46 protein-coding genes (2 of these 46 running past the window's edge) are annotated in these 57,671 nt (G+C 54.8%); 34 read left to right on the forward strand and 12 right to left on the reverse strand.

Going from position 1 to position 57,671, the window contains the following annotated elements; genetic code table 11:
- Window positions 1-1,146 carry the 3' portion of an ABC transporter substrate-binding protein gene (locus tag GY169_RS08255; protein ID WP_223882151.1) on the forward strand. The gene continues 144 nt to the left of window position 1, outside the view, so 1,146 of the gene's 1,290 nt are visible here — the last part of the coding sequence; its start codon lies beyond the left edge, outside the window; its stop codon occupies window positions 1,144-1,146.
- Here the strand turns inward: GY169_RS08255 and yegS are convergent.
- The 9 genes from yegS to GY169_RS08300 all read right to left on the reverse strand — a co-directional run bounded on the left by yegS (window position 1,143) and on the right by GY169_RS08300 (window position 15,299).
- Entirely contained in the window at window positions 1,143-2,042 is a 900-nt protein-coding gene (yegS, locus tag GY169_RS08260) for a lipid kinase YegS (RefSeq protein ID WP_167575461.1), read from the reverse strand. The two genes, GY169_RS08255 and yegS, sit on opposite strands and share 4 nt — an antisense overlap.
- Window positions 2,043-2,285: 243 nt before the next feature.
- Entirely contained in the window at window positions 2,286-3,647 is a 1,362-nt protein-coding gene (gene yegQ, locus GY169_RS08265; protein WP_065357425.1) for a tRNA 5-hydroxyuridine modification protein YegQ, read from the reverse strand.
- Window positions 3,648-3,800: 153 nt separating this feature from the next.
- The gene (locus GY169_RS08270) at window positions 3,801-4,133 is read right to left on the reverse strand and encodes a YegP family protein (protein ID WP_167575462.1); all 333 of its coding nucleotides are present in this window, start codon (window positions 4,131-4,133) and stop codon (window positions 3,801-3,803) included.
- 123 nt (window positions 4,134-4,256) lie between these two features.
- On the reverse strand, window positions 4,257-4,979 hold the full coding sequence (baeR, locus tag GY169_RS08275; protein WP_167575463.1) for a two-component system response regulator BaeR: 723 nt from the start codon (window positions 4,977-4,979) through the stop codon (window positions 4,257-4,259).
- Window positions 4,976-6,427 carry a two-component system sensor histidine kinase BaeS gene (gene baeS, locus GY169_RS08280; RefSeq protein ID WP_167575464.1) on the reverse strand — a complete coding sequence of 484 codons (1,452 nt, stop codon included), beginning with the start codon at window positions 6,425-6,427 and terminating at the stop codon, window positions 4,976-4,978. The genes baeR and baeS overlap by 4 nt, the downstream gene beginning before the upstream one ends.
- A 3-nt stretch (window positions 6,428-6,430) precedes the next feature.
- On the reverse strand, window positions 6,431-7,843 hold the full coding sequence (locus GY169_RS08285) for an MFS transporter (protein ID WP_167575465.1): 1,413 nt from the start codon (window positions 7,841-7,843) through the stop codon (window positions 6,431-6,433).
- Between the two features lie 2 nt (window positions 7,844-7,845).
- Complete coding sequence (mdtC, locus tag GY169_RS08290; RefSeq protein ID WP_167575466.1) at window positions 7,846-10,923, reverse strand: multidrug efflux RND transporter permease subunit MdtC; 3,078 nt, start codon at window positions 10,921-10,923, stop codon at window positions 7,846-7,848.
- Window positions 10,924-14,046, reverse strand: a complete 3,123-nt coding sequence (locus tag GY169_RS08295) for an MdtB/MuxB family multidrug efflux RND transporter permease subunit (protein WP_167575467.1) — start codon at window positions 14,044-14,046, stop codon at window positions 10,924-10,926.
- Complete coding sequence (locus GY169_RS08300) at window positions 14,046-15,299, reverse strand: MdtA/MuxA family multidrug efflux RND transporter periplasmic adaptor subunit (protein ID WP_167575468.1); 1,254 nt, start codon at window positions 15,297-15,299, stop codon at window positions 14,046-14,048. Before GY169_RS08300 ends, GY169_RS08295 begins: the two co-directional genes overlap by 1 nt.
- 281 nt (window positions 15,300-15,580) lie before the next feature.
- Between GY169_RS08300 and GY169_RS23605 the strand changes: the two genes are divergently transcribed.
- The gene (locus tag GY169_RS23605; RefSeq protein ID WP_112919032.1) at window positions 15,581-15,640 is read left to right on the forward strand and encodes a type I toxin-antitoxin system Ibs family toxin; all 60 of its coding nucleotides are present in this window, start codon (window positions 15,581-15,583) and stop codon (window positions 15,638-15,640) included.
- Between the two features lie 82 nt (window positions 15,641-15,722).
- Here GY169_RS23605 and yegD read toward each other — a convergent pair whose 3' ends face one another.
- Window positions 15,723-17,075 carry a molecular chaperone gene (gene yegD, locus GY169_RS08310; protein ID WP_167577259.1) on the reverse strand — a complete coding sequence of 451 codons (1,353 nt, stop codon included), beginning with the start codon at window positions 17,073-17,075 and terminating at the stop codon, window positions 15,723-15,725.
- 148 nt (window positions 17,076-17,223) lie between these two features.
- Here yegD and alkA point away from each other — a divergent pair, with 148 nt between their 5' ends.
- The gene (gene alkA, locus GY169_RS08315; RefSeq protein ID WP_167575469.1) at window positions 17,224-18,081 is read left to right on the forward strand and encodes a DNA-3-methyladenine glycosylase 2; all 858 of its coding nucleotides are present in this window, start codon (window positions 17,224-17,226) and stop codon (window positions 18,079-18,081) included.
- Here the strand turns inward: alkA and GY169_RS08320 are convergent.
- Window positions 18,018-20,357, reverse strand: coding sequence for a PAS domain S-box protein (locus GY169_RS08320; protein WP_167575470.1), 2,340 nt, complete (start codon window positions 20,355-20,357; stop codon window positions 18,018-18,020). The two genes, alkA and GY169_RS08320, sit on opposite strands and share 64 nt — an antisense overlap.
- Before the next feature lie 286 nt (window positions 20,358-20,643).
- On the opposite strand from GY169_RS08320, the gene udk reads away from it, so the two are divergent.
- The 3 genes from udk (at window position 20,644) to asmA (ending at window position 23,815) form a co-directional block, all read left to right on the forward strand.
- Window positions 20,644-21,285 carry a uridine kinase gene (udk, locus tag GY169_RS08325; RefSeq protein WP_001575945.1) on the forward strand — a complete coding sequence of 214 codons (642 nt, stop codon included), beginning with the start codon at window positions 20,644-20,646 and terminating at the stop codon, window positions 21,283-21,285.
- 77 nt (window positions 21,286-21,362) lie between these two features.
- Window positions 21,363-21,944, forward strand: coding sequence for a dCTP deaminase (dcd, locus tag GY169_RS08330; protein WP_032281180.1), 582 nt, complete (start codon window positions 21,363-21,365; stop codon window positions 21,942-21,944).
- Window positions 21,945-21,970: 26 nt separating this feature from the next.
- Window positions 21,971-23,815 carry an outer membrane assembly protein AsmA gene (gene asmA, locus GY169_RS08335; RefSeq protein WP_167575471.1) on the forward strand — a complete coding sequence of 615 codons (1,845 nt, stop codon included), beginning with the start codon at window positions 21,971-21,973 and terminating at the stop codon, window positions 23,813-23,815.
- Between the two features lie 39 nt (window positions 23,816-23,854).
- Here asmA and GY169_RS08340 read toward each other — a convergent pair whose 3' ends face one another.
- The gene (locus GY169_RS08340; RefSeq protein ID WP_163449143.1) at window positions 23,855-25,435 is read right to left on the reverse strand and encodes a TerC family protein; all 1,581 of its coding nucleotides are present in this window, start codon (window positions 25,433-25,435) and stop codon (window positions 23,855-23,857) included.
- Between the two features lie 643 nt (window positions 25,436-26,078).
- Between GY169_RS08340 and GY169_RS08345 the strand changes: the two genes are divergently transcribed.
- The 28 genes from GY169_RS08345 to GY169_RS08480 form a co-directional block, all read left to right on the forward strand.
- A complete protein-coding gene (locus GY169_RS08345) occupies window positions 26,079-27,212 on the forward strand; it encodes a polysaccharide export protein (protein ID WP_024193904.1) in 1,134 nt (377 codons plus the stop codon).
- 5 nt (window positions 27,213-27,217) lie between these two features.
- Window positions 27,218-27,661 carry a low molecular weight protein-tyrosine-phosphatase Wzb gene (gene wzb / locus GY169_RS08350; RefSeq protein WP_032281177.1) on the forward strand — a complete coding sequence of 148 codons (444 nt, stop codon included), beginning with the start codon at window positions 27,218-27,220 and terminating at the stop codon, window positions 27,659-27,661.
- 2 nt (window positions 27,662-27,663) lie between these two features.
- Window positions 27,664-29,826 carry a tyrosine-protein kinase Wzc gene (wzc, locus tag GY169_RS08355; protein WP_167575472.1) on the forward strand — a complete coding sequence of 721 codons (2,163 nt, stop codon included), beginning with the start codon at window positions 27,664-27,666 and terminating at the stop codon, window positions 29,824-29,826.
- Between the two features lie 129 nt (window positions 29,827-29,955).
- Entirely contained in the window at window positions 29,956-30,798 is an 843-nt protein-coding gene (wcaA, locus tag GY169_RS08360) for a colanic acid biosynthesis glycosyltransferase WcaA (RefSeq protein ID WP_167575473.1), read from the forward strand.
- Window positions 30,798-31,289, forward strand: coding sequence for a colanic acid biosynthesis acetyltransferase WcaB (gene wcaB, locus GY169_RS08365; protein ID WP_167577260.1), 492 nt, complete (start codon window positions 30,798-30,800; stop codon window positions 31,287-31,289). The genes wcaA and wcaB overlap by 1 nt, the downstream gene beginning before the upstream one ends.
- Window positions 31,286-32,503 (forward strand): colanic acid biosynthesis glycosyltransferase WcaC, encoded by a 1,218-nt coding sequence (gene wcaC, locus GY169_RS08370; RefSeq protein WP_167575474.1) that lies wholly within the window; start codon window positions 31,286-31,288, stop codon window positions 32,501-32,503. The genes wcaB and wcaC overlap by 4 nt, the downstream gene beginning before the upstream one ends.
- Window positions 32,478-33,701 (forward strand): colanic acid polymerase WcaD, encoded by a 1,224-nt coding sequence (gene wcaD / locus GY169_RS08375; protein WP_065357439.1) that lies wholly within the window; start codon window positions 32,478-32,480, stop codon window positions 33,699-33,701. The genes wcaC and wcaD overlap by 26 nt, the downstream gene beginning before the upstream one ends.
- An 8-nt stretch (window positions 33,702-33,709) precedes the next feature.
- Window positions 33,710-34,456 carry a colanic acid biosynthesis glycosyltransferase WcaE gene (wcaE, locus tag GY169_RS08380; protein WP_032281172.1) on the forward strand — a complete coding sequence of 249 codons (747 nt, stop codon included), beginning with the start codon at window positions 33,710-33,712 and terminating at the stop codon, window positions 34,454-34,456.
- A gap of 9 nt (window positions 34,457-34,465) precedes the next feature.
- Window positions 34,466-35,020 (forward strand): colanic acid biosynthesis acetyltransferase WcaF, encoded by a 555-nt coding sequence (gene wcaF, locus GY169_RS08385; RefSeq protein ID WP_032281170.1) that lies wholly within the window; start codon window positions 34,466-34,468, stop codon window positions 35,018-35,020.
- Window positions 35,021-35,044: 24 nt separating this feature from the next.
- Window positions 35,045-36,166, forward strand: a complete 1,122-nt coding sequence (gene gmd, locus GY169_RS08390) for a GDP-mannose 4,6-dehydratase (protein WP_032281169.1) — start codon at window positions 35,045-35,047, stop codon at window positions 36,164-36,166.
- A gap of 2 nt (window positions 36,167-36,168) precedes the next feature.
- Entirely contained in the window at window positions 36,169-37,134 is a 966-nt protein-coding gene (fcl, locus tag GY169_RS08395) for a GDP-L-fucose synthase (RefSeq protein WP_167575475.1), read from the forward strand.
- 3 nt (window positions 37,135-37,137) lie between these two features.
- Entirely contained in the window at window positions 37,138-37,617 is a 480-nt protein-coding gene (locus tag GY169_RS08400; RefSeq protein WP_115205314.1) for a GDP-mannose mannosyl hydrolase, read from the forward strand.
- Window positions 37,614-38,837, forward strand: coding sequence for a colanic acid biosynthesis fucosyltransferase WcaI (wcaI, locus tag GY169_RS08405; protein ID WP_167575476.1), 1,224 nt, complete (start codon window positions 37,614-37,616; stop codon window positions 38,835-38,837). The genes GY169_RS08400 and wcaI overlap by 4 nt, the downstream gene beginning before the upstream one ends.
- Window positions 38,838-38,840: 3 nt before the next feature.
- Window positions 38,841-40,277: a mannose-1-phosphate guanyltransferase gene (cpsB, locus tag GY169_RS08410; protein WP_001575923.1), complete on the forward strand. Its 1,437-nt coding sequence runs from the start codon at window positions 38,841-38,843 to the stop codon at window positions 40,275-40,277.
- 103 nt (window positions 40,278-40,380) lie between these two features.
- Window positions 40,381-41,751, forward strand: a complete 1,371-nt coding sequence (gene cpsG, locus GY169_RS08415) for a colanic acid biosynthesis phosphomannomutase CpsG (protein ID WP_167575477.1) — start codon at window positions 40,381-40,383, stop codon at window positions 41,749-41,751.
- 131 nt (window positions 41,752-41,882) lie between these two features.
- Entirely contained in the window at window positions 41,883-43,277 is a 1,395-nt protein-coding gene (gene wcaJ / locus GY169_RS08420; RefSeq protein ID WP_001575921.1) for an undecaprenyl-phosphate glucose phosphotransferase, read from the forward strand.
- 9 nt (window positions 43,278-43,286) lie between these two features.
- Entirely contained in the window at window positions 43,287-44,768 is a 1,482-nt protein-coding gene (locus GY169_RS08425) for an MOP flippase family protein (RefSeq protein WP_167575478.1), read from the forward strand.
- Between the two features lie 31 nt (window positions 44,769-44,799).
- On the forward strand, window positions 44,800-46,080 hold the full coding sequence (gene wcaK / locus GY169_RS08430; RefSeq protein WP_032281161.1) for a colanic acid biosynthesis pyruvyl transferase WcaK: 1,281 nt from the start codon (window positions 44,800-44,802) through the stop codon (window positions 46,078-46,080).
- Entirely contained in the window at window positions 46,077-47,300 is a 1,224-nt protein-coding gene (gene wcaL, locus GY169_RS08435; protein ID WP_163449212.1) for a colanic acid biosynthesis glycosyltransferase WcaL, read from the forward strand. The genes wcaK and wcaL overlap by 4 nt, the downstream gene beginning before the upstream one ends.
- 9 nt (window positions 47,301-47,309) lie before the next feature.
- Window positions 47,310-48,707, forward strand: a complete 1,398-nt coding sequence (wcaM, locus tag GY169_RS08440; RefSeq protein WP_167575479.1) for a colanic acid biosynthesis protein WcaM — start codon at window positions 47,310-47,312, stop codon at window positions 48,705-48,707.
- Window positions 48,708-48,841: 134 nt separating this feature from the next.
- Entirely contained in the window at window positions 48,842-49,735 is an 894-nt protein-coding gene (galF, locus tag GY169_RS08445; protein ID WP_163449210.1) for a UTP--glucose-1-phosphate uridylyltransferase GalF, read from the forward strand.
- A gap of 262 nt (window positions 49,736-49,997) precedes the next feature.
- Complete coding sequence (gene gndA / locus GY169_RS08450; RefSeq protein WP_163449209.1) at window positions 49,998-51,404, forward strand: NADP-dependent phosphogluconate dehydrogenase; 1,407 nt, start codon at window positions 49,998-50,000, stop codon at window positions 51,402-51,404.
- A 203-nt stretch (window positions 51,405-51,607) separates the two neighbouring features.
- Window positions 51,608-52,774, forward strand: a complete 1,167-nt coding sequence (gene ugd, locus GY169_RS08455) for a UDP-glucose 6-dehydrogenase (RefSeq protein WP_167575480.1) — start codon at window positions 51,608-51,610, stop codon at window positions 52,772-52,774.
- Window positions 52,775-53,984: 1,210 nt separating this feature from the next.
- A complete protein-coding gene (locus GY169_RS08460) occupies window positions 53,985-54,752 on the forward strand; it encodes an ABC transporter permease (protein ID WP_167577261.1) in 768 nt (255 codons plus the stop codon).
- Window positions 54,752-55,492, forward strand: coding sequence for an ABC transporter ATP-binding protein (locus tag GY169_RS08465; protein ID WP_167577262.1), 741 nt, complete (start codon window positions 54,752-54,754; stop codon window positions 55,490-55,492). Before GY169_RS08460 ends, GY169_RS08465 begins: the two co-directional genes overlap by 1 nt.
- A gap of 7 nt (window positions 55,493-55,499) precedes the next feature.
- Window positions 55,500-56,654, forward strand: a complete 1,155-nt coding sequence (gene glf, locus GY169_RS08470) for a UDP-galactopyranose mutase (protein ID WP_167575481.1) — start codon at window positions 55,500-55,502, stop codon at window positions 56,652-56,654.
- Window positions 56,651-57,538 (forward strand): glycosyltransferase, encoded by an 888-nt coding sequence (locus GY169_RS08475; protein ID WP_167575482.1) that lies wholly within the window; start codon window positions 56,651-56,653, stop codon window positions 57,536-57,538. Before glf ends, GY169_RS08475 begins: the two co-directional genes overlap by 4 nt.
- Before the next feature lie 10 nt (window positions 57,539-57,548).
- Window positions 57,549-57,671 carry the 5' end (the start) of a glycosyltransferase family 4 protein gene (locus GY169_RS08480; RefSeq protein WP_167575483.1) on the forward strand. 1,005 nt of this gene lie beyond the right edge of the window, so the window shows 123 of its 1,128 coding nt (coding positions 1-123); its start codon is at window positions 57,549-57,551; its stop codon lies off the right edge, out of view.

Below are 57,671 nucleotides of genomic sequence, written 5' to 3' on the forward strand. Positions count from 1 at the left end.
GCCTTCCATCAACAAAACCCGGATATCAACGTCAAAGCGGAATATACCGGCTGGGACGGCCATACCTCGCGCCTTACCACGCAGCTGGCGGGCGGCACCGAGCCGGATGTGATGCAAACCAACTGGAACTGGCTGACGCTGTTCTCGAAAGACGGCAACGGTTTTTACGATCTCAATAAAGTGAAAGACGAAATCGGCCTGGACCAGTTCACCGCCAAAGATCTTCAACCGGTGACGGTGAAGGGCAAGTTAAACGGTATCCCCGTTGCCATGACCGCGCGCATCTTCTACTACAACGATCAGACGTGGAAAAAAGCGGGATTAAGCTATCCGCAAAACTGGGATGAGTTGATGCAGGCCGGGAAAACCTTTGAGACTAAGCTCGGCAAACAATACTATCCGGTGGCCCCGGAAAGCCTCGGCGTGCTGGCGTTGCTCAACTCTTATATGGTGCAGAAATACAACATGCCAGCCATCGATGAGCAGAGCAAAAAGTTTACCTATAGCGATGCGCAATGGGTGGAGTTTTTCCAGCTCTATAAAACGCTGATCGACAATCACGTTATTCCCGACATGAAGTACTACGCTTCCTTCGGCAAGGGGAATATCTATGAGATGAAGCCGTGGATTGAAGGCGAGTGGGGCGGCGTGTACATGTGGAACACCGCCGTGACCAAATATTCCGATAACCTTAAACCACCGGCGAAGCTGGAGTTGGGGAGTTATCCGATGTTAGCTGGCGCCACCGACGCGGGGCTGTTTATGAAGCCGTCAATGATGCTGTCGATTGGTAAAACCACCCAACATCCGCAGGCGGCGGCAAAGCTGATTAACTTCCTGCTCAACAGCAAGGAGGGCGTGACGCTGCTTGGCCTGGAGCGCGGTGTGCCGCTCAGCAAAAGCGGCGTGGAGACGCTGACGGCGTCCGGCGTGATCAATGACAAAGACCCATCGGTGGCCGGCATTAAGCTCGCGCTGTCGCTACCGGCGAAGGTCGGCGTGTCGCCGTATCTGGAAGATCCCCAGCTGGTGCAGGAGTTTGACAGTGCGTTGCAGTCCATCGACTACGGCAAGAAAACCGTCGCCGAAGCGGCGGCGGATTTCAAGCGTCAGTCGGAGCGCATCTTAAAACGCGCGATGCGTTAACGCAGCAGCGGGCAATCCGGCGGCAGGCGACAGCGCAGCGCCGCCGGTAAAATCTCCATGCGGAACGAGGTCCCGCAGAGCGGCTCGCCGTCGAGGTTAAAGGTCATCTCATGCGATGCGGTGACCTCAAACCACGGCGACACGCTGTCCACCAGGTTCTCTTTACCGTCGTCGCTGGCGAGCGTATTCAACAGCGCGGGCAGCAGCTCTTCGCCGGTGAAAATACGCAGATGCAGCAGGCCGTCGTCAATCAATGCCTCCGGGCACAGCTGTTGCCCGCCGCCCGCCTGGCGACCGTTGCCGATGCCAATCACCAGCGCATCGCCCTGCCAGCTAAAGTTCTCGCCACGAATTTCGCAGCGGTCGGGTTTTAGGGTATCCATGCGCATCAGGCCGTGAATCAAATACGATACACCGCCCAGCGCGGATTTCAGTTTCTCCGGCGTTTCGGTGGTGATGCGCGTACCGAAGCCGCCGGTCGCCATATTGATAAAGCAGGTTTCGTTATTAACCTGGGCAATATCCACCGGCACATCGCGCCCGGCAATCGCCAGCTTAAGGGCGTTAGCCATATCGGTGGGAATATTGACGCTGGTGGCGAAATCGTTCGCGGTGCCGAGCGGCACAATACCGAGGGCGGGAACCTGCTCGCTGTCGCACTGAATCAGCGCTGTCGCCACTTCATTGATCGTGCCGTCACCGCCGCCGGCAATCACCGTCGCCACCTGCAGCGCAACGGCTTCTTCGACGTAGCGTTCGGCATCACCTTTCTCCCAGGTGACGCGCACGTGAATTACCACGCCTTCATCGCGCAGCTGCGTGACCGCATCGCGCAGCTCGGGCGTACTGGCGCTTTTGCCGTTAAGTATCAGTAAACTCGCTGGAAAATCTGACATCCTTGGTACCTCTTGAGGGGGTATGCAAAGAGTGTAACAAAGGATGCGGCGATGCGCTTTAGGAGGGAAGGCCAAAAAAATAAGCCCGTGTAAGGGAGATTACACGGGCTAAGGAGGTGGTTCCTAGGTACAGCTAGCATTTATGGGTTATGTTTTTCAGCGAGGGAATAGTATCTGGAATCAATAATTCCGTCTGTGATCCATTTCTAAGAATCCTTGCTATTGAAAAACAATATAAATGTACTAGCCGTTATGCGGATTGCGAGTGGATTGTCCTGAGAAATTACGCATCAGCAGGCCATACTCCAGCGCCATATCTTCCGGCACGGGCAACCATACGGTGTGGCCGTCGCCCGGCGCGACGGGCATCACTTCGCCTTTGGCGTTTTCCATATGTTCCAGCGTGAAGTTGACGTTGCCCTGTGGGGTCATAAGCTCCAGGCTATCGCCAATCAGGAATTTGTTTTTCACCGCTACCGCGGCCAGGTTGCCTTTACGCTCGCCGGTAAATTCGCCGACAAACTGCTGACGCTCGGAAACCGAATAGCCGTATTCGTAGTTCTGATAGTCGTCATGGGTGTGGCGACGCAGGAAGCCTTCGGTATAGCCGCGATGCGCCAGGCCTTCCAGGGTTTCCAGCAGGCTGGTGTCGAACGGTTTGCCGGCGGCGGCATCGTCGATGGCCTTGCGGTACACCTGTGCGGTACGCGCGCAGTAGTAGAAGGATTTAGTACGGCCTTCAATTTTCAGCGAGTGCACGCCCATCTGGGTCAGACGCTCAACGTGGGCAATGGCGCGCAGGTCTTTCGAGTTCATGATGTAGGTGCCGTGCTCGTCTTCAAAGGCGGTCATGTACTCGCCTGGACGTTTGGCTTCTTCAATCATAAACACCTGGTCGGTCGGCGCGCCGACGCCCAGCGTAGGCTCAACGTTTTGCACCGGAATCGGCTCATATTTGTGGACGATGTTGCCAACGTCGTCTTCTTTGCCTTCCTGCACATTGTATTCCCAGCGGCAGGCGTTGGTGCAGGTGCCCTGGTTCGGGTCGCGCTTGTTGATGTAGCCGGAAAGCAGACAGCGGCCGGAGTAGGCCATGCACAGCGCGCCGTGAACGAAGATCTCAATCTCCATATCCGGCACCTGGCTGCGAATTTCTTCAATTTCTTCCAGCGACAGTTCGCGAGAAAGAATGACGCGGGTAAGACCCATCTGTTTCCAGAACTTCACCGTGGCCCAGTTGACGGCGTTCGCCTGTACCGACAGGTGAATGTCCATCTCCGGGAAGTGCTCGCGCACCAGCATGATCAGGCCCGGATCGGACATAATCAGCGCATCCGGCCCCATATCCACCACCGGCTTCAGGTCACGAATAAAGGTTTTCAGCTTGGCGTTATGCGGCGCGATGTTCACGACCACATAGAATTTTTTACCCAACGCATGGGCTTCGTTGATGCCGAGCTGCAAGTTTTCGTGATTGAATTCGTTGTTACGTACGCGCAGGGAGTAGCGAGGTTGGCCCGCGTAAACCGCGTCAGCGCCGTAAGCGAAAGCGTAACGCATATTTTTCAGCGTTCCCGCCGGGGAAAGGAGTTCCGGTTTAAACATGATTTTCTCGTTCTGATGACAGGTCAGATTCGCCGCACCTGATGCGGCGAGTTGGGGAGTGCCCCCACATTAAGGGCGGGCATTGTAGCGCTGTGGGGAGGCGAGGTAAAGCGCCGGGTCGTCGCGGGAGACAACCCGGCGGAGGATCTGCCATCAGGTATTATCTTTGACGGTCTCGCTGGTGCCGTTGGTTTTCACCGAGGCGATGCCCTTATCACGCGACTGTTCGGTCGCGTACAGTTGACTGGTGCCAATGACCTGGTGGTTGCCCGCTTTCAGGTTAAAGTGAAATTTGCCATTGGTGGCGGTTTTCTTTTCATAATGCGCGTCCTGCGGGCTGTTGACCCGCACCGAGGCGATGCCTTTTTCCGCGGCCGCCCGGGTGGTGTACAGCTCGCTGGTGAGAATAACCTCCCCGTTTCCCGCCTTCAGAACAAATCGAAACTGATCGTTGCTGCTTTTGCTTAATTCAAACCAACCAGCCATGGTGACTCCTTGATTAAATTAACATCGTTGAACGTATCGACTGACACTATGAGTATGGGAGAAATTGGCGAAGTTGCGAGCAGAGGAGAAGTGAGAGCGGCGAGCGCGCGCCGCTCGAAGGCATCAGGACAGGCGGCAGGCGTCGGCTTCCCAGCGATAGCCCACACCGTACACCGCGCGGATAAACGACTGATCGGCGTCGAGCGATTCCAGCTTGCGGCGCAGGTTTTTAATATGGCTGTCGATGGTACGGTCGGTCACCACGCGGTAGTCGTCGTACAGATGATTCAGCAATTGTTCGCGCGAGAACACTTTGCCAGGCTCCTGTGACAGCGTTTTCAGCAGGCGAAACTCGGCAGGGGTGAGGTCCAGCGGGCGATCGCGCCATGAGGCTTGAAAACGGCTTTCATCAACGATGAGCGGGCTTTGTTCGTCCAGCGTTTGTAGTTCGTGACGCGGCTTGCAGCGGCGTAAAATGGTTTTCACGCGCGCAACCACTTCGCGCGGGCTGTACGGCTTGCAGATGTAGTCATCGGCGCCGATCTCTAAGCCCAGCAGACGGTCGATCTCTTCAATTTTAGCGGTCACCATAACCACAGGAACGTCGGAGAAGCGACGAATTTCGCGGCAGAGGGTGAGACCGTCGGTGCCCGGCAGCATCAGATCCAGCAGGATGAGATCCGGCGGCGTCTGATGCACGTACGGCAGCACTTTGTCGCCGTGGCTAATCAGCGTCGGGGCGTAGTGCGCTGCCAGTAAATAGTCGATGAGCAACTGCCCCAGCTTGGGTTCATCTTCCACAATCAGGATGCGTGGGGCATTTTCATCAATCGGTAACTCGGTCATATTTCTCTCGGTAATACACGTTCCAGCGGTAACTCTACTTTAATGCTAACCCCACCAAAAGGCGAATGCCCAACGTTGAGGTGCCCGCCGTGGGCGGTGACGATGTTTGCGCAAATGGCTAACCCCAGGCCAGAACCGCCGCTGGCGCGGTTGCGAGAACCTTCGGTACGGTAGAAACGCTCGCAAAGCCTCGCCAGCTGTTCATCGCTGACGCCGGGGCTGCTGTCGGCGAATTCCAGCACGATGCTTTGTGGGAGCAGTTCGGTGCGAATCAGCACCTGGCCGCCGCTGTCGGTATAGCGCAGGCTGTTTTCCAGCAGGTTATTGAATAACTGCATCAAGCGGTCCGGATCGCCAAATACGGTGGCGTTTTCTGCCAGCGCCAGATTGAGCGTCAGCCCACGGCTGGCAAGACGTTCGCGGAAGGCATCGGCGGCGATTTCAATCAGGCTAATGATATCGACCGGCGCTTTCTGGTAGGCCAGCGCCCCTTCATCGGACATCGATAACTGATGCAGATCATCAACCAGCTTGGTCAGGGTGGCGACTTCGGCCTGCAAAGAGGTGACCGATTCCGGGGTGAATTTGCGTACGCCGTCCTGAATCGCCTCCAGCTCGCCGCGCAGTACCGCCAGCGGCGTGCGTAGCTCGTGGGAGATATCGGCCATCAGGTCGCGGCGCATCTGCTGGTTTTTTTCCAGCGTGCTGGCGAGCTGGTTGAAGTCCTGCGCCAGTCTGCCCAGTTCATCGCTGCTGCTCACCGGGACACGGGTGGAAAAGTCGCCCGCCGCCAGCTTGTGGGTGCCTTCCACCAGCCGCCGCACTGGGGCAATCAACCCGCGAGCCAGCGGGAAGGTCGCCAGCGCCGCCAGCAATGTCGCCAGCCCGACGATAAGCCAACTGGTGCGGCGCTGCTGTTGATCGAAGTTGATATCGGTGTTGCGGGTCAGCCGCTCGACCGGTGAAGCGATCACCGCGCCGACCTCCATACCGTTGACGATAATGCCGCGCCGGGAGCCGTCGTGCGGTACCGCTTCGCGCGGGCCGACCAGCACGCGAGCGTTTTGGTCGACTACCCAGAACTGCGTGCGCCAGCCGTGCGGCGGCATGCCGCCGCGATCCGGGCCGCGAGGCGGTTCGCCGTCCGGCCCCGGAGGGCCGGGCGGCTGGCGGTCATCACTGTTGTCATGTTCAAACGAACGGAGGATCTGGAAAATAAAACGATCGTTATTGCGTAAGAAGCGCCAGTTTCCGTGCTGGGCATACTGTTCAGCCAGTGCGTCGCTAAGCAGCTGCAACCGCTGCTCGTTGCCACGCTTGATATAGTCAATAAAGCCGCGCTCAAAGCTAATGCGCACGGCCCAATGCATGCTGATCAGCAGCACGATGCAGGTGGCTAAGATGGCGAGAAACAGTTTGCCGGAAATTCCCGGGCGCCATAATTTCACGGTCTACTCCTTCAGTTTGCGTCGGGCAATAACCACGTTTTTGCTGGTGTCGTCCGGCACGCGCGCGAAGACGAGAGCGGGAAGCGCAATAATGATGGCCATACAAATATAGGTGTACATAAAGACGTGATGCGTCGCCTCGCTGCCGATGGCAATGTGCTGCTGACCGAACATGCCCAGCAGAATCCCGGCGATGGTAACGCCGATACTCATGGAGAGCTGCATGATCATCGACAGCAGGCTGTTGCCGCTGCTGGCGAATTCGTCCGGCAGGTCTTTCAGCGTCAGGGTATTCATTGAGGAGAAACGGCTGGAATTGACCATTCCCTGAATAAACAGCACCACCGGTAGCGCGTAGTACCAGCCTGCCAGCGCGGTGAACATAAACAGCAGGCTGATTAACGACAGCCCGAGCGTGGCGAATACCAGCACGTGGCGGTAACCGAAGCGGTTGACCACCTGCACCACTATCCGCTTCATGCCCATGCTGCCCAGCACCATCGGAATCATCATCAGCCCTGCGTGGAAGGGGCTGAAGCCAAGGCCGATTTGCAGGAACACCGGTGTCATAAACGGCAACATGCCGCTGCCGATGCGCCCGGCAAAGCTGCCTGCCAGCCCCAGAGAGAAGGTGGAGGTGTTAAACAGCTTAAGGCTGAACAGCGCGCTGTCGTTGCCGCGCGCATGCCACAGATACAATCCAATCGACACCATACCGACGGCGACCAACATGCCCATCGTTAGCGATGAAATGCCAAGGCCTTTCTGGCCGTCGAGGGCTAAGGTTAACGTTGCCATGCCCAGCGCCAGCACCACGAAACCGGAAATATCAAATTTCCGCGTCTGGACGGTGTAGTTGGGCATCAACATCAAAGTGGCGATACCACCCACGATGCCAACCGGGATGTTAATCAGGAATATCCAGTGCCAGGAGGCGTACTCCACCAGAATCCCGCCCAGAGCCGGACCAAGCAGCGGGCCAACCTGGCCGGGCAGGGTGACGAAGGTCATTGCCGCCATATACTGCTCGCGCGGAACGATTTTCATCACCGTCAGCCTGCCGACGGGCACCATCATCGCGCCACCAATCCCCTGTAGCACGCGCGCCATGACCAGCTCATTGAGCGTGCTGGAAAGTGAGCAGAACAGCGAGCCGAGGGTGAACAGGATAATGGCGGTGAAGAAAATATTACGCACGCCGACACGATCGGCGAGCCAGCCGCTGGCGGGCAGCATGACGGCGACGGTCAGCACATAGGAGACCACCACCATGTGCATATGCAGCGGGCTCTCCCCCAGGCTTAACGCCATGGAGGGGAGGGCGGTGTTGACGATGGTGGTGTCCAGCGATTGCATAAAAAAGCCGAACGCCACGATCCAGAGTTGCCAACGAACGTTAGCGGGTAGTTCAGTCATCGTTATTCAGTTACCGATTGTCGGGGTTGACGCGAAAAACGCAGACGCAGACGATCGAAGAACAGATAAACCACCGGGGTGGTATAGAGGGTTAACAGCTGGCTCATCACCAGACCCCCTACAATGGTAATCCCGAGAGGTTGACGCAGTTCGGAGCCATCGCCCCCCGAAATCACCAGCGGCAGCGCGCCAAACAGCGCCGCCAGCGTGGTCATCATTATCGGGCGAAAACGCAGCAGACAGGCCTGGAATATGGCCTGTTCCGGCGGCAGATTGCCGTTACGCTGGGCTTCAAGGGCGAAGTCGACCATCATGATGGCGTTTTTCTTCACAATGCCAATTAATAGCATGATCCCGATAAGGGCGATTAGGCTGAACGGGGCATTGAACAGCTCCAGCGCCAGCAACGCGCCAACGCCCGCCGACGGCAGCGTGGAGAGAATGGTCAGCGGGTGCACGTAGCTCTCGTACAGGATCCCCAACACGATATACACCGTGGCGATGGCGGCGATGATCAGGATAATCTGCGAATTCATTGTCTCCTGGAATACCTGCGCCGTCCCGGCGAACGAGCCGCGCACCGTGTTCGGCACGCCAAGCTGGGTCATGGCGCGGTTAATCGCGTCGCTGGCTTCCGACAGGGATTTACCGGTCGGCAGGTTGAAGGAGACGGTCGACGCCGCCGACAGCCCCTGGTGGTTGACCGACAGCGGCGCGTTCGAAGGCTGCCATTTGGCGAAATAAGAGAGCGGAATGGCTTTCCCGTCGCTGTTAATGACGAACATTTTATCCAGCGCGCTTACATCCTGGGTGTAGACGGGGTCTACCTCCATCACCACTTTGTACTGGTTCAGCGGTTGATAAATGGTGGAGATCTGCCGCTGGCCGAAGGCGTTGTTCAGCAGGCTGTTGGCCGCCTCGACGTTAATGCCCAGCCGTGACATGGTTTCACGATCGTAGACCAGTGCCATTTCTGCGCCGTTGTCCTGCTGATCCGAGTTGACGTCCGCCAGCTCCGGCAGCGCCGCCAGCGCTTTGCGGATTTTGGGCTCCCACTCACGCAGCGCGCTGAGGTCGTCCGACAACAGCGTGTACTGATAGCTGGCGTTCGACTGGCGGCCACCCACGCGGATGTCCTGCACCGCCATTAAGAACAGGTTGGCCCCCGGCTCTTTGGCCAGCTTTTTCCGCAATCGGTCGATAACCTGTTGCGCCGACTCCTGGCGCACGTCGCGCGACTTCAGGGTGATAAACATCATTCCGCTGTTCACCCTGGAACCGCCGGTGAAACCGGTGACGTTATCCACCGCCGGATCTTCACGAATAATCTTCATGAAATCCTGTAGCTTACCGCGCATCGCCTGGAAGGAGATGCTCTGGTCGGCCTGAATGCCGCCCATCAGCACCCCGGTATCCTGCTCCGGGAAGAACGTTTTCGGGATGGAGATATACAGCCAGACGTTCAGCGCGATGGTTGCCAGGAACACCACCCCCACCAGCTTCGCATGGTTCAGCACCCAGCGCAGCGATTTGCCGTAACCCTGTTGCATGGCGACCAGCAGACGCCCCAAACCTTTATTACGGGTTGGCGAATGCGGGCGGCTGGATTTCAGCATCCAGCCGCACATCATCGGCGTCAGGGTCAGCGAAACGGCCAGCGAAATACCGATCGCCACCGACAGCGTGACCGCAAATTCCCGCAGCAGCCTGCCGGGCAGACCGCCCATCAGCAGCAGCGGCAGGAACACCGCCACCAGCGAAACGCTCATTGACAGGACGGTAAAGCCCACTTCGCGACTCCCCTGTAGCGCGGCTTGTAGCGGTTTCATGCCTGCTTCCAGGTGGCGGGAAATATTCTCCAGCACCACGATGGCGTCATCGACCACGAAACCGGTGGCGATGGTCAGCGCCATCAACGACAGGTTGTTGAGGCTGAAACCGCACAGGTACATCGCGGCGAAGGTGCCGATCAGCGAGACCGGTACCGCCACCGCCGGAATCAGCGTGGCGCGGCCGGAGCGCAGGAACAGGAACACCACCAGAATCACCAGCGCCACTGAGATCACCAGCGTTTGCTCAACTTCCTCAAGCGAAGCGCGGATCGTCGGCGAACGGTCCTGGGCAATTTGCAGGTCGATAGCCGCGGGAATGGTCTGTTGCAGCTCCGGCAGCTCGGCGCGAATACGATCGACCGTGTCGATAATATTGGCTTCCGGCAGCTTGCGGATCATCAGCAGGATGGCCGGTTTGGCGTTGGTCATCCCGGCGTTACGCACGTCCTGCACCGAGTCGCTGACCGTCGCCACGTCGCTCAAACGCACCGCCGCACCGTTGTTGTAGTGCACGATCAGCGGCTGGTACTCAGCGGCTTTTTTCAGTTCATCGTTAGTCTGCACCTGCCAGCGATGGGCGCTATCGTCGATCGCCCCCTGCGGTTTACGCACGTTGGCGTTGCTGATGGCCGTGCGCACCGCGTCCAGCGAGACGCCCTGGTTAAACAGCGCCTGCGGATTCAGGTCAACGCGCACCGCGGGCAGCGAGCTACCGCCGACGTCCACGTCGCCCACGCCGTCAATCTGCGCGATGCTTTGCGCCAACTGGGTGGAGGCGAAATCGTACAGCTCGCCCTGCGAGTAGGTATCCGAGGTCAGCGTCAGGATCATGATCGGCGCATCGGACGGGTTGGCTTTGCGATAGGTCGGACGACTGGGCATCCCGCTTGGCAGCAGGTTTTGCGCGGCGTTAATCGCTGCCTGCACGTCGCGCGCCGCGCCGTTAATATCGCGATCGAAGTTAAATTCCAGAATGATACGCGTGCTGCCCAGCGAGCTGCTGGAGGTCATTTCATTGACGCCCGCAATGCGCCCTAGCGAGCGCTCCAGCGGGGTCGCCACCGACGAGGCCATGGTTTCCGGCGATGCGCCGGGCAGCGAGGCGCTGACCATAATCACCGGAAAGTCGACCTGCGGCAGCGGGGCCACCGGCAGCAGACGAAAGCCGAGCACGCCGCAGAGGGTGATGGCGACGGATATCAGGATCGTCGCCACCGGGCGGTAGATGAAGAGGGCAAAAAATTTCACTTACGCTTCCTCTTCACGGCGCGGGAAGCGGCTTTTCAGGTACAGCGACAGGCGGTCAAACAGCAGGTAAATCACCGGTGTCGTAAACAGGGTGAGTACCTGGCTGACCAGCAGGCCGCCCACCATGCCGATCCCCAGCGGGCGACGCAGCTCGGCACCAACGCCGGTGCTCAGCATCAACGGCAGCGCGCCAAGCAGCGCGGCGAGCGTGGTCATCAGAATCGGACGGAAACGCAGCAGACAGGCCTGATAAATCGCTTCGCGCGGCGCCATTCCCTGCTCACGCTCGGCGGCCAGCGCAAAGTCGATCATCATGATCGCGTTTTTCTTAACGATACCGATCAACAGGATGATGCCGATAATGGCGATCACGTCCAGTTCGTTGCCCGCCAGCATTAATGCCAGCAGCGCGCCGACCCCTGCGGTCGGCAGGGTCGAGAGAATGGTGATCGGGTGGATAAAGCTCTCATACAGCACGCCGAGCACGATATACATCGCCACCACCGCCGCGACCACCAGCCAGATGGTGCTGCTCAGCGCCGACTGGAAGGCGAGGGTGCTGCCCTGGAACTCGGTACGGATATCCGCCGGGAAGTTCAGGGTTTTCTCACTATCCAGAATGGCCTGTACCGCATCGCCCAGCGAGTAGTTATCCGGCACGTTGAACGAAATGGTGGTCACCGGGAACTGGTCGAGGTGGTTAATCGACAGCGGCGCAAAGCGCTGTTCAATTTTGGCGATCGCCGTCAGTGGCACGATGCCGCCATCGCTGCTGGTCAGGCGCACGTTATCCAGCGCCGCCAGGCCCGGCGTGGCGCGGGTGTCGTGCTCCAGCACCACGCGGTACTGGTTGGCCTGGGTATAGATGGTTGAAATCAGACGTTGACCAAAGGCGTTGTACAGCGCGTTATCGACGTCGGCCATTGAAATACCGAGACGGCTGGCGCTATCGCGGTCGACGTTAACGTAGGCTACCAGCCCTTTGTCCTGCCAGTCGCTGCTGACATCGGAAAGCTGCGGCAGCGCCTGAAGCTGGGTCATCAGCTGCGGCACCCATTCGCTTAGCGCATCCAGCGAGTTGGCCTGCAGCGTAAACTGGTACTGCGTGCGGCTGACGGTGGTGTCGATGGTCAGATCCTGCGTCGGCTGGAGATACAATTCGATGCCGGGAATGCGGTCAACCGCGTGTTGCAGCCGGCTAATGACCGTCTGTACCCGATCGTCACGCTCGTCGAGCGGTTTCAGGTTGATCTGCAAACGTGCGCTGTTGAGCGCCGGGTTGGTGCCGTCGACGCCGACAAACGACGTGAGACTTTCTACCGCCGGATCTTTCAGGATGGCGTCGGCAACTGTCTGCTGGCGTTGCGCCATGCTGGCGAACGACACCGACTGCGGCGCCTGTAGCGTGCCCTGAATAATGCCGTTGTCCTGAATCGGGAAGAAGCCTTTCGGAATGGCGATCCACAGGATGACAGACAGCGCCAGCGTACCCAGCGCCACGCCGAGCGTCAGCCACGGATGGTTCAGCACGCGGGCCAGCAGATGGCCGTAGCCTGCAATCACCCGGTCGAAGAAGCGCTCGCTGGCGCGGGAGAAACGGTTCTGTTTACGCAGCGATTCGTGGCTGAGCATGCGCGCGCACATCATCGGCGTCAGGGTTAACGACACGACTGCCGAGATGAGTATCGCCACCGCCAGCGTAACGGCGAATTCGCGGAACAGACGGCCCACGATATCGCCCATAAACAGCAGCGGGATCAGCACCGCGATCAGCGAGAAGGTCAGCGAGATAATGGTAAAGCCAATCTCACCCGCGCCTTTCAGCGCGGCGGCCATGGGTTTTTCGCCTTTTTCGATATAGCGCGAAATGTTCTCGATCACCACGATGGCGTCATCGACCACGAAGCCCGTGGCGATGGTCAGCGCCATCAGCGTCAGGTTGTTGATGGAAAAATCGAGGAACACCATCACCGCGAAGGTGCCGACCAGCGACAGCGGCACGGCGACGCCGGGGATAATGGTTGCCGGGACGTTACGCAGGAACAGATAGATGATCATCACCACCAGCGCAATCGCCAGCATCAGCTCAAACTGGGTGTCGGAAACCGAGGCGCGAATGTTGGTGGTACGGTCAGACAGGACCTCGACCTTAACGGATTTCGGCAGGCTTTCGGTTAGCTGCGGCAGCATCTGGCGGATGCTGTCCGCCGTTGAGATGATGTTTGCGCCAGGCTGGCGCTGGACGTTCATCACGATGGCCTGCTTTTTGTTCGCCCATGCGCCAAGCCAGGTGTTTTCAGCGCCTTGCTCGATGGTTGCCACGTCGCCTAAGCGAATAGCCGCACCGTTTTTATAGGCGATAATCAGCGCCCGATACTCCTGCGCCGACTGCATCTGGTCGTTGGCCGAGAGCGTCACCGCGCGTGCCGGGCCATCGAGGCTGCCCTTGGCCGAGTTGACGTTGGCGCTGGTAATGGCGGTGCGAATATCTTCGCTGGTCAGCCCCAGCGCGGCGATAGCCTGGGCGTTGAGCTTCACGCGCACTGCCGGGCGCTGGCCGCCGGCGAGCGTCACCAGACCGACGCCGGAGACCTGGGAAATTTTCTGCGCCACGCGGGTTTCCACCATGTCTTCTACTTCCGTCATCGGCGTGGCGGAAGAGGTGACGGCGAGGGTCATGATCGGCGGATCCGCCGGGTTGACCTTGCTGTAGACCGGTGGGTTAGGCAGGTCGCTGGGCAGCAGGTTAGTGGCGGCGTTAATGGCAGCCTGGACTTCCTGCTCGGCGACATCCAGCGGCAGGGTAAGCTGGAACTGAAGGGTGACGACCGACGCGCCGCCGGAGCTTTGCGACGACATCTGCTTCAGGCCGGACATCTGGCCGAACTGGCGTTCGAGCGGCGCGGTTATCGCTGAGGTCACCACGTCGGGGCTGGCGCCCGGATAGAGCGTCACCACCTGAATGGTCGGATAGTCCACCTCCGGCAACGCGGAGACCGGCAGGAAGCGGTAGCCGATGATCCCGGCCAGCAAAATCGCCACCATCAACAGCGTGGTGGCGACAGGGCGCATAATAAACAGGCGGGATGGGCCGCCCGTATTGCTCGGCGGTAACACTTGCATCAGCCGCGCGCTCCTTTATGGCCTGCTGCGGCGGCCGGTTTTTCCGCGCCTGCGGTGGAGGCGTCATGAGCGGTAACCACTTCCACTTTCGCCCCTTCGGTTAAGCGGTCGATACCGTCGGTGACCACCCGGTCGCCCGCGGAGAGTCCGGCATCAATCACCACTTTCTGGCTATCCTGGATACCTGGAATCACGGTGTGTTTGCTGACTTTGTTGTCGCTGTTCAGCACCCAGACGAAGTGACCGTCATTGCCCATTTGCAGCGCTGCGGTTGGGATGACCACCGCATTTTGCTGGGTATCAACCAGCATACGCGCGTTAACAAACTGGTTCGGGAACAGCGCGTCGTCCTGGTTGTTGAAACGGGCCTTCAGCTTGATGGTGCCGGTGGTGGCGTCAATTTGGTTGTCGAGGCTCAGCAGCGTGCCCTCGCTCAGCTTCTGTTTGTTGGTGCGATCCCAGGCTTCTACCACCAGCGTTTTACCGGCTTTTTGCGCGGCCACCACGGTGGCGATGTCGTTTTCCGGCAGGGTGAAGACGAGATCGATCGGATGCGTTTGGGTCAGCACGACGATACCGGTGGTATCACCGCTGGAAATCTGGTTGCCGATATCCACCTGTTTTAAGCCCACGCGACCGTCAATCGGTGCGGTGATGCGGCTCCAGTCGAGCTGCAGCTGGGCGCTGGCGACGGCGGCCTGGTCGGCTTTAATCGTGCCTTCGGTTTCGCTCACCAGCGATTGCTGGGTATCCAGCTCCTGGCGAGAGACAAGATTGGTTTTGACCAGTTGCTGATAGCGGGCTAAATCACGACGTGCATTAGCGAGCGTGGCTTTATCTTTAGCCAACTGCCCCTGCGCCTGAGCCAGCGCCACTTTAAACTGGCTGGGGTCAATTTCCGCCAGCAGATCGCCGGCTTTGACCTGCTGGCCTTCCTGGAAGTGAATGGTCATCAGTTGGCCGTCGACGCGGCTGCGCACGGTAACGGTATTGGCAGCGGTAATGGTGCCCAGCCCGCTGAGGTAGCGCGGTACCGCTTCACTGGTGGCGGTAGCGGCCTGGACCGGCGCCAGCGCGCCGCCAAAGCGTCCACCGTGTCGCCCGCCGCCAGCTGACGGCGCTCCCGCCGGTTTGGCTGCGGTGGAACCCGAGGTGTCAGAATTGCTGCTAAAGTGCCAGATGCCAGCCGCCCCCGCGACCACCACCAGCACGGCCAGCGCTACCCGCCAGCGAATTTTATGACTGCCTTTCATCGTTATAGGTGTCTCGTCCTGAATCATTTCACGAAATGATACTAGTTTAGTAACGGAACGCTCGGGAAAAATGGAGGAAATATGAAACACGGAAGGAATCGTCTGAATCGCGTCAGCTTTACGAGACTCCTCGCAATCCGCGGCGATGAAAAACCGCGCAATCGCCGCGTGTGCTACCGTCAGCGGCGTTTGCAGGGCGCTAAAACAGGAAAGCCCCTCCTGACGAAGGGGCCTTATATAAGGCCCCTCCTGACGAAGGGGCCTTATATAAGGAAAGGGTTATGATGAGGCTAGTCATCATACTGGTAATACTCTTAGTCATTAGCTTACCGGCTTACTAAGATACCAGGGGGAGGAGCAATCCTCCCTTACCCTCATTCCTTTACGATAGGTCGAAAAAACAGCGAAGTCAACGACGATATATCAGGCAAAAACCACCTGCGCCCAGCGGGCCAGACCGGCGGTGACCGAGCCAAAATCGTCGCCACCGGCAACGGGAATGCCCGGCAGCTGTTCGGCCAGCGCTTTTTTAATCAGCGGCGAGCGCGCGCTGCCGCCGGTTAAATAAATGACGTCCGGCTTTTCGCTGCTGTTTTCTAACGCCAGTTGTACCTGCTCAAGAATACGGGTCAGCGGCTGGTTCAGCGCCGCTTCCAGCCCGTCCTGGCTGATGGCGGTGGCCAGCGTGTCGCTGATAAACGGCAGGTGGGTATCGATTTGTGCGCTTTCGGACAAGGCGATTTTGCTCTCTTCCGCGCTGCGCACCAGACGATAGCTTAAACGCTGCTGCCATACCTTGTAGAGCAGAGCGACCTTTTCCGCATCGCGGGCATCGCGCGCCAGGTCACGCAGCAGGCGGCCATTGGCTGAGCTGTAGAAGTCGGTCTGCGCCGGAACATCGTTGATCGCCACCGCGTTCCACCAGGGCAGAATGGGCAGGGCGATGCCTTTTTCGGTTTCGCCGCCCATGCCGAGCAGCGGCATCAGGCTTTTAAACGCCAGCGCGATGTCCAGATCGTTACCGCCCACCCGACAGCCGCTGTGGCCGAGCAGGCTCTGTTCGCGGTCATGACGGGTCCGCCACTGCGGCCCCATCAGCAGCACCGAGCAGTCGGTGGTGCCGCCACCGATGTCGACCACCAGCACGCGTTTTTCTTCGCTGAGGCTGGCTTCGAAATCCAGACCGGCGGCAACCGGTTCGTACTGGAAAACCACGTCGCGGAAGCCGGCACGCTGCGCCGCGCGTTGCAGAATACCTACCGCCTGTGTGTTGGCTTCATCGCCACCCAGACCCTGGAAGTTAATCGGGCGACCAATTACCGCCTGCTCGATGGTTTCCTGAAGCTGTGACTGCGCCTGCTGGCGAATATGCAGCATCATCGAACAAACCAGATCTTCGAAGACGGCGACCTGCTGCGGCTTGAGGCCGCTAGCGCCGAGGAAGGATTTAGGCGACTTAACAAAGTACACCTCTTCCGGATCGTCGATGTACTGCTTGAGCGACGCGAGGCCGAACTGCACGCTATTGCCCAGTACCTCGATATCTTCGTCGCGGTTGTAGTTCATCGCCCGACGCAGCAGCGCCTGAGTTTCATCACCCGTTGCCGGTACCTGATGGTGGCGGTACAGCCACTCGCTGACCGCTTCGCGGGTCGGGGCCGACAGCATGGACGGCAGTAGGGAACTGCCGTTTTCCATCATCAGCATGCGCGGTGCGCCATCCTGCATCACGGCGACAGAGCAGTTCGCCGTCCCGTAGTCAAAACCAATAAACACGTCAATCATCCCCATGCCAGTGAAGAAAGGGGGGCGACTTTAGCGGAATGTGGTGATGGCGGCAACAGGAATATGAAAGCAAGGTTTTCCCATTGATTAACCGCTATGCTGTAACGCAATCTTTGCTGTCTGACGAGAAGGATAAAGGATGTTTGAACTGCCCTGGCTGCCGCCATATGACTGGCGCTGGATGTTCGGTTTTTTACAGGCGCGTGCTGTCGCAGGTATCGAATGTTTCCATGATCAAAGCTATACCCGCAGTTGGGGGCTCGGGCCACACCATGGGCTTATCACCATGACGCCTTATCCCGCCCGCCAGGTGCTGCGGGTCACGCTTTCCGCCGGGCTGCTGCCAGTCGCTGACGAAGCGCTGATGCGGGTGGCGAAATTGCTGGATCTGCACTGCGATCCACAACAAATATCGCGCGCGCTCGGAACGCTGGCGGCGGCAAAGCCGGGGTTACGACTGCCTGGCGCGCTGGACGCCTTTGAACAGGGCGTGCGGGCGATTCTCGGGCAACTGGTGAGCGTGACGATGGCCGCGAAGCTGACCGGTAAAGTGGTGGCGCTGTATGGCGAGCCGCTCGCACAGGACGCCTCTTTCTCGTTGTTCCCAACGCCAGAGCGGCTGGCGGCGGCGGACCCGGCGGCGCTGAAAGCACTGGGCATGCCGCTCAAACGGGCGGAAGCGTTAATACATTTTGCCCAGGTTGCGCTTAGCGGAGAACTGCCGCAAACGCAGCCGGATGACGTGGCGCAGGCGCTAAAAGCGCTACAACAATATCCCGGCATTGGCCGTTGGACGGCAAACTACTTTGCCCTGCGCGCCTGGCAGGCGAAAGATATCTTTTTGCCGGACGACTACCTGATTAAGCAGCGCTTCCCGGGTATGACGCCCGCGCAGATTCGCCGTTATGCCGAACGTTGGCAGCCCTGGCGATCTTACGCGTTATTGCATATCTGGCACGCCGACGACTGGTCGCCAGAAGAATGTACCGGGGTATAAACCGTCACGATACCGCGACCGTTATTTTTTGAGGTGTAGCAGGCAGCATCGGCCTGAACCAGCACTTCCGCCAGTTGGGCGTTATGGTTGTGAATCAACGTCAGCCCCGCGCTGGCGCCAATACGGTGCAACCGTCCTGCCCAGAAAAATTCGTAATGTTTGATGGCATCGACAATGCGCTCGCTGGCGCTAAGCGCCTGCTCGGTAGAGCAGTGACGCAGAATAAAACCAAATTCATCACCGCCAAGTCGCGCCAGAATATCGCCCGGTCGCAGCAACGAGCGCATTAGCCCGGCAATTTCACGCAGTAGCGCATCACCGGCAGCGTGCCCGGCACTGTCGTTGACTGCCTTGAAGAAATCGAGGTCGAGCATCACCAGCGCATGCGACTGATGTCCTCCGGGCAGCGATTTCAGCAGGCCTTTCAGCTGGCTTTCAAAGCTGGAACGATTGGGCAACCCGGTGAGCGCGTCGTGGCTGGCGTTGTAGCTGAGCTGGCGCAGCAGGCGGCGCGATTCCGTGACGTCCTGAATGACCAGCACAAAACCGATATGCTCGCCTTCCTGGGTACTGAGCGGGGTCATGCTGTGGTGAATATCAAAACTGCCGCCGTAGCGGCTATGCAGGACTTTGTTCAACTCAATATCGCTATCCAGGTTTTCATCGCTGTACAAATTCTCCAGCCGCGGGCCCTGGTCTCCCTGCGTAATATACAGCACCTCGTGCAATGATTTCCCTTGCGCCTCAGCCTGCTTCCAGCCGCTGATTTTCTCGGCAACCGGGTTCATAAAGATAATGTTTTGCTGGCTGTCGGCGCTGATCACCGCTTCACGAATGGAGTCGAGAGTGATGTGCAGGCGTTCTTTTTCCTGGAACAACGCTTCGTTGGTTTCGGTTATCTCCGCCATCAGCCGTTTGTTGGCTTCGCGGCTCTTTTTCAGATCGTTAATATCTTCAATCTGCTGGATGAAATAGAGCGGCGTTCCATCAGCGTTGCGTACCAGCGAGACGGCCAGCAGCGCCCAGACCGCCTCGCCCTGGCGGGTACGGTAGCGCTTTTCAAGCGAGTAGCTCTCAATTTCGCCACGCGCCAGACGGTCCAGTTGTTCAAGGTCTTGTGCTAAATCTTCCGGCCAGGTGACCTGCTGGAAGGTCATTTGATGCAGTTCGTCAGGGGGATAGCCCAGAAACTTACTCAGCGCTTTATTGACCTGTAGCCACTGCCCATAGGCATCGACTATCGCCATGCCGACGGCCGAGTATTCCATGGCGTTACGAAAGCGGGTTTCACTTTCCGCAATGCGGCGCCGTTCACTGTATACGGCATACATCGCGATGCTCATTACCCCTGTGGGTAATTGCACCATCAGGAACGGCAGCCCCAGCATATTGCTCAGCCGGTAGGTATGAAGGGTGTTTTCGATGTTCTCCTGTACCAGCGGATGCTGCGCGGAGAGGGCCAGAACCATCATGATGAGGAGTAAAAAGATCAGGAAGGCTTCAATACGCGGCAGACGTACCGCGCTCCACATCATGAGTACCATTATGAAGGTAAACGGCCAGGGCATGTACAACATGGCGATTACGCTGAGCGCGAGGGTGATGGCTGCGGTCAGAATCGTCGAGATCAGCAGCGTGCGGTTACGATAACGCTGAAAATAGTCTGCCCGGATGAGCATTCCCAGCGGAACTACCGCCAGGGCGCCTGAGGCATCCGAAAGCATCCAGACCAGCAAGGTCTGGAAAGCATTGCCTCCGGGCATCAAACTGGCTACCACAATACCGCTCAACAATGGCGGGATCAGCGCGGTGGCGATCGCCATTTGAGTCCAGTGGCGTAAGTTTCTTAGCGGGTTGTCGAGGTTCAGCCATCGGCGCAGCAGTAACGCGCCAACCAGCGCTTCCATAAGATTGGTCAACGGATGCAACAGCCCATTCTGCTCGGGGGCGTAAAGCGCGGTGGCGAGGACGATCCCCAGTACGCCAGCAACGCTCATGCAGGGCCATAGCGAACGCTTAACACGGTAGAATGCGACGGTCATGATGGCCGTCGGAAACCAGACCGGCGATAGCACGTTGTGAGTGTGCATGAGTGATAATGAAAAGAGGGTGAACAAAAATGTCGCTGCCCACAAACCAAACAGTATTTGCAGTGAGTGCTGTTGTGACGCGGGGCGGAGAGGTTTAACGCTGATATTGTTCTTCATTACCACTGTTTTTCCGGAGGCGACGCTGCTCCGGCCATGCTGAAACAAGCCGTGATTATGCAACAACATTAGCGGAATTTATCAGATATGTGACGCTAATTGACAATAATCATCAGTTTGTGTCACCTGTAATATCATATTCGTTAATGTATGACGTCAGTAGAATCCGACGTATGGGCGTTTCTCCTTTTGTCATCGCCGATCGTTGTATTCGACTAGTATCGTTGCCCTGAAATCCCTATAATTGCCGCGTTTGGCGCTGATACACGTGACTATTCGGAACGTTTCCTCTTGAATAATATTGTCTATTCGTGCCGTCCTTCCTAACATCCAGGTTAATCGGGTCGCAAAATTTATGACTGATAAGTCTCATCAGTGCGTCATTGTAGGCATCGCCGGCGCATCGGCTTCAGGTAAAAGTCTTATTGCTAGTACGCTGTATCGCGAACTGCGCGAACAGGTGGGCGATGAGCACATCGGTGTCATTCCTGAAGATAGCTATTACAAAGACCAAAGTCATCTGTCGATGGAAGATCGGGTTAAAACTAACTATGACCACCCGAACGCGATGGACCACAGCCTGCTGTTCCAGCATCTGCAAACGCTGAAGCGCGGCAACCCAATTGAACTGCCGGTTTATAGCTATGTCGAACACACCCGCATGCAGGAAACGATTCATATTGAACCGAAGAAAGTGATCATCCTTGAAGGGATCCTGCTGCTGACCGACGCGCGTCTGCGCGAAGAGATGAACTTCTCTATCTTTGTCGATACGCCGCTGGACATCTGCCTGATGCGCCGCATCAAGCGTGACGTTAACGAGCGTGGTCGCTCCATGGACTCCGTGATGGCTCAATACCAGAAAACGGTGCGTCCGATGTTCCTGCAGTTTATCGAGCCGTCCAAGCAGTACGCCGACATCATCGTGCCGCGTGGGGGCAAAAACCGCATCGCTATCGATATTCTGAAAGCGAAAATTAGCCAGTTTTTTGAATAACTCACACGAATTGTGTAACGTGCAATAAACGCCCTCAACCGTGACGGAAGAGGGCCGTCGTACAAAAGGAGAGTGATATGCGTCTGTGTGACCGTGATATAGAAGCCTGGCTGGACGAAGGGCGACTGTCGATTAACCCGCGTCCGCCGATTGAGCGTATCAATGGTGCCACCGTTGACGTGCGTTTAGGCAACAAGTTTCGCACCTTCAGCGGCCACACTGCCGCCTATATTGATTTAAGCGGGCCGAAAGCGGAAGTCAGCGCGGCGCTGGATCGTGTGATGAGCGAAGAGATTGTGCTCGCGGAAGGCGACGCCTTCTACCTGCATCCGGGCGAACTGGCGCTGGCGGTGACGCTGGAATCGGTCACGCTGCCCGCGGATCTGGTCGGCTGGTTAGACGGTCGTTCCTCGCTGGCGCGTCTGGGGCTGATGGTGCACGTCACCGCGCACCGTATCGATCCGGGTTGGTCGGGTTGCATCGTATTGGAATTCTACAACTCCGGTAAGCTGCCGCTGGCGCTGCGTCCGGGGATGCTGATCGGTGCACTGAGCTTCGAACCTCTGTCGGGCCCGGCGGCGCGTCCATACAACCGTCGTGAAGATGCCAAATACCGCGATCAGCAGGGCGCGGTTGCCAGTCGTATTGATAAAGACTGACCCATCGCAAAGCGGATGAGGGTGCCATGAGAAGAATATTGACGACACTGATGATTCTGCTGGTGGTACTGGTTGCCGGCCTGTCATCGTTGGTGCTGCTGGTCAATCCTAACGATTTCCGCAGCTATATGATCAAGCAGGTGGCTGAGCGCAGCGGATATCAGCTGGAGCTGGACGGTTCCCTGCGCTGGCACGTCTGGCCGCGGCTAAGCATTTTGTCCGGACGCATGACCTTAACCGCGCCCGGCGCCAGCGCGCCGCTGGTGCGGGCGGACAATATGCGTCTCGACGTGGCGCTGCTGCCGTTGCTGTCACATCAGCTGCAGGTTGAGCAGGTGATGCTCAAAGGCGCGGTGGTACAATTGACGCCGGAAACCGAGGCGATTCGCGACCAGCGAGCGCCGGTGGCGCCAAAAGGAACCTCGCTGCCTCAGGAGTCTGGCGATCGCGGCTGGTCATTTGATATTGCCGGGCTGCAGGTCATTGACAGCGTGCTGGTATTCCAGCATGAAAGCGATGAGCAGATGACGGTCCGCGATATTCATCTGCAGATGCAGCAGGATGCCGGGCATCAGGCCACCGTCGATTTCTCAGGCCGCATGAACCGCGATCAGCGCGACTTATCCCTTCGTTTCTCCGCCGCCGTTCAGGCGGGCAACTACCCGCAGAGTCTGGATGCGCAGCTGTCGCAAATCAGCTGGCAGCTTCAGGGCGCCGATCTTCCGGCCCAGGGCATTAACGGTAACGGTAGCGTGAACGTTAGCTGGCAGGAGGACGCGAAGACGCTCAGCTTTAACGCGCTCAATCTGATGGCCAACGACAGTACGCTGACCGGTAAAGGCAGCGTGGTGCTGGGCGATAAGCCGGTGTGGTCGCTGAACCTCCAGTCCGACAAGCTCAACCTCGATAACTTGCTGGTGCGCTCGGATATCCTCCTCAGCGGTGGCGCGCAGCAGGCGCAGTCGGCGCCGAACAAACCGCGTCCGGTGATAGCCAACGGTGTTAATTTACCGCCTTATAGCGGCCTGAAAAGCTTCGATGGTTCGCTTGCGATGACCGCGAACCAGATCGTCTGGCGCGGGCTGCCGTTTACCCATGTGACCCTGCAGGCCGATAACCAGCGTGGGCTGCTGCATATCTCTCAGCTGGAAGGTTCATTGGCCGGTGGTCAACTGTCGCTGCCGGGCACGCTGGATGCACGCAGTGGGACTCCGCAGGCCGAATTTCAGCCTAAGCTCGACAACATCGAGATTGGCAGCCTGTTGAAGGCCTTCAACTATCCCATCAACATGACGGGCAAACTGTCGCTGGCCGGTGATTTTTCGGGTTCGGTGATTGATGCCAACCATTTCCGCCGCGACTGGCAGGGGCAGGCGAATCTTGAACTAAGAGACACCCGTACCGAAGGGCTGAACTTCCAGCAGTTGGTTCAGCAGGCGGTTGAGCGTAGTACAGACGTGCAGGCGCAGGAGAACTATGACAGCGCCACACGGCTGGATGAACTGACGACCGATGTTGACCTCGATAGCGGCATTCTGGCGCTCAGTAACATGAAAGGGAAATCCTCGCTGATGCAGATGACCGGCAAAGGCACTCTCGATCTGATGAAAGAGGAAGGCGATCTGCAGTTCGGTATTCAGGTTACTGATGGTTGGCAGGGGCAGGGCAAGCTGGTGGATATTCTGAAGTCTACGGCTATTCCGCTGCGCGTTTACGGTAAATGGGAAGCGCTGAACTACAGTTTGCAGGTAGACCAGATACTGCGCCGTCAGCTACAGAACGAGGCGAAGCGTCGGTTAAATGACTGGGCGGAACGCAATAAGAACACCCAGTCCGGTAAAGACGTGAAGCAGCTCCTCGATAAGCAGTAACATCCCTAAGCCCGGCGGCATGGTGCCGCCGGGAAAATACTACACTTCGTAATCCCACTCTTCCTGCTGCGGCGGGATAATCTGCACTTTCTGTACCCTGTGGCTCTCGACCTGTAAGGTTTTCAGCGTCCACGGGCCAATCTGCACCTCTTCACCGGCTGTGGGAATGCGCTGCAGGTGTTCCATGAGCAGCCCGGCAATGGTGTGGTACTCGCGCTTTTCATCCAGCGGCAGCGGAACGTACTGCACCAGGTCTTCCAGCGGCATGTGACCATTTGCCGTCCAGCTGCCGTCGGCATTTTTCTGGATGTCGTGGCGCGCATCAATCTCTTCAGCCTCGTTTGGCAGGTTACCGGCAATGGTCTCGGTCACGTCGCTTAACGTCACAATCCCCTCGACCGAACCAAACTCATCCACCACGAAGGCAAAGTGGGTTCGCGCGTTACGGAACTGTTCCAGCGCCGACAGCAGCGGCAGAGCCTCCGGGAAGACCAGCGGCTGGCGGATCAGTACGCGCAGATCCAGCGGTTCACCGCGCAGCGACTGCTGTAACAGATCGATGACGTGCACCACGCCGAGCAGATCTTCTTCGTCATCGCCGCCGGTTACCACCAGCCGGGTATGCTGGTTTTTCTCCAGCAGCGCGCGAATTTCGCTTTCTGGCGCGCTAAGGTCGATGTGCTCGATATCGTGACGTGAAGTCATGATACTGCTGACCGTGCGCTGGTTAAGGTTGAGCACACGCTCAATCATCCGCCGTTCCTGCGGGTCGAAGATTTGCTGATCGTCCTGGTCGACCAGCAGCGAGGCGGTACCGACATCCAGCTCGGCATCCTCTTTCTTGCCGCTCAGCAGGCGCATAACCGCCTCCGTCGTGCGGCTACGCAGCGACTGGTTAGCGGTGAGGAAGCGACGACGGTTGAAGATAGCCAGCTGGTTTAAGAACTCGATCATTACTGAGAAACCGATAGCCGCGTACAGATAACCTTTAGGTATGACGAGGCCAAAGCCTTCCGCCACCAGGCTAAAGCCAATCATCAACAGGAAGCTCAGACACAGGATAACAATGGTCGGGTGGCTGTTCACAAAGCGGGTGAGCGCTTTACTGGCCAGCAGCATCAGGCTGATGGCAATAATTACCGCCGCCATCATCACCGCCAGATGGTCGACCATGCCGACGGCAGTAATCACCGAGTCGAGCGAGAAAACGGCATCCAGCACCACAATCTGCGCCACTACGCCCCAGAAGCGCGCGCCGCGCCGCTGGGTAGGGTTATCGCTGTCTTTCCCTTCCAGCCGCTCGTTGAGCTCTACCGTGGCTTTAAAGAGCAGGAAGAAGCCGCCGACCAGCATAATGAGGTCGCGGGCGCTGAAGGTGAAATCACGGATGCTGAATAAAGGCTGGGTGAGCGTGACCAGCCACGAAATAGAGGCCAGCAGCAGAAGGCGCATCAGCATGGCCAGAATAAGCCCGGTGACGCGCGCGCGGTCACGCTGGGTTGGCGGCAGCTTTTCCGCCAGGATGGCGATAAACACCAGATTATCAATTCCGAGAACCAGCTCAATGACGACCAGCGTCACGAGTCCCGCCCAAATAGAGGGATCGGCAATCCATTCCATACGTTGGTTAAAACCTTATGTTACAAGACAAATTGATCATGGATAAAGCCGCGGCAAAATGCAACGTCTGCCTGTGATTTATCATGACAAAATCTAAGGATATTGTGAAAATAGGGGATAATATTCCCGTGAAATATTTGATGGTGAGAAACTCACTCTGTAATCTGTCAATATAAAGAAATTCCTAAAAATACTCGATTAATTAATCTTAATATTATTCTTAAAAATATTTTTTAAGCGGCAGTTACCTTGCCTGCTATTCGCTTAACTGCAACAATTCTCCCGGTACTGAATGGAATAGCCATTTATGTGCGTCATAAAATAGTCATGCAGGGGATGTTATCCCTGCAATTATATATCCAGGAATATTCTCTATTCTTTTTATGAATGGGTGGGTTTCCTATAACAACATGATTTTTAGGTGAATTGGTAGCTGAAAGCCAAGGGCGGTAGCATGCCTGAAGGCGTGACGTAAAGCCTGAATTATTCTGTCAATAGCCTGCGGATGAATCCCAACTTTTTTAGGATATATGCCAGTTATATTCATCGGCAAATAAATGCATGGTGAGTTTACAGGTAATCAAATCGTACGGATTAATATAATTCGCACAGGATAATTTTCTGCCAAAGTGATAAATAATCAATGATGAAATCCAAACTAAAATTGATGCCATTATTGGTGTCGGTAAGCTTGATGAGTGGTTGCACCATACTTCCAGGCAGCAATATGTCTACCTATGGAAAAGATGTGATTAAGCAGCAGGATGCTGATTATGACATTGGCCGGATGGTGAATGTTTATCCGCTGACCCCGCGACTGATTGAACAATTACGCCCACGTCCCAACGTCGCGCAACCGAACATGTCGCTGGATCAGGAGTTAAGCAATTACCAGTATCGCGTCGGTTCAGGCGACGTGCTGAACGTCACGGTGTGGGATCACCCGGAGTTGACCACCCCGGCGGGGCAGTACCGTAGCTCCAGCGATACCGGTAACTGGGTCCAGCCGGACGGCACCATTTTCTATCCCTATATTGGCAAAGTGCAGGTGAAAGGGCGCACGCTGGCGGAAATTCGCCAGACCATTACCCAGCGTCTCGCCGCCTACATCACCGACCCGCAGGTCGACGTGAACGTTGCCGCCTTCCGTTCGCAAAAAGTGTATGTCTCCGGGCAGGTGAACAAATCCGGCCAGCAGGCTATCACCAACGTGCCGCTGACGGTACTGGACGCGATCAACGCGGCGGGTGGTCTGAGCGAACTGGCCGACTGGCGCAACGTGGTACTGACTCACGATGGCAAAGAACAGCGCATTTCAGTGCAGGCATTGATGCAAAACGGCGATCTGAGCCAGAACCGTTTGCTCTATCCGGGCGATATCCTCTTCGTACCGCGTAACGATGATCTCAAGGTCTTCGTGATGGGCGAAGTGAAAAAACAGAGCACGCTCAAAATGGACTTCAGCGGCATGACGCTGACCGAAGCGCTCGGCCAGGCGGAAGGCATCGACCTGACGACCTCCAATGCCAGCGGTATCTTCGTGATTCGTCCAACCAAAGCGGGCAACAACGGCAAGATGGCCAACATCTATCAGTTGGATATGTCCGATGCGACCTCACTGGTCATGGCAACCAACTTTATTCTCCAGCCGTATGACGTGGTTTACGTCACCACCGCACCGGTTGCTCGCTGGAACCGTCTGATCAACCAACTGTTGCCGACCATCAGTGGCGTTCGCTACATGACCGATTCGGCGAAAGACATTCATACCTGGTAACCGTCATGTTTAACAAAATTCTTGTGGTTTGCGTGGGGAACATCTGTCGTTCCCCCACGGCGGAACGGCTGCTACGCAGCCATCTGCCGTCATTGACCGTCGAATCGGCGGGGCTGGGAGCATTAGTGGGTAAAGCGGCGGATGAACGCGCCGCGAGCGTTGCCGCCGAGCACGCGATTTCGCTGGAAGGGCACTGCGCGCGACAAATCTCTGGCCGTATGTGTCGTGAGTACGATCTGATTCTGGCGATGGAAAAACGTCATGTCGCCACCCTGCATGAAATGGCGCCGGAGATGCGCGGCAAGGTCATGCTGTTTGGTCATTGGGATAACGAACGCGAGATTCCCGATCCGTATCGCAAAAGCCGGGAGGCATTTGAAGCGGTGTACCAGTTACTCGACAGGTCTGCCAGCCAGTGGGCGCAGGCACTGAAAGCACAGCAGGGATAACCATGACAGATAAAGTAAAACAGATAAGCCCATCGGTCTCGGGCAACGATGAGATCGACATTGGTCGCCTGGTGGGCACCGTGGTGGAAGCCAAATGGTGGGTCATCGGCATTACCGCCCTGTTTGCCGCGCTGGCGATTGTTTACGCGCTGTTCGCCACGCCGATTTACAGCGCCGACGCACTGGTGCGCATTGAGCAAAATCAGGGCAGCGCGCTGGTGCAAGATATCAGCAATGCGCTCACCAGCAAGCCGCCGGCCTCCGAGGCGGAAATCCAGATGATCACCTCGCGTATGGTGCTCGGGAAAACCGTTGAGGATCTGGGGCTGGATATTGCCGTGAGCAAAAACACCTTTCCGATTCTGGGGGCGGGCTGGGAACGGCTGATGGGCCGCCAGAATGAGACGGTGAAGGTCAGCGCCTTTAATCGCCCGGCCTCGATGGCCGACAGCACCTTTACGCTGGAGGTTATCAACCCAACGCTCTATCGCCTGAGCAACGACGACGGGTTTAGCGCAGAAGGGAAGGTAGGGGAGACGCTGAATAAAGGCGGCGTTTCGCTGTTGGTTACCGGGATCGCCGCCCACGATGGCGCGAGTTTTACCGTCACCAAATATTCAACATTGGGGATGATCAATAACCTGCAAAATAGCCTGAGCGTCACCGAGGATGGTAAAGAGTCCGGCGTGCTGACGCTCACGATGGTGGGTGAGGACAAAGATCAGATCCGCGACATCCTCAACAGTATCGCCAACAACTACGTGGCGCAGAACGTGGCGCGCAAATCGGAAGAAGCCGCGAAAAGCCTCGAGTTCCTCGAAGTGCAGCTTCCACAGGTGCGCAGCCAGTTGGACGTGGCTGAAAACAAACTGAATACCTACCGTCAGCAGCAAGACTCCGTAGACCTGCCGCTGGAAGCGAAATCGGTGCTCGATTCGATGGTGAACATCGACGCGCAGCTGAACGAGCTGACGTTCCGCGAAGCGGAAATCTCCAAGCTGTATACCCGCATCCACCCGGCCTATCGCACGTTGCTGGAAAAACGCCGGGCTCTGGAAGAAGAGAAGGCCAAGCTGAGCAAACGCGTGACGGCGATGCCGAAAACCCAGCAGGAGATTGTACGCCTGACCCGCGACGTGGAGTCTGGTCAACAGGTTTATATGCAACTGCTGAATAAACAGCAGGAGCTGAAAATCACCCGGGCGAGCACCGTCGGCGACGTGCGGATTGTCGACCCGGCAATTACTCAGCCAGGGGTGGTGAAGCCGAAGAAAGCGTTGATCGTGCTGGGCAGCATTATTCTCGGCCTGATGTTGTCGATCGTCGGCGTGCTGCTGCGCTCGCTGTTTAACCGCGGTATCGAAAGCCCGCAGGTGCTCGAAGAGCATGGCATCAATGTTTATGCCAGCATTCCGCTCTCCGAGTGGCAAAAATCGCGCGATAGCGTGAAGAGCGTCAACGGTGTGAAGCGCTATAAGCAAAGCCAGCTGCTGGCGGTGGGTAACCCGACCGACCTGGCGATCGAAGCCATTCGCAGCCTGCGCACCAGCCTGCACTTCGCCATGATGCAGGCGCCGAACAACGTGCTGATGATGACCGGGGTTAGCCCGTCTATCGGTAAAACCTTCGTCTGCGCCAACCTGGCGGCGGTGATCAGCCAGACCCATAAGCGCGTACTGATGATCGACTGCGATATGCGTAAAGGCTATTCCCACGAACTGCTCGGCACCACCAACGATAACGGCCTGTCCGAGGTGCTGGTGGGGAAAGCGACGTTTGAAAGCAGCGCGAAACGGACGTCGGTCGCGAACTTTGACCTGATCCCGCGCGGGCAGATCCCGCCAAATCCGTCGGAGCTGTTGATGGCCGAGCGCTTTAGCGAGCTGCTGAAGTGGGGTTCAGCGAACTATGACCTGGTGCTGATCGATACGCCGCCGATTCTCGCGGTTACCGATGCCGCTATTGTCGGTCGCCACGCGGGCACCACCTTGATGGTCACGCGCTATGCGGTTAACACCCTGAAGGAAGTAGAAACCAGCCTGAGCCGCTTTGAGCAGAATGGCATTGCGGTGAAAGGGGTGATCCTCAACTCGATCTTCCGCCGCGCAACGGGATACCAGGATTACGGGTACTACGAGTACGAGTATCAGTCGGATTCGAAATAATAACATCCCCCTCACCCCGGCCCTCTCCCCAAAGAGGCGAGGGAGAAAACCGAACGGTCTCCTCTTCCCTCTGGGGAGAGGGTTAGGGTGAGGGGAACAACCGCTCAAACGCTTATTCGGGGATATACCATGACAACAGACAACCCGTTGATCTCCATTTATATGCCGACCTGGAACCGACAGCAGCTGGCCATTCGCGCCATCAAATCGGTACTGCGTCAGGACTATCCTCACTGGGAAATGATTATCGTCGATGACTGCTCCAGCAGCTACGAGCAGCTTCAGCAGTTTGTCATCGAACTCAACGATCGCCGCGTACAGTACACGCGCAACGATTTTAACTCCGGAGCATGCGCGGTACGCAATCAGGCCATTCTGCAGGCCAAAGGGCAGTTTATCACTGGTATTGATGATGACGATGAGTGGACATCCAACCGCCTTTCGCTGTTTCTCGAACATAAACAGCAATTGATGGACCACGCCTTTTTATACGCCGATGACTACGTCTGCGAAGGGGAGGTGTACTCGCAGCCTGCCAGCCTGCCGTTGTACCCGAAATCGCCGTTCTCCCGTCAGCTGTTCTATAAGCGCAATATCATTGGTAATCAGGTATTTAGCTGGGCGTGGCGTTTTAAAGAAAGCCTGTTTGATACCGAACTGAAGGCGGCGCAGGACTACGATATTTTCCTGCGCATGGTGGTGGCCTACGGCGAGCCGTGGAAGATTGAAGCCGCTACGCAGATTCTTCACATCAACCACGGTGAAATGCAGATCACCTCGTCACCCAAAAAGTTTTCCGGCTACTTCAGCTTCTACCGCAAGCACAAAGAGAAGTTTGATCGGGCGAGTAAGAAGTATCAGCTGTTCACGCTCTATCAAATTCGCAATAAGCGCATGACCTGGAAGACGTTTCTGACGCTGCTGTCGGTGCGCAACAGCAAACGCTGGGTCGACGGACTGCGGAGTAAATGATGCTACTGGAAGATTTACGCGCCAACAGCTGGAGCCTGCGCCCTTGCTGCATGGTGATCGCCTACCGTGTGGCTCATTTTTGCTCGGTGTGGCGCAAGAAAAATGTGCTGAACAACCTGTGGGCGGCGCCGGTGCTGGTGCTGTACCGCATCATCACCGAATGTTTCTTCGGCTATGAAATCCAGGCGGCGGCGACCATTGGCCGACGTTTCACCATCCACCACGGCTATGCCGTGGTGATCAATAAAAACGTGGTGGCGGGAGACGATTTCACGATTCGTCACGGCATCACTATCGGCAATCGCGGCCCGGAGAGTCTGGCGTGCCCAAGGATTGGGGATGGCGTTGAGTTGGGGGCCAACGTGGTGATTATCGGCGGCATTACCATCGGTAACCACGTGACCATTGGCGCGGGCAGCGTGGTGTTGGACGACGTTCCGGACCATGCGCTGGTGGTGGGCGAAAAAGCGCGAGTGAAGGTAATCAAATGAATATTCTGCAATTTAACGTCCGTCTGGCCGAAGGCGGCGCGGCGGGCGTGGCGCTGGATCTGCATCAGCGCGCACTCCGTCAGGGGCTGTCGTCAAAATTTGTCTACGGCTATGGCAAAGGCGGTAAGAAGAGCGTCAGCCATGACCGTTATCCGCAGGTGGTGAAGCAGACCGGACGGTTAACCTCAATGGCGAACCTGGCGCTGTTCCGCCTGTTTAACCGCGATGTGTTTGGCAATCTCAATAACCTCTATCGCCAGGTCACCCGTACTGACGGCCCGGTGGTACTGCATTTTCACGTTATGCACAGCTACTGGCTGAATCTGGCGGATGTGGTGAGCTTCTGCGAGCGGGTGAAGGCGCATAAAAGCGATGCGACGTTTATCTGGACGCTGCACGATCACTGGAGCGTGACCGGGCGCTGTGCCTTTCTTGACGGCTGCGAAGGCTGGAAAAGCGGCTGTCAGAAATGCCCAACGTTGAGTAACTACCCGCCGGTGAAGGTCGATCGCGCACATGCGCTGGTCGATGAAAAACGTCAACTTTTCCGCCAGATGCTGGCGCTCGGCTGCCGTTTTATTTCACCCAGTCAGCATGTTGCCGAGGCCTTTAACAGCCTCTACGGCGCAGGGCGCTGCCAGATTATCAATAACGGAATCGACGTCGCCACTGAAGCGATTCTTGCCGAGCTGACGCCGGTAAAACGCTTTTCCTCGCGGCCTAAAATCGCCGTGGTCGCCCACGACCTGCGCTATGACGGGAAAACCAACCAGCAGCTGGTGCGCGATATTATCGCGCTGGGCGATAAGGTCGAGGTCCATACCTTTGGTAAGTTCTCGCCGTTTGAGGGCAGCAACGTGGTGAACCACGGTTTTCTGACCGATAAACGCCAGCTGATGAACGAACTGAACCCGCTGGACGCGCTGCTGTTCAGCTCGCGGGTGGATAACTACCCGCTGATTCTGTGCGAAGCGTTATCGATTGGCGTGCCGGTCATTGCTACCCATAGTGAGGCGGCAAAAGAGGTGCTGGCAAAATCCGGCGGCCATACGGTGGATGAGGCCGAGGTGCTCACCCTGGTACAGCAACCGAAAGCGGAGATCGCCGAGCAGATTTTTGGCACCACGCTGGAGAACTTTAGCGCGCGTAGCCGCAAAGCTTACAGCGGACAACAGATGCTGGAGGAATATGTCTCGTTCTATCAGAGTCTGTAGCTATCTGCTGCTGCCGTTAATCTACCTGTTGGTTAACGTGAAGCTGGCGCAGCTGGGGGAGAGCTTCCCCATTACCATTGTGACGTTCCTTCCGCTGTTGCTGCTGTTGTTTGTTGAACGCATTAATCTGAAAAAACTGATGATTGCCCTCGGGCTGGGCGTGGGATTGACGCTGTTCAACTATCTGTTTGGACAATCGCTGGACCCCAGCAAATACGTCACCTCGACGATGCTGTTTGTCTATATCGTGATCATTATCGGCATGGTCTGGAGCATTCGCTTCAAAACCATTTCGCCGCATAACCACCGTAAGATCCTGCGTTTTTTCTATGTGGTGATTACCCTGGTGGTGGCGCTGGCGGCGCTGGAGATGGCGCAGATTATTCTCACCGGCGGCAGCAGTTTGATAGCGACGATTTCGAAATATCTTATTTACAGTAATAGCTATGTGCTGAATTTTATCAAATTCGGTGGGAAACGCACCACTGCGTTATATTTCGAACCGGCATTTTTTGCTTTGGCATTAATCTCAATTTGGCTTTGCATCAAACAGTTTGGTATCAAAACCCCGAAGTCTGATGCTATGATTCTGGCAGGGATAATTCTTTCTGGATCGTTTTCTGGGGTTATGACATTTATCCTGTTCTATCTGCTGGAGTGGGCTTTCCAGTACCTGAACAAAGAAGCGATCAAGAAAAAGTTACCGTTGGCGATTATCTCATTAGGCGCATTTTTTATCGGTCTGGTGTTTGCATTCCCCTATATTGCCGAGCGTATTGGTGATTTAGGAACGGAAGGATCGTCATCGTATTACCGTATAATTGGTCCGTTGGTGATGGTCGGTTATTCATTAACCAGCATTGATGGGGTCGTACGTTTTGGTTCTCTTTACGAATATGTTGCATCATTCGGAATATTTAACGGTGCGGATGTCGGTAAAACCATAGACAATGGTCTGTATCTGTTAATGATTTATTTTTCGTGGTTCGCTGTAATATTAACGGCTGGATATCTGTACTACGTATTTAAAATGTTCATTAACGCTTTTGGGAATAATCGTAATTTCGCCGTGCAGCTGTATCTTTTCACGCCGATATCATTATTTTTTACCGGTTCGATATTTAGTCCGGAATATGCATTTTTAATTGTTTGTCCTTTTATTCTGCGTAAAGCGCTGAATATTGCTGACAGCAGATGAGGTGAAGCATGTTGTTAAGCGTGGTTACCGTCGCGTTTCGTAACGTTGATGGCGTGGTGAAAACCTGGCGTTCTCTGGCCCATCTGGCAAACGATCCCAGCCTCACTTTCGAGTGGATTGTGGTGGATGGCGGTTCTAACGATGGCACCGCAGAGTTTCTCGAAAAACGTAACGGCCAGTACCACTTACGCTACGTCAGCGAACCGGATAAAGGGCTTTACGATGCGATGAACAAAGGCATCCGCATGGCGCAGGGCAAGTTTGTGCTGTTTCTGAATTCCGGCGACAGCTTTCATCCGGATGTGTCGCAGTTCGTCCGTCAGCTGCGCGGTAAAAGCGACGATGCCATGTACCTTGGCGATGCAATGCTGGACTTTGGCGACGGCACCCAGATTCGCCGTAGCGCTAAGCAGGGTTGGTATATTTATCACAGCCTACCGGCTAGCCATCAGGCTATTTTCTTCCCGCTGCGTGGGCTGAAAAATCATCCTTATGATGTGCAGTATCGTGTCTCTTCTGATTATGCGCTGGCGGCGCGGATGTATAAGTCGGGATATGCCTTTAAACGTATTAAAGGCTTGGTGTCGGAATTTTCGATGGGCGGCGTGTCCACCACCAATAATCTACAGTTGTGCCAGGATGCAAAAAAAGTGCAGCGTGAAATATTACGTATGCCGGGCCTGCTTGCAGAATTATCTTATTTATTACGTCTGCGCACAACGGGGAAAGCAAAAGCCTTATATCACAAAGCATAAGGATACCAAATGCAGGAATTATCGGGCTTTTCGGTACCAAAAGGTTTTCGCGGTGCCGGGGGCATAAAAGTACAAATATGGTGGGCGGTTCAGGCCACATTATTTGCCTGGTCTCCGCAGATATTGTATCGCTGGCGCGCATTTTTATTACGTCTGTTTGGCGCAAAAATAGGAAAAAACGTAGTCATTCGCCCGTCGGTAAAAATCACTTACCCATGGAAATTAACCATTGGAGATTATGCCTGGGTGGGCGATGACGCAGTGTTATATACCTTGGGTGAAATAACCCTTGGGGCAAATTCGGTGGTTTCGCAGAAATGCTATTTGTGCACCGGCAGCCACGATTATCAGAGCGCGCATTTCGATATTAACGCTGCGCCGATTGTGGTTGGTGAGAAATGCTGGCTGGCGACGGATGTTTTTGTTGCCCCCGGCGTCACGATTGGCGAGGGCACCATAGTGGGTGCCCGCAGCAGCGTTTTTAAATCGCTACCGGCAAATATGATTTGCCGTGGCAATCCCGCAGTGGTTACGCGTGAGCGCGTAGAGAAAGTGACTCCCTAAACGGGACAATTTGAGGAAAATAGAATGTCAAAAGTCGCACTTATTACCGGCGTAACGGGGCAGGACGGTTCTTATCTGGCAGAACTGCTGCTGGAAAAAGGCTATGAAGTTCACGGGATTAAACGCCGTGCTTCTTCCTTTAACACCGAACGTGTCGATCACATCTATCAGGATCCGCACAGCAGCAACCCGAAATTTCACCTGCACTACGGTGATTTGACCGACAGCTCCAACCTGACGCGCATTCTGCAGGAAGTGCAGCCGGATGAAGTGTATAACCTCGGCGCGATGAGCCACGTTGCCGTGTCGTTTGAGTCGCCGGAATATACCGCCGACGTGGATGCGATGGGCACGCTGCGTCTGCTGGAGGCCATCCGCTTCCTGGGGCTGGAGAAGAAAACGCGTTTCTATCAGGCTTCCACTTCGGAACTGTACGGCCTGGTGCAGGAAATTCCGCAAAAAGAGACCACTCCGTTCTATCCGCGCTCGCCGTATGCGGTGGCCAAACTGTATGCCTACTGGATTACCGTTAACTACCGTGAATCTTACGGCATGTACGCCTGTAACGGCATCCTGTTCAACCACGAGTCTCCGCGCCGTGGCGAAACCTTCGTGACGCGTAAAATCACCCGTGCCATCGCTAACATCGCTCAGGGCCTGGAGAAGTGCCTGTACCTCGGCAACATGGATTCCCTGCGCGACTGGGGCCACGCCAAAGACTACGTGAAAATGCAGTGGATGATGCTGCAACAGGACCATCCGGAAGATTTCGTTATCGCCACCGGCGTACAGTATTCGGTTCGCCAGTTCGTTGAAATGGCGGCGGCACAGCTGGGTATCAAACTGCGCTTTGAAGGTAAAGGCGTGGAAGAAAAGGGGATTGTCGTTTCCGTCACCGGTCACGATGCCCCGGGCGTGAAACCGGGCGATGTGATGGTGGCCGTGGATCCGCGCTACTTCCGTCCGGCAGAAGTTGAAACCCTGCTCGGCGACCCGACCAAAGCGCATGAAAAACTGGGCTGGAAACCGGAAACCACCCTGCAGGAGATGGTCTCTGAAATGGTCGCCAAAGACCTGGAAGCAGCGAAGAAACATTCCCTGCTGAAATCCCACGGTTATGAAGTGGCGATCGCGCTGGAGTCTTAAGTATGACCAGACAACGTATTTTTGTGGCGGGCCACCGGGGAATGGTGGGCTCGGCCATCGTCCGACAGCTTGCACAACGCGGCGACGTGGATCTGGTGGTTCGCAGCCGCGATGAGCTCAACCTGCTGGATAGCCGCGAAGTGAACGACTTCTTCGCCGCTGAAAATATTGATCAGGTGTATCTGGCGGCGGCAAAGGTGGGCGGCATTGTGGCCAACAACACCTTCCCGGCGGATTTCATCTACGAGAACATGATGATTGAAAGCAACATTATTCACGCGGCGCATACGCACAACGTGAATAAGCTGCTGTTTCTCGGTTCATCGTGCATCTATCCGAAAATGGCTAACCAGCCGATGCACGAAAGCGAGCTGCTGCAGGGCACGCTGGAAGCGACTAACGAACCGTACGCGATTGCCAAAATTGCCGGTATCAAGCTGTGCGAGTCCTACAACCGCCAGCATAATCGCGACTATCGGTCGGTGATGCCGACCAACCTGTACGGGCCGAACGATAACTTCCACCCGAGCAATTCGCACGTTATTCCGGCGCTGATGCGCCGCTTCCATGAAGCGGTACAGCAAAACGCCGCGGACGTGGTGGTGTGGGGGAGCGGCACGCCGATGCGCGAGTTCCTGCATGTGGACGATATGGCGGCTGCCAGTATCCATGTGATGGAGCTGGATCGCGGCGTCTGGCTCGAAAACACGCAGCCTATGCTGTCGCATATTAACGTTGGCACCGGCGTTGACTGCACCATCCGTGAGCTGGCGCAGACGATGGCGAAAGTGGTGGGCTTTAAAGGGCGGGTGGTGTTTGATGCCACTAAACCCGACGGCACGCCGCGCAAGCTGCTCGACGTTTCTCGCCTGCATCAACTGGGCTGGTACCACGAAATCGCGCTGGAGGCTGGTCTTGCCAGCACTTACCAGTGGTTTCTGGAAAACCAGCACCGCTTCCGGGGGTAACGCATGTTTCTGAGCCAGGAAGCGTTTGCCACCGTGGTGCAGTCTACGCCGCTGATCTCCATCGATTTGATCGTCGAGAACGCGCAGGGCGAGTTTTTGCTGGGTAAGCGCAACAATCGTCCGGCGCAGGGGTACTGGTTTGTGCCGGGCGGTCGGGTACAGAAAGATGAAACGCTGGAACAGGCGTTTGCCCGCCTGACCGAGGCCGAACTGGGGCTGAGCCTGCCGATGACGGCAGGCCGCTTTTACGGCGTCTGGCAGCATTTCTATGACGACAATTTCTCCGGTACGGATTTTTCGACCCATTACATTGTGCTTGGTTTCCGCCTGCAGGTGGACGCCGGAACCTTAACGCTGCCGGACGATCAGCATAATGAGTACCGTTGGCTGACACCGCCTGCGTTACTGGCGTCGGACAACGTTCATGAAAACAGCCGCGCCTATTTCCGGGTCGACAAATTGGCCGAGGTGCCGGGCCTATGAAGATTCTGGTGTATGGCATCAACTATTCGCCTGAACTCACCGGCATCGGCAAATACACCGGCGAAATGGTCGAGTGGATGGTGCAGCAGGGTCACGAGGTGCGAGTGATTACCGCGCCGCCGTACTACCCGGAATGGCAGGTTGGCGCGAAATACTCAAGCTGGCGCTACCGTCGGGAAAACGGCGATGCAACCGTCTGGCGCTGCCCGCTGTATGTGCCAAAGCAGCCGTCGACGCTGAAGCGTTTGATCCATCTCGGCAGCTTTGCGCTCAGCAGCTTCTTCCCGCTGATGGCCCAACGTCGCTGGAAGCCGGATCGCATTATCGGCGTGGTGCCGACGCTGTTCTGCACCCCCGGTATGCGCCTGCTGGCGAAGCTCTCCGGCGCGCGGACGCTGCTGCATATTCAGGATTATGAAGTCGACGCCATGCTGGGCTTGGGCATGGCAGGCAACGGTCGCGCCGGCAAGGTGGCAAAACTTGCCAGCGCCTTTGAGCGCAGCGGGCTGCACAACGTCGACAACGTATCGACCATCTCGCGCTCGATGATGAACAAAGCCTGCGAGAAGGGCGTTGCGCCGGAGAAGGTGATTTTCTTCCCCAACTGGTCGGAAGTTTCCCGTTTTCGCGAGGTACCGGAAACGCTGGTGATGGCGCTGCGTCAGCGTCTTGGCCTGCCGGATGAACGCAAAATTATTCTCTACTCCGGCAATATCGGTGAGAAACAGGGGCTGGAGAGCGTGATTACTGCCGCCGAACAGCTCCGTGAACAGCCGTGGCTGTTTGCCATTGTCGGTCAGGGCGGCGGTAAAGCGCGGCTGGAAAAAATGGTCTCCGAACGCGGGCTGGATAACGTCAAGTTCCTGCCGCTGCAGTCGTACGAAGATTTACCCGCGCTGCTGGCGATTGGCGACTGCCATCTGGTGATTCAGAAGCGCGGCGCCGCGGATGCGGTGTTGCCTTCCAAGCTGACCAATATTCTGGCGGTGGGCGGCAACGCGGTGATTACCGCTGAACCGCAGACCGAGCTCGGCCAGCTATGTCTGGACAATCCGGGCATTGCGGTGTGTGTGACGCCTGAATCGGTTCCGTCGCTGGTGGAAGGGATTGAGCAGGCGCTGAAGATGCCGAAGCGAAATGCGGTCGCCCGCGCCTGGGCCGAACGTTCGCTCGATAAAGAACACGTTCTCAACCAATTTATTGCTGATATTCGGGGTTAAACGATGAGTCAAACTACGCTTTTCCCGGTCGTGATGGCCGGTGGCTCGGGTAGCCGACTGTGGCCGCTGTCCCGAGTGCTGTACCCCAAACAGTTCCTGTGCCTGAAAGGGGACATGACCATGCTGCAGGCCACGGTGAACCGGCTGGACGGCGTGAAGTGCGCCAGCCCGGTGGTGATCTGCAATGAGCAACACCGCTTTATCGTGGCGGAACAGCTGCGTCAGCTCAACAAGCTGACCGAAAACATTATTCTGGAACCAGCAGGGCGCAACACGGCGCCAGCCATCGCCCTGGCGGCGCTGGCGGCTAAGCGTCGCGAACCGGACTGCGACCCGCTGATGCTGGTGCTGGCGGCGGACCATGTGATTCAGGACGAAGAGGCCTTCCGCGCGGCGGTTCGTCATGCCACGCCGTATGCTGAAAATGGCAAGCTGGTGACCTTCGGTATCGTGCCGAACGTGCCGGAAACCGGCTACGGCTATATTCGCCGTGGTGATGTCACGCCGGGTACAGACGACACGCTGGCCTTCGACGTCGCGCAGTTTGTCGAAAAACCCAATCTCGATACCGCACAGGCCTATGTCGCCAGCGGTGAATATTACTGGAACAGCGGCATGTTCCTGTTCCGCGCCGGGCGCTATCTGGAAGAGCTGGGCAAATATCGCCCGGATATTCTTCGCGCCTGCGAAAAAGCGATGGACGTCACCGACCCGGATCTCGATTTTATCCGCGTCGATGAAGCGGCGTTCCTGAGCTGCCCGGACGAATCCATCGATTATGCGGTGATGGAGCAGACCGCGGATGCGGTGGTGGTGCCGATGGACGCGGGCTGGAGCGATGTCGGCTCCTGGTCATCGCTGTGGGAGATCAGCAACCACACGCCGGAAGGCAACGTGCATCATGGCGATGTCATCAGCCATAAAACCGAAAACAGCTATGTCTATGCAGAGTCTGGCCTGGTGACGACCGTCGGGGTAAAGGACCTGGTGGTGGTGCAAACCAAAGACGCGGTGCTTATCGCCGATCGCAACGCGGTGCAGGACGTGAAAAAGGTGGTCGAGAAGATTAAGGCCGACGGCCGCCACGAACACCACATCCACCGGGAAGTCTACCGCCCGTGGGGCAAGTATGACTCGATTGATTCCGGCGATCGCTATCAGGTTAAGCGCATCACCGTGAAGCCGGGGGAAGGGCTGTCGCTGCAGATGCATCACCACCGGGCGGAACACTGGATTGTGGTGGCGGGCACCGCCAAAGTCACTCTCAATGACCAAATTACGCTGCTGGGTGAGAACGAATCTATCTATATCCCCCTTGGCGTCACCCACTGCCTGGAAAACCCGGGGAAAATCCCGCTCGACCTGATTGAGGTGCGATCTGGCGCCTATCTGGAAGAGGACGACGTGGTGCGCTTCCAGGATCGTTACGGGCGCGTGTAGCGCCCGGCAGGCCGGATAAGCGCGGCGCATCCGGCAAATCACGACACCAAAATTGATGGCCATAACGGTCAGGGCGAACTGTTGCCTGAAGAAAGGTAAAAACATGACTAAATTAACCTGTTTTAAAGCCTACGACATCCGCGGCAAGCTCGGCGAAGAGCTGAATGAAGACATCGCGTGGCGCATTGGCCGCGCTTACGGTGAATACCTGAAGCCGAAAACTATCGTGCTGGGCGGCGATGTGCGCTTGACCAGCGAGGCGCTGAAACTGGCGTTAGCCAATGGCCTGCGCGACGCGGGCGTTGACGTGCTCGATATCGGGCTTTCCGGCACCGAAGAGATTTACTTTGCCACCTTCCATCTCGGCGTTGATGGCGGTATCGAAGTGACCGCCAGCCATAACCCGATGGACTACAACGGCATGAAGCTGGTGCGGGAAGGCGCACGCCCCATCAGCGGCGATACCGGCCTGCGCGACGTACAGCGCCTGGCGGAAGCCAACGACTTCCCGCTGGTCAATGAGGCCGCGCGCGGTAGCTACCAGAAAATCAACCTGCGTGACGCCTATATCGACCACCTGCTGGGCTACATCAACGTGCAAAACCTGACGCCGCTGAAGTTGGTGGTGAACTCCGGTAACGGCGCGGCTGGCCCGGTGATTGACGCGCTGGAAGCCCGCTTCAAAGCGCTGAATGTGCCGGTGAACCTGATCAAAGTGCACAACACCCCGGACGGTACCTTCCCGCATGGCATTCCTAACCCGCTGCTGCCGGAGTGCCGCGCGGATACCCGCGATGCGGTCATCAAATACGGTGCCGATATGGGTATCGCTTTTGATGGCGACTTCGACCGCTGCTTCCTGTTCGACGAGAAAGGACAGTTTATCGAGGGCTACTACATCGTCGGCCTGCTGGCGGAAGCCTTCCTCGAAAAGAACCCCGGCGCGCGCATCATTCACGACCCGCGTCTGTCGTGGAACACCGTGGACGTGGTCACGGCGGCGGGCGGCACGCCGGTGATGTCGAAAACCGGTCATGCCTTTATTAAAGAGCGCATGCGTCAGGACGACGCGGTTTACGGCGGTGAAATGAGCGCCCACCACTACTTCCGTGATTTCGCCTACTGCGACAGCGGCATGATCCCCTGGCTGCTGGTCAGCGAACTGCTGTGCCTGAAGGGCAAAACGTTGGGTGAACTGGTGCGCGACCGCATGGCGGCGTTCCCGGCGAGCGGTGAAATCAACAGTCATCTGGCGGCACCGTCAGAAGCGATTGCCCGCGTGGAAGCACACTTTGCCGGCAGCGCGCTGGAGATCGACCGTACTGACGGCATCAGCCTGGCGTTTGCCGACTGGCGCTTCAACCTGCGTTCTTCCAATACCGAACCGGTGGTGCGCTTAAACGTGGAGTCTCGCGGAAATACGCCGCTGATGCAGGCGCGAACGCAGGACATTCTGGCGTTGCTTAATCAGTAATTATTGCCCCTCACCCTAACCCTCTCCCCAGAGGGGAGAGGGAACCGAACGTGCAGGCTGCGGATTGGTTTTTCTCCCTCGCCCTTTGGGGAGAGGGCCGGGGTGAGGGGAAACGACGAATAGGACCAACGATGACGACTCTAAAAAAGCGCGAACGAGCTAAAACGAATGCATCGTTAATCTCCATGGTGCAGCGTTTTTCCGACATCACCATCATGTTGGGGGGATTGTGGCTGGTGTGTCAGGCGGTTGCGTTGCCGTTTTTATATCTCCATCTGTTGATGGCGCTGGTGACGCTGGTCGTTTTCCAGATGATTGGCGGTATTACCGATTTCTACCGCTCCTGGCGCGGCGTGCGTATCACCACCGAATTGCTGCTGCTGTTGCAGAACTGGACGCTGAGCCTGGTGTTTGCCGCCGGACTGCTGGCGTTTAACGATGATTTTAATACCAATTTTACCATGTGGCTGGCGTGGTACCTGATTAGCACCATCGGCATGCTGGCGAGCCGCGCGTTCATTCGCTACGGCGCTGGCATGCTGCGCCATCGCGGCTATAACACCCGCTATGTGGCCGTCGCCGGGGACATGCCGGAAGGGCAGGCGCTGCTCGAAAGCTTCCGCAACCAGCCGTGGCTGGGCTATGAAGTGGTCGGCAGCTATTACGATGCTAAACCGGGCGGCGTTAACGCCGACTGGATGGGCAATCTTGAACAACTGCTCGACGATGCCCGCAGCGGCAAAATCCATAACGTCTACATTTCGATGGCGATGCAGGAAGAGAGCCAGATTAAAGAGGTGGTCCGTTCTCTCGCCGACACCACCTGCTCGGTGCTGCTGATCCCGGATGTTTTCACCTTCAACATCCTGCACTCACGTGTAGAAGTGGTGAACGGTATTCCGCTGGTGCCGCTGTACGACACGCCGCTCTCCGGGGTGAATCGTATTATCAAACGTCTGGAGGATATCGTGCTGGCGCTGGGCATTCTGCTGCTGATTTCGCCTGCGCTGTGCTGCATCGCGCTGGCGGTGAAGCTGAGTTCGCCGGGCCCCATCATCTTCCGCCAGACCCGCTACGGCATGGACGGTAAGCCGATCAAGGTGTGGAAATTCCGCTCAATGAAGGTCATGGAGAACGACAAGGTGGTGAAACAGGCGACGCAGAACGACCCGCGTGTGACCCGTGTCGGCAACTTCCTGCGCCGCACCTCGTTGGATGAACTGCCGCAGTTTATCAACGTGCTCACCGGCGGCATGTCTATCGTCGGCCCGCGTCCGCACGCGGTGGCGCACAACGAGCAGTACCGTCAACTGATTGAAGGCTACATGCTGCGCCACAAAGTGAAGCCTGGCATTACCGGCTGGGCGCAGATCAACGGCTGGCGCGGTGAAACCGATACCCTCGAGAAGATGGAAAAACGGGTGGAGTTCGATCTCGAATACATCCGCGAGTGGAGCCTGTGGCTCGATATCAAGATCGTCTTCCTGACGGTGTTCAAAGGCTTTGTCAACAAAGCAGCCTACTGAGGAAGTGACATGGGCCTGAGAGAAAAAACCATCAATGGCGCGAAATGGTCGGCGATGGCGACGGTGGTGATTATTGGCCTGGGGCTGGCGCAGATGACCGTGCTGGCGCGGATGTTCGACGGCCATCAGTTTGGTCTGCTCACCGTGTCGCTGGTGATTATCGCGCTGGCGGACACGCTGTCGGATTTTGGTATCGCCAACTCGATTATTCAGCGTAAAGCCATCAGCCAGATTGAGCTGACCACGCTCTACTGGCTGAACGTCGGGCTGGGGATTGCGGTGTTTGCCGCGGTGTATCTGCTGAGCGATACCATTGCGCGGTTGCTGCACAACCCGGATCTCGCGCCGTTGATCAAAACGCTGTCGCTGGCCTTCGTGGTGATCCCCCACGGCCAGCAATTTCGTGCGCTGATGCAAAAAGAGCTGGAGTTTAACAAAATCGGCTCCATTGAGACCGCAGCGGTGCTGTCGGGCTTTACCTTTACGGTGATCAGCGCCTGCTTCTGGCCGCTGGCGATGACCGCAATTTTGGGTTATCTGGTCAACAGCGCCGTGCGTACGCTGCTGTTCGGCTATTTTGGCCGCAAGATTTACCGTCCAGGTCTGCATTTTTCGCTGACCACGGTCATGCCTAACCTGCGCTTTGGCGCGTGGCTGACGGCGGACAGTATTGTTAACTACATCAACACTAACCTGTCGACGCTGACGCTCGCGCGCATCCTCGGCGCCAGCGTGGCCGGGGGCTATAACCTCGCCTACAACGTGGCGGTGGTGCCGCCGATGAAGCTTAACCCAATCATCACCCGCGTGCTGTTCCCGGCGTTCGCCAAGATTCAGGACGACACCGACAAGCTGCGAGTGAACTTCTACAAGCTGCTGTCGGTGGTGGGGATCATCAATTTCCCGGCGCTGCTGGGGCTGATGGTGGTGAGCAATAACTTTGTGCCGCTGGTGTTCGGCGACAAATGGCTGCACATCGTGCCAATCCTCCAGTTGCTGTGCGTGGTGGGGCTGCTGCGCTCGGTGGGCAACCCGATCGGTTCGCTGCTGATGGCCAAAGCGCGAGTGGATATCAGCTTTAAATTCAACGTCTTTAAGACCTTCCTGTTTATTCCTGCGGTGATTATCGGCGGGCAGCTCGGCGGTGCGATTGGCGTCACGCTGGGCTTCCTGCTGGTGCAAATTATCAACACCATCCTCAGCTATTTCGTGATGATCAAACCGGTGCTGGGGCCGGGCTACCGCGATTACCTGCTGAGCCTGTGGCTGCCGTTCCGTCTCTCTCTGCCGACGTTGATTTCAAGCTACGCGGTGGGGCGACTGCTGGAAGGCAGCGTTTCGCTCTCGGCGCTACTGGCGATGCAGGTGCTGGCGGGGGTAGTCAGCTTTGCGCTGGTGATCATGCTGTCACGCCACAGCCTGTTGCTTGAACTAAAAAAACCGCTCTGTCGGAGCGGAAAACTGAAAACGTTATTACGCGTTCCTGATTGATTTGCTTGAACCCCTTTTTGATGAGGCCATGATGAAATTACTAATTTTGGGAAACCACACCTGCGGCAACCGCGGCGACAGCGCGATTATGCGCGGCCTGCTCGATGCGATTCTTCGCCAGCAGCCGGACGTTGAAATGGACGTAATGAGCCGTTTCCCGATCAGTTCCTCCTGGTTGCAGGGGCGTGAGATTATTGCCGATCCGCTGTATCAGCTGAGCCAGAAACAGCAGGCGGCGGCAGGCGTGAGCGGGCGCGTGAAGAAAGTGCTGCGTCGCCGCTTCCAGCACAAGATCTTGCTGGCTAAGGTGACCGGCGAAGGCAAACTGCGCAACTTTGAAATTGCGCCAGAGTTTCATGAGTTTGTGCGTTTCCTTGGCAACTATGACGCGATTATTCAGGTAGGTGGGTCGAACTACGTCGATCTCTATGGCTTGACTCACTTTGAGTACCCGCTGTGCGCCTTTATGGCCAACAAGCCTATCTACATGATTGGCCACAGCGTTGGCCCGTTCCAGAACCCGGACTTCAACGAGCTGGCGAACTACGTCTTTGGCCGCACTAACGCGTTGATTCTGCGTGAAACCGTGAGCCGTGAGCTGATGGCGAAGGCGAATATCGACACCGGTAAGGTGGAGCAGGGCGTGGACACCGCCTGGCTGGTTGAGCATCGTAACGACAGTTTCGAACCGAGCTACGCGGTACAGCACTGGCTTAACCTGACCGCACAGCGTAAAACCGTGGCGATTACTCTGCGCGAGCTGGAGCCGTTTGATAAGCGTCTGGGTACAACCCAGCAGGCCTATGAGAAAGCGTTTGCCGAGGTGGTGAACCGTATGATTGACGACGGTTATCAGGTGCTGGCGCTTTCTACCTGTACCAGTATCGACCGCTACAACCGCGATGACCGCATGGTCGCGCTGCGCATGGCGCAGTACGTTAAAAACCGCGAGCATTTCCATATCGCCATGGACGAACTTAATGACGTGGAGATTGGCAAAATTCTTGCCTCCTGCGAACTGACCATCGGTACCCGCCTGCACTCGGCGATTATCTCGATGAACTTCGGCACGCCAGCGATTGCCATTAATTACGAGCACAAATCAGCGGGCATTATGCAGCAGCTGGGTATGCCTGAGATGGCCATCGACATTCGTCACCTGCTCGACGGCTCGATGCAAGGCGTGGTGGGCGATATTCTCAACCAGCTTCCGGCGCTGGGTGAGAAAGTCGCCGCGGCGGTGGAGGGGGAACGCCAGAAGGGCTTCACCATGATTGAATCGGTGCTGAACCGCATCCGGGAGGGCCGATGAAAGTCAGCTTCTTCCTGCTGAAATTTCCTTTATCGTCTGAGACGTTTGTCTTAAACCAGATCGTGGCGTTTATCGAGATGGGTTATGAGGTGGAGATTGTCGCCCTGCAAAAGGGCGACCTGACCAACACTCATGCGGCTTATACCCAATATCAACTGGCGGACAAAGTTCGCTGGTTACAGGATGAGCCGTCAACGGCGCTGGAGAAGCTACGCTATCGCGCGTTCAGCACGTTGCGCGGTTTACACCGTCCCGCCGTCTGGCGGGCGTTAAACGCGCGGCGCTACGGCCAGGAGGCGCGCAACCTGATCCTCTCTTCTATCTGTAGCCGCACGCCCGCGCCGATTGTCGCTGATGTTTACATCGCCCACTTTGGCCCGGCGGGCGTGACCGCCGCCAAGCTGCGCGAACTGGGGGTGATCGAAGGGAAGATAGCCACCGTCTTTCACGGTATTGATATCTCAAGCCGCGGAGTGTTGAACCACTACACCAGCGAATATCAGCAGCTGTTCCGCCGCGGCGACATGATGTTGCCCATCAGCCAACTGTGGGCCGACCGGCTGCAGGCGATGGGCTGCCCGACGGATAAAATTACCGTATCAAGAATGGGCGTAAACATGGACCGCTTCTCGCTGCGCCCGCTAAAAGCGCCCGATGGCTGCTTGCAGATACTCTCCGTTGCGCGTCTGACCGAGAAAAAGGGGCTGCATGTGGCGATTGAAGCCTGCCGCCAGCTGAAAGAGCGTGGCGTCAACTTTCGCTATCGCATCCTCGGCATCGGGCCGTGGGAGCGCCGTCTGCGCACCCTGATTGAACAGTATCAGTTGGAAGATCACGTAGAAATGCCGGGTTTTAAGCCCAGTCATGAAGTGAAAATGCTGCTTGATGAAGCTGACGTCTTCCTGCTGCCCTCGGTAACGGGGGCCGATGGCGATATGGAAGGTATTCCGGTGGCGCTCATGGAGGCGATGGCGGTGGGGATTCCGGTGCTGTCGACGGTCCACAGCGGCATCCCGGAACTGATTGACTCCGGTCATTCTGGCTGGCTGGTGGAGGAGTACGACGCCACGGCGCTGGCGGACAAACTGCAATCACTTGGCCGGATGGATGCGCACAGCCTGCAGCCGGTGCTGGCGCGCGCACGTGAGAAAGTCGAAACCGATTTTAATCAGCAGGTGATTAACCGGCAGCTTGCCAGCCTGCTGCAGACGCTTTGCTAAGGAGGCGCTATGCACACCTTAACCCGACGTTACTTCCTTACCGCCGGGGCAACGCTTGCCGCGGCCTTACCGGTACTTTCAGCAACCGCCGCGCGTACCGCCGAGAAGCGCTCGGCAGTGGACATACGTGACTACGTGCACAATGGCGACTGGATCCGCGCGTTCAATGAGGCCTTCGCGCAGGCCGACACCGTCAACGTGCCGGCGGGGGTGGTTGTCGACAATATCAATACGGCGATTACGCTGCCGCCGGGGAAAACGTTGGCGGTTGCCGGTGCCCTGAAAGGCAACGGGCGCGGGCGCTTTATCCTGCAAAAGGGCTGCCAGGTTATTGGCAGCGGTGATGCCAGCCTTTACAACATTACGCTGGACGTACGTGGTAGTGATTGTACGATTGCCGGATTGACGATGAGCGGCTACGGCCCGGTGGCGCAGATTTTCATCGGCGGGAAAGACAAGCGTACGCTGCGTAACCTGACCATTACCCGCCTGACCATCACCAAAGCCAATTACGGTATTCTGCGCCAGGGCTACCATAATCAGTGGCTGGATGTGAACATCACCCACTGCCACTTCAGCTATCTGCAGGGCGACGCCATTGAGTGGAACGTGGCGATTAACGACCGCAATATCCTTATCTCCGACCACGTCATTGACCATATCGACTGCACCAACGGTAAGGTCAACTGGGGCATCGGGATCGGCCTGGCCGGCAGCACCTACGATAATGGCTATCCGGAAGAGCAGGCGGTGAAAAACTTTGTCGTCGCCAACATCACCGGCAGCAACTGCCGCCAGCTGGTGCACGTGGAAAACGGCAAACACTTTATTATACGTAATGTGAAAGCCAGCAATATCACGCCGGAATTCAGCAAGCAGGCGGGAATAGATAACGCCACGGTGGCGATCTACGGCTGTGATAATTTCGTTATTGATGGTGTCGATATGGTTAATAGCGCGGGAATGCTGATTGGCTACGGTGTTATCAAAGGTAATTATTTGTCGATACCGCAAAACTTCCGCCTGAATAATATACAGATGGACAACAGTGCTTTGGCCTATACGGTCCGCGGTATTCAAATTTCCTCGGGTAATAACCCCTCGTTTGTCTCTATCACCAACCTGTCCATGAAGCACGCTTCGCTGGAGATTCATAACAAACCGCAACACATTTTTTTGAGGAACATCAACGTGATGCAGCTCTCCTCTCGTGGGCCTGCGCTGAAGCTGAACTTCGATTTACGCAAGGATGTGCGTGGGAAGTTTATGGCGAAGCAGGATACGCTGCTGTCGCTGGCGAACGTGAGGGCGGTGAATGAGAAAGGGCAGGCGGCGGTGGATATTGATCGGGTCGATCAGCATGTTGTCAACACAGAACGCCTCAATTTTGCGCTACCGCGCCGCTGAGCACGGCAATCCACTGAATTATCGGATTACATCCAGGGATCATCCTGACTCAAATCAGTACTATGACAAAACAGAGTGGATTAAACATGTTTAATCGCTATAATTCATCAACCGATATATAGGTGGACAAGATAATGGTTAATTTGAAAGCAGTCATTCCGGTAGCGGGATTGGGTATGAACATGCTACCTGCCACGAAGGCCATCCCTAAAGAGATGCTGCCGATCGTTGACAAGCCGATGATTCAGTACATCGTCGACGAAGTGGTTGCTGCAGGGATCAAAGAAATCGTTCTGGTCACACACGCATCGAAAAACTCGGTGGAAAACCACTTCGATACCTCGTATGAACTGGAAGCACTGCTTGAGCAGCGCGTGAAGCGTCAGCTGCTGGCTGAAGTTCAATCTATCTGTCCTCCTGGCGTGACCATCATGAACGTTCGCCAGGCGCAGCCGCTGGGCCTGGGGCACTCTATCCTGTGCGCACATCCGATTGTCGGCGATAACCCGTTTGTGGTTGTGTTGCCGGACATCGTGCTGGACAACGCAAGCGCCGACCCGCTGCGCTATAACCTTGCCGCCATGGTGGCGCGTTTCAACGAAACCGGACGTAGCCAGGTACTGGCGAAACGTATGCCAGGCGACCTGTCTGAATACTCCGTCATCAAAACGAAAGAGCCGCTGGATGTCGAAGGTAAAGTTAGCCGCATCGTTGATTTTATCGAAAAACCTGACCAGCCGCAGACGCTTGAATCCGATCTGATGGCCGTAGGCCGCTATGTACTTTCCGCTGATATCTGGCCTGAACTGGCGAAGACCGTGCCGGGGGCGTGGGGCCGTATTCAACTGACGGATGCGATCGCCGAACTGGCGAATAAGCAGTCTGTTGACGCGATGCTGATGACGGGTGAGAGCTACGACTGCGGGAAGAAGATGGGGTATATGCAGGCGTTTGTGCAGTATGGGCTGCGGAATTTGAAGGATGGGGCTAAATTTCGTAAAAGTATAGAGAATATCCTAGTCGGATAATTTATCGCTATTATGGCTAAGAACAGCAATCATGATGAGGATTTATTTATCTCCGTCAGATTGCTGTTTTTTTTAGGAAGTAATCAGGGTGTTTCTCGTGGCGTTTGTGGTGGTTTCTTGTTTAAAACCCCAGCACGATTTTAGTTTCGTTGATTTAAAAGCATCTAAGACTACACAGTTTTCTCGAACCTGAGTTAACATCGAATTCACATTTTAAGCCGCGCATTTGTGGCGTGGTGACCACACCTGACAGGAGTATGTAATGTCCAAGCAACAGATCGGCGTAGTCGGTATGGCTGTGATGGGGCGCAACCTGGCGCTCAACATCGAAAGCCGTGGTTATACCGTCTCTATCTTCAACCGCTCCCGTGAAAAAACCGAAGAAGTTGTCGCTGAGAATCCAGGCAAAAAGCTGGTTCCTCACTACACGGTCAAGGAGTTCGTCGAGTCTCTTGAGACCCCACGTCGTATCCTGTTAATGGTGAAAGCAGGCGCGGGCACCGATGCTGCCATCGATTCCCTGAAACCGTACCTTGATAAAGGCGACATCATCATTGATGGTGGTAACACCTTCTTCCAGGACACCATTCGTCGTAACCGTGAGCTGTCAGCTGAAGGCTTTAACTTCATCGGTACCGGCGTGTCCGGTGGTGAAGAGGGCGCGCTGAAAGGCCCATCCATCATGCCTGGCGGCCAGAAAGAAGCGTATGAGTTGGTTGCGCCTATCCTGACCAAGATTGCTGCTGTTGCTGAAGACGGCGAGCCTTGCGTAACCTACATCGGTGCTGACGGTGCGGGTCATTACGTGAAAATGGTCCACAACGGTATCGAATACGGCGACATGCAGCTGATTGCTGAAGCCTATTCTCTGCTGAAAGGCGGCCTGAACCTGTCTAACGAAGAGCTGGCAACCACCTTCACCGAGTGGAATGAAGGCGAGCTGAGCAGCTACCTGATCGACATCACCAAAGACATCTTCACCAAAAAAGATGAAGACGGTAAATACCTGGTTGATGTGATCCTCGACGAAGCGGCGAACAAAGGCACCGGTAAATGGACGAGCCAGAGCTCTCTGGACCTGGGCGAACCGCTGTCGCTGATCACTGAATCCGTTTTCGCGCGCTACATCTCCTCCCTGAAAGACCAGCGCGTGGCGGCATCTAAAGTGCTGACTGGCCCGCAGGCTAAACTGGCTGGCGATAAAGCAGAGTTCGTTGAGAAAGTGCGTCGCGCACTGTACCTGGGTAAAATCGTCTCCTACGCGCAGGGCTTCTCTCAGCTGCGTGCCGCGTCTGACGAGTACAAGTGGGATCTGAACTATGGCGAAATCGCGAAGATCTTCCGCGCGGGCTGCATCATTCGTGCACAGTTCCTGCAGAAAATCACCGACGCCTACGCTGAAAACGCGAGCATCGCTAACCTGCTGCTGGCGCCGTACTTCAAAAATATCGCTGACGAATACCAGCAGGCGCTGCGTGACGTCGTGGCCTATGCTGTGCAGAACGGTATTCCGGTACCGACCTTCTCTGCCGCGGTGGCTTACTACGACAGCTACCGCGCTGCGGTCCTGCCAGCGAACCTGATTCAGGCTCAGCGTGACTACTTCGGTGCGCATACCTATAAACGCACTGATAAAGAAGGTGTGTTCCACACCGAATGGCTGGATTAATCCGAATTAGTTCATCCGTAAAGCCAGGCCCGGAGCGCATCTCCGGGCTTTTTTATTGTCTGAAAACAGCATTCAGTCAGGTCTGATAGGCGGCGACACGGTAATTCGCGATATACTGGCCGCAAGCCGATCCGACAACGTTGGGTCCCACGGTGGTGATGCATTCACCCTCAAATGTTTAACCGGAAGAAGTTACAGAGCGAATGAAGATAACTATTTCAGGAACAGGTTACGTCGGCCTGTCGAACGGCATTCTGATCGCCCAGCACCACGAAGTGGTGGCCCTGGATATCGTTCAGGCCAAGGTCGACATGCTGAATCAGAAACAGTCGCCGATCGTCGACAAAGAGATCGAAGAGTATCTGGCGACCAAACCGCTGAATTTCCGTGCGACCACTGATAAGCGCGATGCTTATCGCGATGCAGATTATGTGATCATCGCCACCCCGACCGATTACGACCCCAAAACGAACTATTTCAATACGTCCAGCGTTGAGTCTGTTATCCGTGACGTCGTTGAAATCAACCCCAATGCGGTGATGGTTATCAAATCTACCATTCCGGTAGGCTTTACCAATTCGATTAAAGAAAAACTGGGTATCGACAATATTTTCTTCTCACCGGAATTCCTGCGCGAAGGCCGTGCGCTGTACGACAACCTGCATCCGTCGCGTATCGTTATCGGCGAACGTTCTGAGCGCGCCGAGCGTTTTGCCTCGCTGCTGCAGGAAGGGGCAGTGAAGACGGATATCCCGACGCTGTTCACCGACTCGACCGAAGCCGAAGCTATCAAGCTATTTGCGAACACCTACCTCGCGATGCGCGTGGCTTATTTCAACGAGCTGGATAGCTATGCGGAAAGCCTGGGCCTGAACTCCCGCCAGATTATTGAAGGTGTGTGCCTGGACCCGCGCATCGGTAATCACTATAACAATCCATCTTTTGGTTATGGTGGATATTGCCTCCCGAAAGATACTAAACAACTGCTGGCAAATTATGCGTCTGTGCCAAATAACATCGTCGGTGCGATTGTTGACGCTAACCGTACCCGCAAGGATTTTATTGCCGATTCCATCCTGGCCCGCAAGCCGAAAGTGGTTGGGGTATATCGCCTCGTCATGAAGTCAGGATCCGACAATTTCCGCGCATCTTCGATTCAAGGGATTATGAAACGAATCAAAGCGAAAGGCATTCCAGTGATTGTGTATGAACCTGCGATGAAAGAAGATGAATTCTTTAATTCCCGCGTCGTACGCGATTTGGATGCATTTAAGCAAGAAGCGGATGTCATCATTTCTAACCGGATGGCGGAAGAATTGGCTGATGTGAAAGAGAAGGTTTATACACGCGATCTGTTTGGTAATGATTGAACATTAGTTTCTGTGACGTTTTCTGCGCTGCTTTGCTTGGGCAGCGATATGAGATAAAGCCCTCATCAAGAGGGCTTCTTTTATGATGGTTGCTAACGCGGATGAAGTCATTCCCACTATAACTTTGTGGAGCTTAAACCGAACATATCCAAATTAGAAACGGGGTATATACGGTGAAGGAGTGCTGGCCGGTGGCTTAAGTGGTAAAAGAGTACGGCCTATGTCATGGACTGCTGGGGCGGTATGCACTGGAGGGGCTACGAGCCTTGACTCACCATAGCTGTAAAGGGGATTCTGCTCTGGGGTAAGCCAGCACACGAAATCGTTTTTTCATGTGCAGACAATATGCTTAACACGGTTCGTTTAATACGAGCAATTTTTAAACGCAGCGCTTTTGATTCTGTTTACTTAAGTTAGAAGTGTCCAAGGCGAACATTGTTGTAATCATTCACATTTTCATTGCCGACTATGTGATAGCCTGATGGAGCAATGCGGGGGGCTATAAACGTAAAGTAAATACCTTGATTTTTCATTATTATTTTGTATGAGATTTTGCACTTTGACAGGCTGCTGCTCACATTCAGACTGAAACCAGTTACTTTTAGTTCTTAAAAGCAAAAGAGTGGGATGAATGCGATGATTCTTAACGATTGAAATCAGTGAACAGTTTATGGTGCTCAAGCGCGTGCTGAATCGGAGCTGGTATCTTGGGTAACGAACATTGAGCAAAAGATGTTTGTAGGTAGTCTTTGCGAGTTACATGCGAAACAACTTTGTTCCAGCAATTGCAGTTACGAGCAAAGATATATTCATTGTCTGTATGTTTATTGTTCAAAAAGCTACGTTAAGCTGGATTGTGAGTAAGAAAAGTCTATAATGAACTGTCAAATTCATTGATAACTTGAGCATTTTATCATCAAACGAATGAGTGTTGTAACCAATTGATAATTTGTGATAATCGAGACTTTACAATTATTAGAAAATTTCTTGACAACATGACTTTGGTGGGGATTTTATGCTAAGTCATGTGTAAAAGTAGCTATTTACGTCATATTGACAACAATGCGAGTGCATAGAGCTATGCTATGCCAGCAACGGGACTAGTGGTGAGGTATTTGGTTTCTCTGAGCCAAGGGCGGTAGCGTACCCTTTTTTTACTAATTGAACTGGATTCATGCATTATAGCAGGCATGTCTAATGAGCATTGATGATGAAGTATAATTTAGGATATCTGTACGATTTACTTGTTGTTATAACAAACAAAGATCTTAAGGTCCGTTACAAAAGCAGTGTGTTCGGTTACTTATGGTCGATTGCAAATCCATTACTATTTGCAATGATATATTATTTTATTTTTAAATTAGTAATGAGGGTTCAGATACCTAACTACACGGTATTTCTTATAACGGGCTTATTTCCTTGGCAATGGTTTGCAAGTTCTGCGACCAACTCACTGTTTTCATTTCTTGCAAATGCTCAAATAATTAAGAAAACAGTCTTTCCACGCTCTGTTATTCCATTAAGTAATGTAATGATGGAAGGATTGCATTTTTTATGCACGATCCCAGTGATTGCGATGTTTCTATTTATTTATGGCATGTCTCCATCTATCGTTTGGTTGTGGGGTATTCCAATTATCGCAATTGGTCAGATAATCATAACCTTCGGTTTTTCTTTGATTTTTTCAACATTGAATCTTTTCTTTAGGGATCTTGAACGTTTTGTAACATTAGGGATAATGCTACTCTTCTATTGTACTCCTATTTTGTATGGAGCTGATATGATACCGGAACAATACAAATGGATTATAGATTATAATCCTTTAGCAAATATGATCCTTGCTTGGCGTGACCTTTTCATGAATGGTCAGCTTGATTATATGAATATGGCATATTTATATGCGTCTGGTATTGTTGTGTTAGCCATTGGTATGTGGGTGTTTAATAAACTCAAATTCCGTTTTGCAGAGATATTATGATGTCAGTTGTCATCGAATTTTCCAACGTTACAAAAGAATACCCACTTTATCACCATATCGGCTCTGGTATTAAAGATCTTTTATTTCACCCTAAGAGAGCAATGAGTCTCTTAAAAGGACGTAAATACTTAGCTATTGAAGATATTTCTTTTACCGTTAACAAAGGTGAGTCGGTTGCACTGATTGGCCGTAATGGCGCAGGTAAGAGTACATCCTTAGGCTTGGTAGCTGGAGTGTTAAAACCTAGTAAAGGGGAAGTCAAGGTCAAAGGTCGTGTTGCATCCATGCTTGAACTGGGAGGCGGATTTCATCCTGAGTTAACTGGACGCGAAAATATAATATTAAATGCGACACTCTTAGGATTAAGGCGCTCTGAAGTCTATAAAAAGCTCGATAAAATTATTGAGTTTTCTGAGTTAGGTAGTTTTATCGATGAGCCTATTCGTGTCTATTCTAGCGGTATGTTAGCAAAATTAGGTTTTTCCGTAATCAGCCAAGTAGATCCAGATGTTTTAATCATTGATGAGGTCTTGGCTGTTGGTGACATTTCGTTTCAAAGAAAATGCATTAATACGATTAAAGCATTTAAAGAAAGAGGTGTGACAATTTTATTTGTCAGTCATAGCATGACTGATGTTAAAAAAGTGTGTGATAAAGTAATTTGGGTAGAGAACCACCGGCTGAAAGCCATTGGTGATGCGGACTCTATTATCGATGAATACGTCGCCTCTATGGCGTGATAGGCAAATGATGCAAAAGAATATTTTAATTGTTGGTGCGGGTTTCTCTGGGGCAGTTATTGGCCGTATTCTGGCAGAAGCTGGTCATAAAATTAGTATTATTGATGGTCGTTCCCATATCGCAGGAAACTGTTATAGTGAACGCGATAATGAAACTGGTGTCATGGTACATACTTATGGCCCACATATATTCCATACCGATAATGCTGAAGTTTGGGAATATATCTCACAATTTACAGAAATGATGCCTTATACTAATCGGGTAAAAACGACAGTAAATGGCCAAGTGTTTTCTCTGCCAATCAATTTGCACACAATTAATCAGTTTTTCAAAACAACTTGCAATCCTGAAGAAGCTCGCAAGTTGATCGAAGAGAAAAGTGATAAGAGTATTGTTGAGCCAACAACTTTCGAAGAGCAAGCATTACGCTTTGTAGGTCGTGAATTGTATGAGGCTTTCTTTAAAGGTTACACCATTAAGCAATGGGGAATGTCACCTTCAGAGCTTCCAGCATCTATTCTGAAACGCTTACCCGTCCGCTTTAATTATGATGATAACTATTTCAATCATAAATACCAAGGGATGCCGAAGGATGGATATACTGAGATCGTTGAGAAAATTCTCGACCACAGTAATATCACAACTACGTTGAATACTAACTTTGATCATGCGTCGCGTGACGAATACGATCATGTATTCTTTAGCGGCGCACTGGATGGTTTCTATAATTATGAGTTAGGTCGCTTAGGTTATCGTACGTTAGATTTTGATATGTTCCGCGCTGATGGCGATGTGCAAGGATGTGCCGTAATGAATTACGGCGAACAAGCCGTTCCTTACACTCGAATCACTGAACATAAATATTTTGCGCCTTGGGAGCAACATGATAAATCAATTTGTTACCGTGAATTTAGTCGTAAGTGTGAACCAAATGATATCCCTTACTATCCGATTCGCCAGGTAGGCGAGATGGCACTGCTGGACAGTTACCTGGATAAAGCTGAAAAGGAAGATAACATCACCTTTATTGGTCGCTTAGGTACCTATCGCTATCTGGATATGGATGTCACTATTGCAGAGGCATTGAAAACAGCGAGAATTTATCTGAATTCACTCGAGACCAGTACTGTGATGCCTGTGTTTACGGTACAAGTTAGATGAATATATCTTCTCTAATTGTCACCTATAATAGGTTAGATAAATTAAAGAAAACAGTTGAGGCAACCTTAGCGTTGCCTTTTAAATTTGTAGTTATTGTTGACAATGGTTCTACGGATGGAACTGCTGAATGGCTTAATAATATCATTAATGAACGATTGATAGTTTTGTCCAGTACTGTCAATACAGGGGGAGCCGGCGGCTTTAAGTTAGGGGCTGAATGGATTGTCAAAAATTTGGATACGGATTGGGTACTCTTTTACGATGATGATGCTTATCCAAATGATGATTTTTTTTCCAGAATTAAGACTGAAGAATTAAATAATAATACAGTATATGCTTGCAATATTGTAGATACTTCAGGCGTTCGCTGTAAAATGAATATTCCATGGAGAAAACATCCTCACGGATTTAGAGAAAATATAGAGTATCAACTTGACCCAAACCGATATATTCCAGATGCTACTAAAAATGAAAGTGTAGTTAGTGTATCCTTTGTTGGCATGATAATAAGCATAGCTATACTAGCGGACTCAACTAAATATATTTATGATGAGCTTTTCATATATTTTGATGACGTTTATTTCGGCCATCATTTGAGATTAAATAATGTACCGATAATTTTTCTTTCCAAGGTAATCGTGGTTCATGATGTAAATAGTAGAAGCACTCACATACCGCCATGGAAAGTATATTATCTTATAAGGAATATGATTTATTCTAAATCCTTCTTTGGAAATGGCTCACCATTTGATTGGATGTATATAACGCTAAGATTGATAAAATATACTCTATTAGCATTCAGGCATCCTGAAAGTATAAAATATATTAAGAAGATCATCGGTGGAGTTCGTGACGGAATATATAAACATAAAGCGGGAAGGTAATTCTTCTACCATGGAAAAGAAAAAGTTATGTTATTTCATTAATTCTGCATGGTATTTTGAGTTGCATTGGTTGGAACGTGCTAACTCGGCTATTCAGGCTGGATATGAGGTGCTATTAGTCGCTAGATTTGAT

The organism is Kluyvera genomosp. 3 (assembly GCF_011765685.1).
Lineage (GTDB): Bacteria > Pseudomonadota > Gammaproteobacteria > Enterobacterales > Enterobacteriaceae > Kluyvera > Kluyvera georgiana_A.

What these genes read in the sequence shown, in the direction of transcription:
- GY169_RS08475 (WP_167575482.1), top strand. Translation starts at nt 56,651, where the DNA reads ATGAATATATCTTCTCTAATTGTCACCTATAATAGGTTAGATAAATTA.
- wcaC (WP_167575474.1), top strand. Translation starts at nt 31,286, where the DNA reads ATGAATATTCTGCAATTTAACGTCCGTCTGGCCGAAGGCGGCGCGGCG.
- wcaA (WP_167575473.1), top strand. Translation starts at nt 29,956, where the DNA reads ATGACAACAGACAACCCGTTGATCTCCATTTATATGCCGACCTGGAAC.
- yegS (WP_167575461.1), bottom strand. Translation starts at nt 2,042, where the DNA reads ATGTCAGATTTTCCAGCGAGTTTACTGATACTTAACGGCAAAAGCGCC.
- wcaD (WP_065357439.1), top strand. Translation starts at nt 32,478, where the DNA reads ATGTCTCGTTCTATCAGAGTCTGTAGCTATCTGCTGCTGCCGTTAATC.
- wcaK (WP_032281161.1), top strand. Translation starts at nt 44,800, where the DNA reads ATGAAATTACTAATTTTGGGAAACCACACCTGCGGCAACCGCGGCGAC.
- GY169_RS08285 (WP_167575465.1), bottom strand. Translation starts at nt 7,843, where the DNA reads ATGACTGAACTACCCGCTAACGTTCGTTGGCAACTCTGGATCGTGGCG.
- wcaI (WP_167575476.1), top strand. Translation starts at nt 37,614, where the DNA reads ATGAAGATTCTGGTGTATGGCATCAACTATTCGCCTGAACTCACCGGC.
- wzb (WP_032281177.1), top strand. Translation starts at nt 27,218, where the DNA reads ATGTTTAACAAAATTCTTGTGGTTTGCGTGGGGAACATCTGTCGTTCC.
- asmA (WP_167575471.1), top strand. Translation starts at nt 21,971, where the DNA reads ATGAGAAGAATATTGACGACACTGATGATTCTGCTGGTGGTACTGGTT.
- wcaB (WP_167577260.1), top strand. Translation starts at nt 30,798, where the DNA reads ATGCTACTGGAAGATTTACGCGCCAACAGCTGGAGCCTGCGCCCTTGC.
- GY169_RS08465 (WP_167577262.1), top strand. Translation starts at nt 54,752, where the DNA reads ATGTCAGTTGTCATCGAATTTTCCAACGTTACAAAAGAATACCCACTT.
- alkA (WP_167575469.1), top strand. Translation starts at nt 17,224, where the DNA reads ATGTTTGAACTGCCCTGGCTGCCGCCATATGACTGGCGCTGGATGTTC.
- wzc (WP_167575472.1), top strand. Translation starts at nt 27,664, where the DNA reads ATGACAGATAAAGTAAAACAGATAAGCCCATCGGTCTCGGGCAACGAT.
- GY169_RS08425 (WP_167575478.1), top strand. Translation starts at nt 43,287, where the DNA reads ATGGGCCTGAGAGAAAAAACCATCAATGGCGCGAAATGGTCGGCGATG.
- baeR (WP_167575463.1), bottom strand. Translation starts at nt 4,979, where the DNA reads ATGACCGAGTTACCGATTGATGAAAATGCCCCACGCATCCTGATTGTG.
- GY169_RS08320 (WP_167575470.1), bottom strand. Translation starts at nt 20,357, where the DNA reads ATGTTGTTGCATAATCACGGCTTGTTTCAGCATGGCCGGAGCAGCGTC.
- fcl (WP_167575475.1), top strand. Translation starts at nt 36,169, where the DNA reads ATGACCAGACAACGTATTTTTGTGGCGGGCCACCGGGGAATGGTGGGC.
- GY169_RS08400 (WP_115205314.1), top strand. Translation starts at nt 37,138, where the DNA reads ATGTTTCTGAGCCAGGAAGCGTTTGCCACCGTGGTGCAGTCTACGCCG.
- galF (WP_163449210.1), top strand. Translation starts at nt 48,842, where the DNA reads ATGGTTAATTTGAAAGCAGTCATTCCGGTAGCGGGATTGGGTATGAAC.
- GY169_RS08270 (WP_167575462.1), bottom strand. Translation starts at nt 4,133, where the DNA reads ATGGCTGGTTGGTTTGAATTAAGCAAAAGCAGCAACGATCAGTTTCGA.
- GY169_RS08300 (WP_167575468.1), bottom strand. Translation starts at nt 15,299, where the DNA reads ATGAAAGGCAGTCATAAAATTCGCTGGCGGGTAGCGCTGGCCGTGCTG.
- ugd (WP_167575480.1), top strand. Translation starts at nt 51,608, where the DNA reads ATGAAGATAACTATTTCAGGAACAGGTTACGTCGGCCTGTCGAACGGC.
- wcaM (WP_167575479.1), top strand. Translation starts at nt 47,310, where the DNA reads ATGCACACCTTAACCCGACGTTACTTCCTTACCGCCGGGGCAACGCTT.
- GY169_RS08340 (WP_163449143.1), bottom strand. Translation starts at nt 25,435, where the DNA reads ATGGAATGGATTGCCGATCCCTCTATTTGGGCGGGACTCGTGACGCTG.
- GY169_RS08460 (WP_167577261.1), top strand. Translation starts at nt 53,985, where the DNA reads ATGAAGTATAATTTAGGATATCTGTACGATTTACTTGTTGTTATAACA.
- dcd (WP_032281180.1), top strand. Translation starts at nt 21,363, where the DNA reads ATGCGTCTGTGTGACCGTGATATAGAAGCCTGGCTGGACGAAGGGCGA.
- GY169_RS08345 (WP_024193904.1), top strand. Translation starts at nt 26,079, where the DNA reads ATGATGAAATCCAAACTAAAATTGATGCCATTATTGGTGTCGGTAAGC.
- gmd (WP_032281169.1), top strand. Translation starts at nt 35,045, where the DNA reads ATGTCAAAAGTCGCACTTATTACCGGCGTAACGGGGCAGGACGGTTCT.
- GY169_RS08295 (WP_167575467.1), bottom strand. Translation starts at nt 14,046, where the DNA reads ATGCAAGTGTTACCGCCGAGCAATACGGGCGGCCCATCCCGCCTGTTT.
- cpsB (WP_001575923.1), top strand. Translation starts at nt 38,841, where the DNA reads ATGAGTCAAACTACGCTTTTCCCGGTCGTGATGGCCGGTGGCTCGGGT.
- wcaJ (WP_001575921.1), top strand. Translation starts at nt 41,883, where the DNA reads ATGACGACTCTAAAAAAGCGCGAACGAGCTAAAACGAATGCATCGTTA.
- udk (WP_001575945.1), top strand. Translation starts at nt 20,644, where the DNA reads ATGACTGATAAGTCTCATCAGTGCGTCATTGTAGGCATCGCCGGCGCA.
- cpsG (WP_167575477.1), top strand. Translation starts at nt 40,381, where the DNA reads ATGACTAAATTAACCTGTTTTAAAGCCTACGACATCCGCGGCAAGCTC.
- wcaE (WP_032281172.1), top strand. Translation starts at nt 33,710, where the DNA reads ATGTTGTTAAGCGTGGTTACCGTCGCGTTTCGTAACGTTGATGGCGTG.
- yegQ (WP_065357425.1), bottom strand. Translation starts at nt 3,647, where the DNA reads ATGTTTAAACCGGAACTCCTTTCCCCGGCGGGAACGCTGAAAAATATG.
- glf (WP_167575481.1), top strand. Translation starts at nt 55,500, where the DNA reads ATGATGCAAAAGAATATTTTAATTGTTGGTGCGGGTTTCTCTGGGGCA.
- wcaF (WP_032281170.1), top strand. Translation starts at nt 34,466, where the DNA reads ATGCAGGAATTATCGGGCTTTTCGGTACCAAAAGGTTTTCGCGGTGCC.
- gndA (WP_163449209.1), top strand. Translation starts at nt 49,998, where the DNA reads ATGTCCAAGCAACAGATCGGCGTAGTCGGTATGGCTGTGATGGGGCGC.
- wcaL (WP_163449212.1), top strand. Translation starts at nt 46,077, where the DNA reads ATGAAAGTCAGCTTCTTCCTGCTGAAATTTCCTTTATCGTCTGAGACG.